The 57,671-nt window shown below is 42.3% G+C and carries 54 protein-coding genes (1 of these 54 running past the window's edge); 30 read left to right on the top strand and 24 right to left on the bottom strand.

Annotated features, from left to right (window positions below):
- The first annotated feature begins 165 nt into the window (after nucleotides 1-165).
- Nucleotides 166-468, top strand: a complete 303-nt coding sequence (locus PseudUWO311_RS17090; RefSeq protein ID WP_190303543.1) for a hypothetical protein — start codon at nucleotides 166-168, stop codon at nucleotides 466-468.
- Between the two features lie 7 nt (nucleotides 469-475).
- Here the strand turns inward: PseudUWO311_RS17090 and PseudUWO311_RS17095 are convergent, their stop codons facing one another.
- From PseudUWO311_RS17095 to PseudUWO311_RS17120, 6 genes are all read right to left on the bottom strand, one after another.
- Nucleotides 476-970 carry a DUF427 domain-containing protein gene (locus PseudUWO311_RS17095; RefSeq protein ID WP_142656452.1) on the bottom strand — a complete coding sequence of 165 codons (495 nt, stop codon included), beginning with the start codon at nucleotides 968-970 and terminating at the stop codon, nucleotides 476-478.
- A gap of 61 nt (nucleotides 971-1,031) precedes the next feature.
- Nucleotides 1,032-2,354: a 5-histidylcysteine sulfoxide synthase gene (gene ovoA / locus PseudUWO311_RS17100; RefSeq protein ID WP_142656453.1), complete on the bottom strand. Its 1,323-nt coding sequence runs from the start codon at nucleotides 2,352-2,354 to the stop codon at nucleotides 1,032-1,034.
- A gap of 81 nt (nucleotides 2,355-2,435) precedes the next feature.
- Nucleotides 2,436-3,446: an L-histidine N(alpha)-methyltransferase gene (gene egtD / locus PseudUWO311_RS17105; RefSeq protein WP_142656454.1), complete on the bottom strand. Its 1,011-nt coding sequence runs from the start codon at nucleotides 3,444-3,446 to the stop codon at nucleotides 2,436-2,438.
- Nucleotides 3,447-3,560: 114 nt separating this feature from the next.
- The gene (locus PseudUWO311_RS17110) at nucleotides 3,561-4,034 is read right to left on the bottom strand and encodes a TspO/MBR family protein (RefSeq protein ID WP_142656455.1); all 474 of its coding nucleotides are present in this window, start codon (nucleotides 4,032-4,034) and stop codon (nucleotides 3,561-3,563) included.
- Nucleotides 4,035-4,036: 2 nt separating this feature from the next.
- Nucleotides 4,037-4,546: a thiol-disulfide oxidoreductase DCC family protein gene (locus PseudUWO311_RS17115; protein WP_142656456.1), complete on the bottom strand. Its 510-nt coding sequence runs from the start codon at nucleotides 4,544-4,546 to the stop codon at nucleotides 4,037-4,039.
- 140 nt (nucleotides 4,547-4,686) lie between these two features.
- Nucleotides 4,687-5,571 carry an MBL fold metallo-hydrolase gene (locus PseudUWO311_RS17120; RefSeq protein WP_142656457.1) on the bottom strand — a complete coding sequence of 295 codons (885 nt, stop codon included), beginning with the start codon at nucleotides 5,569-5,571 and terminating at the stop codon, nucleotides 4,687-4,689.
- A 521-nt stretch (nucleotides 5,572-6,092) separates the two neighbouring features.
- Between PseudUWO311_RS17120 and PseudUWO311_RS17125 the strand changes: the two genes are divergently transcribed.
- The 3 genes from PseudUWO311_RS17125 to PseudUWO311_RS17135 all read left to right on the top strand — a co-directional run bounded on the left by PseudUWO311_RS17125 (nucleotide 6,093) and on the right by PseudUWO311_RS17135 (nucleotide 10,542).
- Complete coding sequence (locus tag PseudUWO311_RS17125) at nucleotides 6,093-8,459, top strand: heavy metal translocating P-type ATPase (RefSeq protein WP_263402971.1); 2,367 nt, start codon at nucleotides 6,093-6,095, stop codon at nucleotides 8,457-8,459.
- Nucleotides 8,460-8,582: 123 nt separating this feature from the next.
- Nucleotides 8,583-8,903, top strand: coding sequence for a quaternary ammonium compound efflux SMR transporter SugE (sugE, locus tag PseudUWO311_RS17130; protein WP_142656458.1), 321 nt, complete (start codon nucleotides 8,583-8,585; stop codon nucleotides 8,901-8,903).
- 46 nt (nucleotides 8,904-8,949) lie between these two features.
- Nucleotides 8,950-10,542 carry a CPBP family intramembrane glutamic endopeptidase gene (locus PseudUWO311_RS17135; protein WP_142656459.1) on the top strand — a complete coding sequence of 531 codons (1,593 nt, stop codon included), beginning with the start codon at nucleotides 8,950-8,952 and terminating at the stop codon, nucleotides 10,540-10,542.
- A gap of 119 nt (nucleotides 10,543-10,661) precedes the next feature.
- On the opposite strand, the gene tilS is transcribed toward PseudUWO311_RS17135, so the two are convergent.
- Nucleotides 10,662-11,675: a tRNA lysidine(34) synthetase TilS gene (gene tilS, locus PseudUWO311_RS17140; RefSeq protein ID WP_142656460.1), complete on the bottom strand. Its 1,014-nt coding sequence runs from the start codon at nucleotides 11,673-11,675 to the stop codon at nucleotides 10,662-10,664.
- 252 nt (nucleotides 11,676-11,927) lie between these two features.
- Here tilS and PseudUWO311_RS17145 point away from each other — a divergent pair, with 252 nt between their 5' ends.
- Nucleotides 11,928-13,091, top strand: a complete 1,164-nt coding sequence (locus tag PseudUWO311_RS17145) for a hypothetical protein (protein ID WP_142656461.1) — start codon at nucleotides 11,928-11,930, stop codon at nucleotides 13,089-13,091.
- A 102-nt stretch (nucleotides 13,092-13,193) separates the two neighbouring features.
- Entirely contained in the window at nucleotides 13,194-13,796 is a 603-nt protein-coding gene (locus tag PseudUWO311_RS17150; protein WP_142656462.1) for a hypothetical protein, read from the top strand.
- Nucleotides 13,797-13,862: 66 nt separating this feature from the next.
- On the opposite strand, the gene tyrS is transcribed toward PseudUWO311_RS17150, so the two are convergent.
- The 5 genes from tyrS to PseudUWO311_RS17185 all read right to left on the bottom strand — a co-directional run bounded on the left by tyrS (nucleotide 13,863) and on the right by PseudUWO311_RS17185 (nucleotide 19,154).
- A complete protein-coding gene (gene tyrS / locus PseudUWO311_RS17155; RefSeq protein WP_142656463.1) occupies nucleotides 13,863-15,077 on the bottom strand; it encodes a tyrosine--tRNA ligase in 1,215 nt (404 codons plus the stop codon).
- 237 nt (nucleotides 15,078-15,314) lie between these two features.
- On the bottom strand, nucleotides 15,315-16,067 hold the full coding sequence (locus PseudUWO311_RS17165; protein WP_142656465.1) for a type IV pilin-like G/H family protein: 753 nt from the start codon (nucleotides 16,065-16,067) through the stop codon (nucleotides 15,315-15,317).
- Nucleotides 16,068-16,520: 453 nt separating this feature from the next.
- A complete protein-coding gene (locus tag PseudUWO311_RS17170) occupies nucleotides 16,521-18,338 on the bottom strand; it encodes an ABC transporter ATP-binding protein (RefSeq protein ID WP_142656466.1) in 1,818 nt (605 codons plus the stop codon).
- 236 nt (nucleotides 18,339-18,574) lie between these two features.
- The gene (locus PseudUWO311_RS17180; protein WP_142656467.1) at nucleotides 18,575-18,832 is read right to left on the bottom strand and encodes a hypothetical protein; all 258 of its coding nucleotides are present in this window, start codon (nucleotides 18,830-18,832) and stop codon (nucleotides 18,575-18,577) included.
- Nucleotides 18,795-19,154: a DUF6972 family protein gene (locus PseudUWO311_RS17185; protein ID WP_142656468.1), complete on the bottom strand. Its 360-nt coding sequence runs from the start codon at nucleotides 19,152-19,154 to the stop codon at nucleotides 18,795-18,797. Before PseudUWO311_RS17185 ends, PseudUWO311_RS17180 begins: the two co-directional genes overlap by 38 nt.
- A 396-nt stretch (nucleotides 19,155-19,550) precedes the next feature.
- Here PseudUWO311_RS17185 and PseudUWO311_RS17190 point away from each other — a divergent pair, with 396 nt between their 5' ends.
- The 6 genes from PseudUWO311_RS17190 (at nucleotide 19,551) to PseudUWO311_RS17215 (ending at nucleotide 24,103) form a co-directional block, all read left to right on the top strand.
- Nucleotides 19,551-20,732, top strand: a complete 1,182-nt coding sequence (locus PseudUWO311_RS17190; protein ID WP_103670142.1) for an NAD(P)H-quinone oxidoreductase subunit H — start codon at nucleotides 19,551-19,553, stop codon at nucleotides 20,730-20,732.
- Complete coding sequence (gene nuoH / locus PseudUWO311_RS17195; RefSeq protein WP_142656469.1) at nucleotides 20,732-21,850, top strand: NADH-quinone oxidoreductase subunit NuoH; 1,119 nt, start codon at nucleotides 20,732-20,734, stop codon at nucleotides 21,848-21,850. The genes PseudUWO311_RS17190 and nuoH overlap by 1 nt, the downstream gene beginning before the upstream one ends.
- A gap of 69 nt (nucleotides 21,851-21,919) precedes the next feature.
- On the top strand, nucleotides 21,920-22,510 hold the full coding sequence (ndhI, locus tag PseudUWO311_RS17200; RefSeq protein ID WP_190303547.1) for an NAD(P)H-quinone oxidoreductase subunit I: 591 nt from the start codon (nucleotides 21,920-21,922) through the stop codon (nucleotides 22,508-22,510).
- 83 nt (nucleotides 22,511-22,593) lie between these two features.
- Nucleotides 22,594-23,202, top strand: a complete 609-nt coding sequence (locus tag PseudUWO311_RS17205) for an NADH-quinone oxidoreductase subunit J (RefSeq protein WP_142656471.1) — start codon at nucleotides 22,594-22,596, stop codon at nucleotides 23,200-23,202.
- A gap of 65 nt (nucleotides 23,203-23,267) precedes the next feature.
- Nucleotides 23,268-23,573 carry an NADH-quinone oxidoreductase subunit NuoK gene (gene nuoK, locus PseudUWO311_RS17210; protein WP_142656472.1) on the top strand — a complete coding sequence of 102 codons (306 nt, stop codon included), beginning with the start codon at nucleotides 23,268-23,270 and terminating at the stop codon, nucleotides 23,571-23,573.
- 80 nt (nucleotides 23,574-23,653) lie between these two features.
- Nucleotides 23,654-24,103: a GtrA family protein gene (locus PseudUWO311_RS17215; RefSeq protein WP_142656473.1), complete on the top strand. Its 450-nt coding sequence runs from the start codon at nucleotides 23,654-23,656 to the stop codon at nucleotides 24,101-24,103.
- Nucleotides 24,104-24,137: 34 nt separating this feature from the next.
- Here the strand turns inward: PseudUWO311_RS17215 and PseudUWO311_RS17220 are convergent, their stop codons facing one another.
- Nucleotides 24,138-24,827, bottom strand: a complete 690-nt coding sequence (locus PseudUWO311_RS17220; protein WP_142656474.1) for a diacylglycerol/polyprenol kinase family protein — start codon at nucleotides 24,825-24,827, stop codon at nucleotides 24,138-24,140.
- A 649-nt stretch (nucleotides 24,828-25,476) separates the two neighbouring features.
- On the opposite strand from PseudUWO311_RS17220, the gene PseudUWO311_RS17225 reads away from it, so the two are divergent.
- The 6 genes from PseudUWO311_RS17225 (at nucleotide 25,477) to obgE (ending at nucleotide 31,619) form a co-directional block, all read left to right on the top strand.
- On the top strand, nucleotides 25,477-26,568 hold the full coding sequence (locus PseudUWO311_RS17225) for a molecular chaperone DnaJ (protein WP_142656475.1): 1,092 nt from the start codon (nucleotides 25,477-25,479) through the stop codon (nucleotides 26,566-26,568).
- Nucleotides 26,569-26,661: 93 nt separating this feature from the next.
- Entirely contained in the window at nucleotides 26,662-27,237 is a 576-nt protein-coding gene (locus tag PseudUWO311_RS17230) for a Uma2 family endonuclease (protein ID WP_142656476.1), read from the top strand.
- A gap of 99 nt (nucleotides 27,238-27,336) precedes the next feature.
- Nucleotides 27,337-28,536, top strand: a complete 1,200-nt coding sequence (locus PseudUWO311_RS17235) for an ATP phosphoribosyltransferase regulatory subunit (protein ID WP_142656477.1) — start codon at nucleotides 27,337-27,339, stop codon at nucleotides 28,534-28,536.
- 292 nt (nucleotides 28,537-28,828) lie between these two features.
- Nucleotides 28,829-29,272 carry an SH3 domain-containing protein gene (locus PseudUWO311_RS17240; protein WP_142656478.1) on the top strand — a complete coding sequence of 148 codons (444 nt, stop codon included), beginning with the start codon at nucleotides 28,829-28,831 and terminating at the stop codon, nucleotides 29,270-29,272.
- Between the two features lie 94 nt (nucleotides 29,273-29,366).
- Nucleotides 29,367-30,320, top strand: a complete 954-nt coding sequence (locus tag PseudUWO311_RS17245; protein WP_142656479.1) for a cation diffusion facilitator family transporter — start codon at nucleotides 29,367-29,369, stop codon at nucleotides 30,318-30,320.
- A 303-nt stretch (nucleotides 30,321-30,623) separates the two neighbouring features.
- A complete protein-coding gene (obgE, locus tag PseudUWO311_RS17250) occupies nucleotides 30,624-31,619 on the top strand; it encodes a GTPase ObgE (protein ID WP_142656480.1) in 996 nt (331 codons plus the stop codon).
- A 27-nt stretch (nucleotides 31,620-31,646) separates the two neighbouring features.
- Here obgE and PseudUWO311_RS17255 read toward each other — a convergent pair whose 3' ends face one another.
- From PseudUWO311_RS17255 to PseudUWO311_RS17265, 3 genes are all read right to left on the bottom strand, one after another.
- A complete protein-coding gene (locus PseudUWO311_RS17255; protein WP_142656481.1) occupies nucleotides 31,647-31,973 on the bottom strand; it encodes a DUF4359 domain-containing protein in 327 nt (108 codons plus the stop codon).
- Between the two features lie 103 nt (nucleotides 31,974-32,076).
- Nucleotides 32,077-32,904, bottom strand: coding sequence for a 3'(2'),5'-bisphosphate nucleotidase CysQ (locus PseudUWO311_RS17260; RefSeq protein ID WP_263402972.1), 828 nt, complete (start codon nucleotides 32,902-32,904; stop codon nucleotides 32,077-32,079).
- Nucleotides 32,905-33,121: 217 nt separating this feature from the next.
- The gene (locus PseudUWO311_RS17265) at nucleotides 33,122-33,289 is read right to left on the bottom strand and encodes a metallothionein (protein ID WP_142656483.1); all 168 of its coding nucleotides are present in this window, start codon (nucleotides 33,287-33,289) and stop codon (nucleotides 33,122-33,124) included.
- Nucleotides 33,290-33,388: 99 nt separating this feature from the next.
- Between PseudUWO311_RS17265 and PseudUWO311_RS17270 the strand changes: the two genes are divergently transcribed.
- From PseudUWO311_RS17270 to PseudUWO311_RS17290, 5 genes are all read left to right on the top strand, one after another.
- A complete protein-coding gene (locus PseudUWO311_RS17270) occupies nucleotides 33,389-33,766 on the top strand; it encodes an ArsR/SmtB family transcription factor (RefSeq protein ID WP_142656484.1) in 378 nt (125 codons plus the stop codon).
- A gap of 76 nt (nucleotides 33,767-33,842) precedes the next feature.
- Nucleotides 33,843-35,960, top strand: a complete 2,118-nt coding sequence (locus PseudUWO311_RS17275) for a D-alanyl-lipoteichoic acid biosynthesis protein DltD (RefSeq protein ID WP_142656485.1) — start codon at nucleotides 33,843-33,845, stop codon at nucleotides 35,958-35,960.
- Nucleotides 35,961-36,181: 221 nt separating this feature from the next.
- Nucleotides 36,182-38,197 carry a GspE/PulE family protein gene (locus PseudUWO311_RS17280; RefSeq protein ID WP_142656486.1) on the top strand — a complete coding sequence of 672 codons (2,016 nt, stop codon included), beginning with the start codon at nucleotides 36,182-36,184 and terminating at the stop codon, nucleotides 38,195-38,197.
- A gap of 136 nt (nucleotides 38,198-38,333) precedes the next feature.
- The gene (locus PseudUWO311_RS17285) at nucleotides 38,334-39,488 is read left to right on the top strand and encodes a type IV pilus twitching motility protein PilT (protein WP_142656487.1); all 1,155 of its coding nucleotides are present in this window, start codon (nucleotides 38,334-38,336) and stop codon (nucleotides 39,486-39,488) included.
- A 45-nt stretch (nucleotides 39,489-39,533) separates the two neighbouring features.
- Entirely contained in the window at nucleotides 39,534-40,742 is a 1,209-nt protein-coding gene (locus PseudUWO311_RS17290; protein WP_142656488.1) for a type II secretion system F family protein, read from the top strand.
- Nucleotides 40,743-40,850: 108 nt separating this feature from the next.
- Here the strand turns inward: PseudUWO311_RS17290 and miaA are convergent, their stop codons facing one another.
- Nucleotides 40,851-41,762, bottom strand: a complete 912-nt coding sequence (gene miaA / locus PseudUWO311_RS17295) for a tRNA (adenosine(37)-N6)-dimethylallyltransferase MiaA (RefSeq protein ID WP_142656489.1) — start codon at nucleotides 41,760-41,762, stop codon at nucleotides 40,851-40,853.
- Nucleotides 41,763-41,862: 100 nt separating this feature from the next.
- On the opposite strand from miaA, the gene PseudUWO311_RS17300 reads away from it, so the two are divergent.
- Nucleotides 41,863-42,327 carry a pentapeptide repeat-containing protein gene (locus PseudUWO311_RS17300; RefSeq protein ID WP_142656490.1) on the top strand — a complete coding sequence of 155 codons (465 nt, stop codon included), beginning with the start codon at nucleotides 41,863-41,865 and terminating at the stop codon, nucleotides 42,325-42,327.
- 37 nt (nucleotides 42,328-42,364) lie between these two features.
- On the opposite strand, the gene PseudUWO311_RS17305 is transcribed toward PseudUWO311_RS17300, so the two are convergent.
- From PseudUWO311_RS17305 to PseudUWO311_RS17320, 4 genes are all read right to left on the bottom strand, one after another.
- Nucleotides 42,365-42,946: a thermonuclease family protein gene (locus PseudUWO311_RS17305; protein ID WP_142656491.1), complete on the bottom strand. Its 582-nt coding sequence runs from the start codon at nucleotides 42,944-42,946 to the stop codon at nucleotides 42,365-42,367.
- Between the two features lie 56 nt (nucleotides 42,947-43,002).
- Nucleotides 43,003-43,374 (bottom strand): 2Fe-2S iron-sulfur cluster-binding protein, encoded by a 372-nt coding sequence (locus tag PseudUWO311_RS17310; protein ID WP_142656492.1) that lies wholly within the window; start codon nucleotides 43,372-43,374, stop codon nucleotides 43,003-43,005.
- 5 nt (nucleotides 43,375-43,379) lie between these two features.
- Nucleotides 43,380-43,928 (bottom strand): 3-isopropylmalate dehydratase, encoded by a 549-nt coding sequence (locus PseudUWO311_RS17315; RefSeq protein WP_142656493.1) that lies wholly within the window; start codon nucleotides 43,926-43,928, stop codon nucleotides 43,380-43,382.
- A gap of 154 nt (nucleotides 43,929-44,082) precedes the next feature.
- A complete protein-coding gene (locus PseudUWO311_RS17320) occupies nucleotides 44,083-44,586 on the bottom strand; it encodes a DNA recombination-mediator protein A (protein WP_103670114.1) in 504 nt (167 codons plus the stop codon).
- Between the two features lie 373 nt (nucleotides 44,587-44,959).
- Here PseudUWO311_RS17320 and PseudUWO311_RS17325 point away from each other — a divergent pair, with 373 nt between their 5' ends.
- The 4 genes from PseudUWO311_RS17325 to PseudUWO311_RS17340 all read left to right on the top strand — a co-directional run bounded on the left by PseudUWO311_RS17325 (nucleotide 44,960) and on the right by PseudUWO311_RS17340 (nucleotide 55,344).
- The gene (locus PseudUWO311_RS17325; protein ID WP_142656494.1) at nucleotides 44,960-45,676 is read left to right on the top strand and encodes a peptidylprolyl isomerase; all 717 of its coding nucleotides are present in this window, start codon (nucleotides 44,960-44,962) and stop codon (nucleotides 45,674-45,676) included.
- Between the two features lie 86 nt (nucleotides 45,677-45,762).
- Nucleotides 45,763-48,711 carry a peptidase domain-containing ABC transporter gene (locus tag PseudUWO311_RS17330; protein ID WP_142656495.1) on the top strand — a complete coding sequence of 983 codons (2,949 nt, stop codon included), beginning with the start codon at nucleotides 45,763-45,765 and terminating at the stop codon, nucleotides 48,709-48,711.
- 63 nt (nucleotides 48,712-48,774) lie between these two features.
- Entirely contained in the window at nucleotides 48,775-50,322 is a 1,548-nt protein-coding gene (locus PseudUWO311_RS17335) for an HlyD family efflux transporter periplasmic adaptor subunit (RefSeq protein WP_142656496.1), read from the top strand.
- Between the two features lie 213 nt (nucleotides 50,323-50,535).
- Nucleotides 50,536-55,344, top strand: coding sequence for a CARDB domain-containing protein (locus PseudUWO311_RS17340; RefSeq protein ID WP_142656497.1), 4,809 nt, complete (start codon nucleotides 50,536-50,538; stop codon nucleotides 55,342-55,344).
- Between the two features lie 757 nt (nucleotides 55,345-56,101).
- Here PseudUWO311_RS17340 and PseudUWO311_RS24115 read toward each other — a convergent pair.
- Together PseudUWO311_RS24115 and PseudUWO311_RS24120 are read right to left on the bottom strand one after the other, a co-directional pair.
- Complete coding sequence (locus tag PseudUWO311_RS24115) at nucleotides 56,102-56,248, bottom strand: hypothetical protein (protein ID WP_190303544.1); 147 nt, start codon at nucleotides 56,246-56,248, stop codon at nucleotides 56,102-56,104.
- Nucleotides 56,249-56,419, bottom strand: a complete 171-nt coding sequence (locus PseudUWO311_RS24120; protein WP_190303545.1) for a hypothetical protein — start codon at nucleotides 56,417-56,419, stop codon at nucleotides 56,249-56,251.
- Here PseudUWO311_RS24120 and PseudUWO311_RS17345 point away from each other — a divergent pair.
- Together PseudUWO311_RS17345 and PseudUWO311_RS17350 are read left to right on the top strand one after the other, a co-directional pair.
- Nucleotides 56,418-56,750 carry a DUF6883 domain-containing protein gene (locus PseudUWO311_RS17345; protein WP_142656498.1) on the top strand — a complete coding sequence of 111 codons (333 nt, stop codon included), beginning with the start codon at nucleotides 56,418-56,420 and terminating at the stop codon, nucleotides 56,748-56,750. The two genes, PseudUWO311_RS24120 and PseudUWO311_RS17345, sit on opposite strands and share 2 nt — an antisense overlap.
- Nucleotides 56,751-56,768: 18 nt before the next feature.
- Nucleotides 56,769-57,017, top strand: a complete 249-nt coding sequence (locus tag PseudUWO311_RS17350; RefSeq protein WP_142656499.1) for a DUF4926 domain-containing protein — start codon at nucleotides 56,769-56,771, stop codon at nucleotides 57,015-57,017.
- A gap of 602 nt (nucleotides 57,018-57,619) precedes the next feature.
- On the opposite strand, the gene PseudUWO311_RS24125 is transcribed toward PseudUWO311_RS17350, so the two are convergent.
- A protein-coding gene (locus PseudUWO311_RS24125; RefSeq protein WP_190303546.1) for an esterase-like activity of phytase family protein crosses the window boundary here: on the bottom strand, nucleotides 57,620-57,671 show its 3' portion. Its footprint extends 9,698 nt past the window's final position; the window shows 52 of its 9,750 coding nt (coding positions 9,699-9,750); the start codon falls outside the window, past its right edge; it ends in the stop codon at nucleotides 57,620-57,622.

Below are 57,671 nucleotides of genomic sequence, written 5' to 3' on the forward strand. Positions count from 1 at the left end.
TCCTGTCAAACTTTGTAGAATCCGAGGTTTATTTTTTAGTTTGGCGTATGACAGCATTTTCTAACTTGCAATTTTCTGAAATGCACCTATTTTAGCAACTTCTTTTGTTTATTTCCGATAAAGTCTAATGTAGAATCTGGCTTAAATGGATTTTGTGACTTTATATTGACAGCCTCTAGTGAAATCTATGAAGTCTCCTGTCCAGTGATCACCCTTGTCGAAGCGAAAAATGAAAATATTAAAGGTGGCTTAGGTCAATGTATCGCGGAAATGGTTGCGGCTCAAAGATTTAATGCCCAGCATGATCAAAAGTTTCCTATTTATGGTGTAGTGACAACAGGAATGATATGGAAATTTTTACGTCTTGAAGAGAAGACAATTTGGATTGATCAAGAAGATTATTTTATTAAAGAAATTGGTAAATTACTTGGTATTCTATCTAGTCCATTTTCAACATTTTTTGCCTAGGGATTCGTCACCAGCCCCAAGTACCTACCTCGCCTTTAAATGGCCCCACAATATCAGAAGTAATCCAGCCGCCGTAAAAGTCACCAGCTTGCGGCGTGATTAGCTCATCATTGACATAGCAAGCATCCATAAGACTGCCATAGAAACTAATTGAGTTTTGGATATCCACGAAATTAGGAGTAGGGACAGAATATCGCCAGCCCGCATTTTGGATGTATTTATCAGCGATCGCAATATCATAATATTGGCTTATTCCCTTCCATTCACACATTGTCCGCCGTGAAGTTTCAACCAAATACTCCATTTTGATGTCTTCTATAGGAATGTAATAACAAGGCGGATGACTTGTTTCTAGAACTCGCTTAGCGCGATCGGTTTCTGCCAAAACAATATCATTGCAAATGATGCGAATATGTTTGGTTGTATTCTCTAAGATTGCAGGACGGGGATAGTCCCAGACAGACTCTTGACCTGCTTGTGGTTCAATTCGATTTGGATGCATGGGAATTAATTATCTCTTAAATATATTCTAATCATTCGTAGGGGCAATTCATGAATTGCCCCTACGAATGGGCTATTCTAAAGCCTGCATGTTGATAGAAGTTGGGACGGAACCAATTGCGATAATATTTGCAAGCTTCTGTACCACTTGTAATCCAAGAACCGCCTGCCATCATATTGTGTTTAGTATCAAAATATGAAGCGGAATAGCTCTCATATAGATAATGGGGTTGATATCCTGTGAGCGGCGTTAAATGATCGCTCAGCCATTCCCAAACATTGCCTCGCAGGTCGTATAGCCCTGACGGACTTTGGGCTTCTAAAGAACCAACGGGGCTGGGAGAAGCAAATTTTAAATTGAGATTGAAGCCTGAATTTGTTTCCTCTATGGACTGCCGTAAATTTGATGCTCCGTAAGTTGCCAGATGCCATTCTGCCTCACTCATCAGACGAGCATCATTTCCTTTCCAGTGGCAATAGGCGATCGCTTCATAGTGATTGACCTCGACAGGAAAATCAAAGGGCATCGCGATTTCATCAAACATGGCGCGATATTTATAGCTGTCACCTTGCTGAATCCAGAATTTAGGGTGCTTGATCTTATGCTCAACTTTCCAAGCCCATGACTGTTCGTGCCAATATTGTTGATTTTCGTAGCCGTCATCTTTGACAAAATCTAAAAATTCGGCATTTGTAATCAGATATTTACTCGCTTGAAAAGTCTCTACATTGACAAGGCGATCGCCATATTCAATATCCCAACCATAGATATTTGAATCTTGAGGTTTGCCTAGTCGTACTTCACCACCCTTGATCTCAATCATTTCATTTGCAGAGGTATAGCCATTGGCAGGAGCATATTGCCAATGTTCGGGACGTTGGAGTTTATCAACTGGTAATTGGCGAATTAACATCGAGGAGGTTTCGATATGAATATATTGATGCTCGATCGCCATCATTAACCCCCAAAGCGGATGTTCTTGGTTAATCGGCAATGAGATCGCCATATTATGAATAAATTCGCTAATCCTGTCATAGACTTGCTGGCGATATTCCCAAACTGCGGTAACTTCCGCTCGTCGAAGACTGGCAAAAATTCCAGATATATCATCGGGCTTTTCAGGATCGACTCCGATTTCAAAAAGAATCTCAAAATCTGGATTGATTCGCGCAGTAATTAACCCGACTCTGACTAATTTGTTGATATAAAAGACTGCCGAATGACCTAGATAAAAAATCAATAAATTGCGGAGGCGATCAGGATTCGTATAAAAAGTTTCAGGACTAACTAAACTTTTCATCAAGCTATCTTCGATTTGCCAAGCTCGCTGAAAATAAGCAAGGATCTCTTGGCGATCGCAACGGTGCAGATTTGGTGGTTGCATAGATGGGAATTTTATTACGTTTAGTCTATAAAACTATAGGCACAATTTATGAATTGTCCCTGAGTTTTTGAGTAAATATCCTTAAACTTGACACAAAACTAGTCCAAACAATTTTTGGGGATCTGTCCAGATTTTGACGGTTTCTAAACCCTGCGATCGCAGTTGGGCTTGAACTGCTTCTAGGTCAAACTTGCGCGAGATTTCAGTGAGGATACTTTCACCAGCTTGAAACTGGATTTTGAGATCGAGAATATCTAAAGAAACTTCGTGGGGCGATCGCGCATGTAAATACATTTCAATTTGATGATCGACCTCGTTGTAAATTGCTTGATGTGTAAATAAATCAAGATCGAAATTACCTTGAAATCGCCAGTTCAAATGGGCAAGCATATTCAAATTAAAAGCAGCCGTTACTTCTTGGCTATCGTTATAGGCAGCTTCTAAAATATCTTTAGGCTTTTGCAAATCAATACCTAACAAAAAATAATCACCCTGAGTTAACGCATGGGCAACCTTGCCTAAAAAATCATCGGATTCTGCTGCGGTGAAGTTACCAATCGAGCTACCTAAAAAGAAAATCATCCGCGATCGCCCATGATTTTTGCCTAGATAAAGTAACGCTTCTTCGTATGTACCTAACAAGCCTTCAAGACAGAGATCGGGATATTTTTCTTGCAAATGTAAGACTGTAGTTTTAAGGATGCCACCACTCACATCGATTGGAATATAACTGAAAGCATCGGGCACGGCTTCAGTTAATGAGTTAGCAGCTTTTTGATAAGCACTTAATAAATAATGCGTCTTTGTAGAACTGCCACTACCTAATTCCACTAATTCACAAGAACCAGTGATGGCGGCTATTTCATCAGCAAATTGATTTAAGATCCATGCTTCGGTACGAGTAGGATAGTATTCGGGTAAATCACAAATCTGCTCAAATAATTCGGAGCCAATATCATCATAAAAGTACTTTGGTGGAAGACTCTTAGGGCTTTGTGTTAATCCTTGAACTACATCATCACCATCTTTGCTAATTGATTGGGTTATAGCTGAATTATGTTGATGGAGGATTTTTAAATGCTTAACTGTCATGCTCGGATTCTCACCTATTTATGTTTATACGATAGATAGCTGTTTTTGGATGAATATCAATAATCCAACGAACCAATAATATTTAGTGGCGGCACATTGCGCCGCCACTAAATATTATTGGTTCGTTGGATTGAGTCTTACCATGACCCATGTTACATAAGTGCCGATAGGACTCCAGAGTAAATATGGCATTAATAGCCATCCTGCTAAGCTAGAAATTTGCCAAACTTGGGTAGTTAAAACTAACCCTAAGATAAAACCGATCGCCCCTGAGAACACCCCAGCCCTAACATTGCGTAAACGGGTCATGACTGGAGTGTAGGACAAAATAGCGAATTCAACGATCGCGTAACTTGCCATGATTAACCATGTGCTGAATGTGGAGGGTTGAGCTTCCCATAGTGCGGCGGCAGAGGTAATACCGCAAATAAAGATAAAGATCCAGATAAAGGGGATGGCTTTTTCAAAGGTTAGCCATCGAGGGCGACGCAATCGCATAAACCATTTGTAGTCGCTAGGAAAAAGCTTGTTAAATGCAAAGCCTCCTCCAAATGCGGCAGTTCCGATTACTAGCCAAGTAGTTATCATGCTTATCTCCGATCTTCGATCTCGCAACCATCGGCACAACGCCCTTGGCTATTATTTAGATTATTTTCGCGTTCGTTTTGGTATTGTTGCCGTTTTGCCACGATAGTTTTAAGATTGCCTCGACCAGTCAGCAAAAGTCGATAGTCTGCCCAAACTCCATAAAGAATATCGGCTAAGCTCCCAAAAATGGGAATTTTGGTAATCGCATAGATCCAACCGATACCAAGAATGTCGTAGGTTCGGCGAAATACTTCGACATTTTGGACAATCTCACCATTAGGTAATACGGCGTGAATCCGACCCATTGCTGTCTCAAAATCTATCCCAGCATTATCGGCAGGGTCGTAATCATCAGCGGCAATATCTACAAAATTAATTAAACCGCGATCGCCATCTTTGCTTTTTAGAAAGTTTACTTCACGCACACATAGAGGACATGCGCCATCATAGAGAAGCTTAATTTTCCAAGTTTGAGCTTTGGTTTCTTTGACGTTTGTCTGCGGAGATAGCATTGGGTTAGTTTTTTGGGTTTAGCCCTATTTTATCGCGATCGCTAATGATCCCAATAAAACCCAAAAATGTTGCAGCGGGCTACGCCCGCCGCAACATTTTTGGGTTTTATTGGTTTGGGTTTGAGCGCAAAGCGCTTTAATCAAACTTTGACTAGAGGCTTTGCATCAGCACGAATAGGAATAGAAATATACATTCCTTCTCTAGCCATTACTGCGCCAGAAAACTTCTCTTGAGCCAGCCGACCAACCTCATCCAAGTAATCATCACTATGCAAAGGATCATGATGAAAAATCACTAAAGTCTTAACATTTGCCGCCTCGGCAACTTTGATCGCTTCTTGCCATGTCGAATGCCCCCAACCAGCTTTTGGACTGATACTTGACCAATATTCTTCATCAGAATAAGTAGCATCCATAATCAACACATCTGCGTTGCGAGCTAGATATACAAGATTTTCATCAACGCGATCGCCAAAATGTTCAGTATCAGTAGCGTAAACTGCTACGCGATCGCCACAACTAACTCTATAGCCTGTAGCCTCCCCTGGATGATTGAGCATTCCTGCCTCAACTGTCACACCGTTACCAATCTCGATGACGCTGGGAACTTCAATATCAAAAAACTCCAAACATGATGCCATCACTCGTAATGGTACTGGGAAGTTAGGATGATGCATCTGCTCCTCCAGTCGATCCTGCATGGTTTGTCCCGTCGGGGCAATTTTTCCGTAGATTTTAAATACATTTCCTTTGATAAAAGCGGGCGTAAAGAAGGGAAACCCTTGAACATGATCCCAATGACTATGAGTAAAGAAAATACTCGCATCGACAGGCATCTGCTTTAAAAGATGCTGACCTAAAACCCGAATCCCCGTTCCCCCATCAAAAATAATGCGTTCACCTTGGCAGCGCATTTCTACACAAGGAGTATTGCCTCCATAGCGTACTGTGGTTGGACCAGGTGTAGCTATGCTGCCACGTACACCCCAAAAATGTATAGAGAACTCACTGTCAGAAATGGACATTAGCTAACTCATTGTCAGAGAATTTTAAACCATTGGGGCAAGGCTGAAAATTTAGAAAATTTTAGAAAATTTCTACTTTTAAATTGTTAATCTCAACACTAAACGCGAATAATAAACGATACTACAAACTTTGCTAGTCTTGGTGAGTTGATTATGCTCATCATTAATTATGACGATTATCTAGTATGAGTAGTATCTAGTACTAATAACTAGAACTTTGAATCTAAATATCTCTGATTTTAGCAGCTACATCTAGAGAGCAAGGTAAGTAGGAAACGATTAAAATATCAGAACGCTGTATCAGAATAATTACCCAATCAATCAAATTAGATTAGGGTATATGCTAACCCTATGTATTGCTTTGTGGCTATCAGCTTTTAGTACTAGCTATTGACTAATAGACCCCGTAAGACCAATTCTGACAAGTGGATGGACGTAACCAACTTTGTAAGTTTGTGCCCGCAGGGGGGCAAACTTACAAAGTTGTGGATGATTTTTTTATAAATTTTGGATACAAGTTTGTGACAGTGCCTCAATCAACAGCAACACCTATCTCTCAATCTAGTTTGCAATCTAGTTCCTTAGCCCTAGCGATCGCAGGTATGAAGTGCGCGGGTTGTGTGGCAACAGTGGAAAAACGTTTGCTTACCTGTGTAGGGGTAAAGGCTGCAAGTGTGAATTTGCTAACCGAAAAAGCAACCGTAATTTATAATGCTGAAAATACCGCACAAGAACTAGCTCCGCAATTGATTGAGGCGATCGCCAAAGCAGGTTTTTCGGCAGAGTTTATTAGTAAAGACGATCGCAAGAATACTCGCAATTCCTTATCCCCAAATTCCGCCAAAAATTCTTGGTTCGGGCTTAGTCAAGAAATTGCTATCCCTGCATTATTGGTGATTTTAGCAATCGTCGGACATCTGGGCTTGATTGGTGTTGCTGATTTGCCCCTAATTGGCAATATGTATGCCCATTGGGTAGTCTCGACTGTAGCGCTAGGCTGGATTGGGCGACCGATCTGGTGGGACGGATTGAAATCGCTATGGTATCGCGCTCCAAACATGAACTCATTGGTGGGATTGGGAACAGTTTCCGCATATTTAGCTAGCTCGATCGCCTTATTTGTTCCGCAGTTAAATTGGCAATGCTTTTTTGAAGAGCCTGTAATGCTGTTGGGATTTGTATTGCTAGGACAAGCTTTGTTAGAACGAGCCAAGGGCAAAGCCTCCAATGCAATTCGAGCTTTGATGGAGCTACAACCCGCTAGCGCTAGATTGTTAGTCAGTAGTACTGATGGCGATCTGCAAGTGCCAATGCCTGTGGAAGAGCTGCAAGTAGGCGATCGCATTGTAGTTTGGGCTGGGGAAAAAATTCCTGTTGATGGTGAAATTATCGCTGGTAGTTCTAGCGTTGATGAGTCCATGCTGACTGGTGAATCAGTGCCTGTAACTAAGCAATTAGGAGCGCGGGTTACAGGAGCAACCCTAAATCTGACAGGAGCAATCACAGTTCAAGTTTTGCAAACTGGCTCCGAAACGACCTTAGCGCGGATTGTGTCACTAGTGGAGTCAGCTCAGGCAAGTAAAGCGCCGATTCAGTATTTAGCCGATCGCGTGGCGGGATATTTTGCTTATTCAGTAATGGCGATCGCTGCTTTGACATTTTTGATTTGGTACGGACTGATCCATGCCGAGATTGTGTTTAGTTTGCGATTAGCGATCGCGGTTTTAGTGGTGGCTTGTCCTTGTGCTTTAGGGTTAGCAACACCGACCGCAATCATGGTTGGCACAGGAATTGGCGCAGAAAAAGGCATCTTAATCAAAGGCGGAGCTAGTCTTGAAAAGATCGATCAACTCTCTGCTGTAGTTTTTGATAAGACTGGCACTTTGACAACGGGCAAGCCTGAAGTTACAGATGTTGTAACCAATGATCTAATCGTTTTTGGACGACAGCTCATTGAGCAAACAACTTTTAAAAGTTTGGTTGAAGAACGTGAAGTCCCGAAATCTGCACTACGGATTTTGCAATTAGCTGCCAGTGCGGAAGTAGGTGCAAATCATATTCTCGGTGCAGCTACGATCGCTAAAGCTGAAGAATTAAGTATCGAGCTATTACCCACCCAATCTTCACAGATTGTGGCTGGCTGTGGTGTCAAAGCGATGCTGACGACAGGCGAAACAATTTTGGTGGGCAATGGGGCTTGGCTGCAAGAGCAACAAGTCGAAATTTCCAGCGAGATGTTAGAGCGATCGCATAATTTAGCAGAATTTGGCAAAACTCCAATTTTTATCGCTGTGGATTCCCAACTAGTTGGAATCATCGCCATGCGTGATCGCCTCAAGCCTGAAGCACATGAAGTCGTCAGGCAAATTGAAGCGATGGGCTTACAAGTCTGGATGCTCACAGGCGATCGCCAAGAAACCGCCAATGCGATCGCTAATCAGTTGGGCATTCCCTCAGAAAGGGCGATCGCGGAAGTCAAACCCGATGGCAAAGCAGATGCTGTGATGAAATTACTTGCTGAAGGTCAGCGTGTAGCCATGATTGGCGATGGTGTTAATGATGCACCAGCTTTGGCTAGCGCCACCGTAGGCATTGCGCTCAGTTCAGGTACTGATGTTGCCATGGAAACTGCTGATATTGTGCTAATGCGTCATGATATTAGCGATATCGTCCCCGCAATCCAACTCAGTCGTGCCACTTTCAGTAAAATTCGCCAAAATCTATTTTGGGCATTTGCTTACAACACTCTCGCGATCCCCATTGCCGCAGGGATTCTCTACCCTAGTTTTGGCATCTCTCTCAATCCGACGATCGCAGGTTTAGCGATGGCATTTAGTTCTGTAAGTGTAGTTTTGAGTTCGCTATCATTGCGATCTAGAAGAAAATAGGTTATGCAGCGCTTCGAGCTGCTTATAGCGGTTTTCAGTTGAGTGGGACACAAAAAATGTAGGGGCAATTCATGAATTGCCCCTACATTTTTTAAGTTTTTTTGTTCAGTTAAGGAAAACACGGTGGATTGGATTAATTTAATTATTGCGGGACTATTGGAAGTTGTTTGGGCAAGCAGCTTGAAATATACCGAAGGTTTTACAAAGCCTTTACCAAGTCTGCTCACTATCTCAACGATTACAGCTAGTTTCATCCTACTAGCCCAAGCCTTAAAAACCCTTCCTATTGGCACAGGTTATGCGATTTGGACAGGGATCGGTGTAGTGGGAACTGCAATTATTGGCTCAGTATTTCTGGGTGAATCGAGAGATTTACCGAGATTTATCTGCATCGGTCTAATTGTCATCGGTATTGTCGGATTGCGATTGACAAGCTCAAAATGATAGGATGATCGCTGCTTTGCACTACCCTTTCGCCTGAACTACAAGAATGGATTCTAAGTCTCTGAATGACAAATCTTTGAATGCTAAGTCGTTGCTGTTAAGTATTCTCAGCTTATTGTCTATTTTATTTATCCTCTTTACTTTGCAAGCAAGCTGGAATAATCCCCAAGAGCAGACAAAATTAGACTTGCTCCAAACCGATTTGATTTTGCAAGCTACTCAAGTTCAAGAAAAAGCTCAAGTCAGTCCCAAAGATGACATATTCCAAATCTTAATCGGTGAAAGCAAACCCCAAGAACTCTATGCACAGGCACTCAATAGTTATCAAGAAGTACTCAAAGCCAGCAAATCTAGTCTCACCAGCCTAGAGCAAGTCTCCTTATCTCCTGAGGCTAGAGACTATGAACCACAGGCACTCTCTAAACAAAAGCAGAAGAAGTTAACTAGCGTTAGTGAAATCAGTATTCGCACAGGACTGCTCCAAATTCAGGCTGGCGATACTCAAGGTGCGATCGCCACATGGGAAAGTGTTGCAGAATTAGAAAATCAATCCATGACTAGTTATGGATTAACTGCACAGATCCTCAAAGGATTGTGGTCAAATCCAATCATGTTATTCCCTAATGCTGAAACTCAGATTCTGCGAACCCTTGATGGTTGGTATCGCAAGATTGCTCTCACCAAACTCTATGAATCACAACAAAGAAGCGAGAAAATTCCTGAGCTTGAACAAAAAGCTCAAATAGAAGTCAATATAGCAATTAATCGTTTAGTTATTATTAATTCTATCCCATTAATCGGCGGCAGTGTAGGGGTTTTAGTTTGGATCGTCTTACTTGTGCAATGGATTTTCTTTCGCGCATCTTCTCCTTTTTACAAAAAAACTCAAGGTGATATAAACCAAAATTCCAATCAAGTCAATTTACAAGTTCCTTGGGGTATAGGAACTGTTTGGGAAGTCATGGTGCTTTGGTTTACGGCATTTTGTTTGATGACCCAATTCGTTTTGCCATTAATCTTTGAGTTTTTAGGCATCCAAACAAGAGCTAGTGAAGATTACACAATCCAAGCAGTATTAGTTTTGATTCCCTACACGCTCTCAGTTTTTCCTATGTTGCCAATTTTGCAAGCTAGTCTTGCCGCCTATCAGCCTTTACCCGAAGGATGGTTTCGCATCAAAATTACACCACCACAATGGTTATTGTGGGGAGTTGGTGGATATTTTGCCTCCGTTCCCTTAGTTTTAGTGATTTCTGTACTTAGCCAAAAATTTCTCCAAGGTCAAGGAGGAGGCAATCCTCTATTACCAATTTTGACTGATAGCCAAAATAATTTACCTAAATTTCTACTCTGGACAACTCTGGCGATCGCAGCGCCATTTTTCGAGGAATATCTATTTCGTGGTTTTCTACTACCTTCATTAGCTAAGTTTTTACCAGTTTGGGGTTCGATCGCTCTAAGTGGATTTTTCTTCGCCCTAGCCCATTTAAATCTTGCCGATATTATTCCCCTCACCACTTTGGGAATAGTCATGGGTTTTGTCTATTGGCGCTCAAAAAATCTCCTCTCTTCCATGCTTCTGCACTGTCTTTGGAATAGCGGTAGTTTCTTTGCGCTAATTGCCCTCGGAGGTAAATAGCTACTCCCTTCCCAGTCAAGAAATAGCGGTGCGGGGCTTCGCCCCGCACCGCTATTTCTTGGGTTTGTATATCTGTTTCTTTGGTGGGAAGGGAGTAGAAGGTTCGCAAAGCGAACCTTCTAGCTAATATGAAGCACAATCCAAGGATGTTCCACAAATGCGGAAATATTGCCTTTAAATGGTGCACTTTGCGATCGATTCTGAGCAGTCAATAAATTCAGAAATCGCTCAATATCTTCAAAATTCACCTGATGTATCAAATAGTTTGATAAAAACTGCCTAACGATCCTTCTCTGTAATGCTAGCGGTTGCGCTTGCAAAAGCTGGCGATGCAAGCGCGGCAATTGCTCATCCCAAACCACCGAAATATTATCTTCAAAAAAACAACTCGCTTGTTTTTCTAAGTAGATTACATCGTCATGCAAAAGCGCTGAAGTCTGCGCGATCGCAATTTCTAGCTGTGGATTAAAATGCTCCTGTAAATAAGGAATTGTTTCCAAACGTAAGCGATTACGACGATAGTCTAGATTTCGATTAGTGCTATCTTCCCAAATAGGAATTTGATTCTCTCGACAAAACGCTGCGGTTTCATGACGACTGACATTTAACAAAGGACGCACCAATTTAATCTCTGGCTTAATTTCTGGCGTAAGCGATCGCCTCCAAGTTAGAGAAGCCAAGCCGTCGGCTCCACTTCCACGCATCAAGTTATGGAGCAATGTCTCAACTCGATCGCTGCGAGTATGTCCTGTCACAACACAAGCACATTTATGAATATTCGCCATCTCCACCAACATCTCATAGCGCCATTTTCGAGCATCAGCTTCACTAGCTAAAACACTCTCAGCCGTTCTCAAACAAAAAGTAATTCCCCATTCCTTCGCAATATTTTCAACATGCGCAGCATTAGCACTTGAGTCACTCCGCCACCGATGATCGCAATGGGCGATTGTTAAATTCCAGTTAAGCTTTGCACTTTGCATCTGTAAAAGCTTTGCTAAACATAGGGAATCCTGTCCTCCAGAAACTGCTACCAAAAGACTTGCATCTCTTGGTAATATTTCAGGCTGCGATCGTAAAACTGCATTTAAATTAGCCCGTAATAGTTTTGTAAAACGATTGTGAGATTTCAAGGGTTATTGTTTGCTAAAACTTAGATGAAAAATGATTATTCATGGCATAATAATGTATAATTTTAGTTCTTCAGCATTAAAAGAAATCGTGCGAAGATCTTAAAAGAGTATTGCATTTTTGTGTTGTTTGAAAGAAAGGCGATTCGCTTTTCCCCTGTTCCGAATTTATTGAGCCTAAATTGCACGATTTCTGCTAGTACAGCGAAGTTAGCTTGAGGGTGAGGAATATACAAAATGCAAAAGAGAAGCTCTATGATGAATAAATTATTGCTGGTGTCCACAGGGGCAGTCTTGGGATTTATGGTGATTGCACCAGTCAATACCCTATCTGCACAGACAAAAGTTACTGAGAACGCTAAGGTAACTAACTCACAAGTTACTAATGACAAAGTAAGCAATACCACAACTTCTAAGAATGGTGTAAAAAATTCTACAACAGCTAAGAAAACATCTAAAACGGGAGTAGCTAAAGCGCCAATTCCACAAAACAAGCTACCCTACACTGCTAAGGATTTAAAACAACCTCGGACAGATGTTGTGGCAATGCCAATATCATTCAAGCGTAGTTCTTCTATCTCAATTTCTACAAAGCCTGATGAAGAGCTTGTAGAAATCGCTCAATCTAGCACAGAAATTGCTCAGACAGGTAATGCAACTTCTAGCTCTCCAGACATTATCCGTCAACAGCTACTGATTCGCCCAATTACACCGCAAACTCAGAGTGTTTTTAAACAAATCTACACGCCATCATTGAATGCGGGCACTCCTGTCGCTTTTGGTCTTCAAACAGGTGATGCTTTTATTAGTGTTGTCGGCGCAACTGCTGGGAGACTGAGAGATACTGTTGATGGCAGCATATCAGTTGGTGCTGGTTTGGGAGATGCTAGCCAGTATCTTGCGGTTGAAGGTGTTTTCAATATCAACAGTATTCGGAACTTCGGTTCTAATGGCTCTTTCGATCTCAAAGTTCATCGTCTCATCTATCAAGATGATTCTAGGCAAGCTGCGATCGCAGTGGGCTGGACAAACTTTGCGAACTATGGCTCAAACGCAGGAGGTACTCCTTCCTCAGTTTATGGTGCTGCAACCATTTCACAATTGACCAATCCAAACAATGCTGAGAATCCTCAACCAATAGTCGCGACTATTGGCGTTGGTGGTGGTACATATCGTAAATCTACTAGCAGTGATGGGGTTGGCGTTTTTGCTAATGTTGGCTACCAATTTGACCCACAGTGGGGCGTGAGTACAGCATGGTCTGGACAAGGACTAAACTTTGGTTTGGGCTTTTTACCAGATGTTACTTTTCCCTTAAACCTTACGCTGACCTATTCCGATGTCACGAACAATAGTAATGCGGGCACTCAGGTTATCTTTGGTGTTAGCTATGGGTTTAATTACTCTGGACGTAGATAATTCTTCAGTATAGTGTGGTCAGCCTGCTACGCGGGCTGACCACACTATGGTTTTAGTTTATAAGTTGCGATCGCTCTGAAATAACCTAGCTGCCAAATTTCTATGAAAAAAATATTTTTGTCAATTCTCGCTTCTACTATCTCTTTTGTAGGCATAGCCCCTGTTTTTGCAGGCTCATTCACGATTCAAACAGGATGTCAGACTTCCAGTATCGCAATTTTGCGGAATACACCGCCTGTTCGTCAAAGCAATTTGCTGAGCATCAATATCAGCCAAGCGATCGCAGCTTTGTTGGGTGCAGCTGGAGGCAACGCTAACATTAGCAACTTAGTTGTCCTGTTGAGTAATGGTAACGGTAATAGTGCCAGTGTTACCTCAGCCCAAATTGCCTTGAACAGTCTATTTGCGGGTTTAGGAATTAATGTTGCTGCTGGTTCGTCTGCCGCTAATTTGATTGATGCGTTAACTGGACTGGTTCCTGGTAATTTTAATGCTGGTTCGGGACAACTTCAGACAGTTGATCTGAATAAGCTATCTCAAGCAATTCTTGCCTTTAATCAGATCGTTAATGAGCTTGCGGATATTGCTAAAGGTTCGGATCCCGAAGCCGCCAGAGCTCAGGCTATCCTGTCTGCCCTAGCTGCGGATTCAACCTTCACTACACTTTCAACAACTTTGGCGGCAATATCAAAAGATCTGCCATAAGCAAATAACCCCAAAAGATGAATGGCGGCACTTCGTGCCGCCATTCATCTTTTGGGCTTTGATGTTCTAGACCAAACGCAAAAACTTTTTCTTGCCTATTTGTAAGACTTTACCTGATAGCTCATCCACACTTGCAAAAGTGCGATCGCCTAATTTTTCACCATCAAGTTTGACTGCGCCATTTTTGATTTGGCTCTGAGCTTCGCTGTTGCTCTTACAAAGTCCTGAGGCCTTCACTAGATAATGCAAGGGGACGGGAAAATTAATTTGGGCAAGATCAAATTCGGGAATATCGCCTAGATCTGCAGTATTGCCAGCGAGGACAATTTGTTCAGCATCACGTTGTGCTTGTAGAGCAGACTCAGGACTATGGTATTGACCAACGATCGCAAGTGCTAGTTGTTTTTGCTTCTCGCGAGGATTTTCTGGGAGTGTCTCTAGGTCAATATCAGTGAGCAACTCAAAGTATTTATCAACAAGAGCATCAGGCACTTTTTCCAATTTGGAATACATACTCAATGGCTCGTCGGTGAGTCCGACATAGTTACCAAGAGATTTAGACATTTTCTGCACACCATCTAAGCCAACTAGTAAGGGGAGCAATAGTCCAAACTGCGCTGGCTTGCCTTGACGATTTTTGTCTTTGAGTTGTAGGTCGCGCCCTACCAAAATATTAAATTTTTGATCCGTGCCACCTAGCTCCACATCGGAGTCGATCGCTACCGAGTCATAGCCTTGTAATAAAGGATAGAGAAATTCATGCAAATAAATCGGGTTGCCTTTTTCATAGCGATCGCTAAAGCCTTCTTTCGCAAGCATCTGACCAACGGTCATACTAGCTTGCAAATTAATAATTTGCTGTAAATCAAGTTTGTTTAGCCATTCGCCATTTCGACGTAACTCAAAGCGATCGCTAGAAAAGTCAAGAATTTTCTTGGCTTGCTCTAAATAAGTTTCGGCATTGTAAGCAACTTCTTCAGGAGTTAGTCTTGGGCGGGCTTCAGAGCGCCCTGTCGGATCGCCAATTTGAGCCGTGAAGTCACCGATAATTAAGACAGCTTTATGTCCTGCATCTTGGAATTGACGTAGTTTTCGCAGTGCAACAGTATGTCCAAGGTGCAGGTCAGGACGAGTAGGATCGATGCCTAGTTTAATGCGAAGGGGGCGATCGCTCTTTTGAATGCGATCGCTCAAGTTGTCAGTTTCGCTATCTGGAAATATTTCGACAACCCCGCGTTCTAGTAGGGTCGATAGATTTGCTTGGGTTGGGATTTGGGACATTCTAAAAAGTTACTTAAATTTTTATTAATGATAAGGCGAAATCACGAGGTCTTAATCATACTACGCTAAAGGTTTGAGGCTTTTAGAGGTTCTCGCTCATTAATCGATAAACCTGTGATTTGAGAAATTGTGCGAACATCCAATAGATTCAACATTTTTCTAGCTATTTCAATTGAGCTTTGAAGATCTTTTTGAAGGCAAAGTCGATTTTGGGATTGATGAAAATCATATTGGTAATTAGTTGTTGATGTTAGTGTAACCGTCGGGACATTGCACCGCTTTGCCATCAAATTTGGGTAATCCAGCCTCCTTTGTAGTTGGCTCGTTTGATTCACAAAGAATAGCTAATGTTGTAAGGTCGTTACTTGAAGATCCAGTCACATAAGAAACTCCTAGATAACTCTTTAGCCCTTCTTTTTTTGCAAGAGCAGTTTGTACAGCAATTTCTGGATAATTTTTGATATTTGCAGTTTTAATCGAACCAATAGGCTGAGTTTTGTATCGATAATTGTCAGATTCTGCGACGATACCTACTGCAAGCTCGTCAATATTCTTTGCCCATCTGTCCTTTTCAAGATAATGGGCTTGCTGACTCCTATTCATAGCTCCAGTATAGGTTTTGGCTTCTGATTGTCTTGCTTTTTTTGCTTGATTGGTAAAATAGACAAAGGGATTAGGTAGCACTTGTGCATCCTTAGGTAAAACTGCTACATCAGATACTTTGGTGATTGTGCCAAGTTCGATCGCCTCTTTCTCGTTTGTTGGACTGAGTGCCGTGATTTTACCTTCAGAAGAAATGATAATTGTGACTGATGAAGTTCCTGTGGGTGTGCCATTGGCTTCTACTTTCCAAGTGCCAGCACTTTGTATCTGTGCAGATTTATTGAAGCTTAGGATGCCGAAGGCAATTGCACTAATTATGAGTGTCGCACCAGATCCAAATGCAAAATACAACCAATTTTTAGGACTACTTTGAGGTTGATTAGACATGGGTTTACGACACTTAGCGAATTGATTTGTACGAGTATAACTACTTTGTACGAAACCTCAGGATTTATTAAGGCAAAGTTTATGTTTTTCGTGCTTAACTGATGTTACGTGGAACTCAGATGAAGAATCTCTTGCTACTAGTCAAGCAGGGCAACCACGGGGAGCATTGCCCCTACCTAAATAATTTAGATTTTGTAGGGGCTGTGCCCCCGTGCCAGCCCCAGACTCTCGCCATTGGTAGGAATTCCTTCCACGTAACATCAGTGTTTAAGTAAAGCGAAAAATGGTGTTAGGGAATTGAGAATAGAAAGCTTCCGAATTAGAGATTTTGGCTGACCAGTCATTTCGCTCCTGATTATGAGCACAGTTTTACCTTTCAATTGTTTTTGGCGTTTGAAATGACTGAACCAGAGGAATGGGAAAAAAAGAAACTGCATTTATCTCAATTTCGCCTCATAATAACTCTCCTGTTTCTTGCAGGGAATGCAAGCGATGATAAATTCCGCCTTGAGATAAAAGCTGTTGATGTGAGCCAATCTCCACAACTTGACCTTTATCTAAAACCACAATTTTATCGGCCTCGCGCACAGTACTAAGCCGATGAGCAATCACAATCGTAGTACGAGTTCCTTGGATACGACGCATGGCAAGTTGAATCGATCGCTCCGATTCGTAATCAAGGCTAGAAGTCGCCTCATCAAATACAAGAATGTCAGGATTGACTAACAACGCCCGCGCAATCCCCAATCGCTGACGCTGACCGCCAGAGAGCCTTACACCTCTCTCACCAACAATGGTGTTATAGCCATGCGGTAATAGATGCAAAAACTCATCAACGCTAGCGATCGCACAGGCTTCCTTAACTTCAGCAAAGGTCGCGTTTGGTCTGCCGTAAACGAGATTGTCCATCAGGGTTCCATTAAATATATCGACCTCTTGATGTACGATCGCTAGGCGTTTGCGATAACCTGTGATATCGAGTTCTGTAATATTTGTTCCATCAATCAAAATCCCGCCGCCCGATGGCTCAAAGTAACGAAATAGCATCTTCACTAATGTCGATTTACCTGAACCCGATCGCCCAACTAGCGCTACGGTTTCGTAGGGTTCGATTGTGAACTGGATCTTTTCTAGAACAGGGCGATCGTGATCGTAGCCGAAGGTGAGATTGCGAAACTCCACTTTTCCATCAAAGCGATATTGGGGATATTTAGTGTTTGGATGGAGTGCGATCGCGGCATCTTGACCATTTGCTTGTTTCATGAACTCATGAAAGCGCATCATCGAAGAATAGCGACGGGCAAACACTTCGGCGAGTAAACAAATTGGCTTGATTTCAGAATAAGCCATACTTGCCAAAGTGGAAATCGTAATAAAATGCCCAATCGACATCGTTCCATCGAAGGTAGCAAATAGCGCCGCCCCAAACACGACAAATTGACAGGATTCTAAAACAGTGTCACGCACCATGCCCAGCTTTACATAGCCAATGTGAATTCCCCAGAGTGATACTTTTGCTTCCCGTTCGAGGCGATCGCTTTGGCGTTTATATTCCTTGGCTTCGTTCGCAAAAGCCTTGACTGTTTTGATATTGGTAATAATTTCTGAAGTGCGACTTTCTGTGTTTTCTTGATAGACATCAAGAGTTTCTTCAATCTTGGTAAGATCCTTGAGCTTGTGTAAACTCCCCAATAGCACCACTATAAATGACACTAAAAAGAAAGCCGAAATCCACCATGCGATCGCACAGATAATCACAAAAATGCCGAGGATTCGCACTGTTTTAGGAATCAATTGCCCTGCGATTTCGGGATATGACCACATGTGATTGGCTAAGCCTCGCGCCACCCGTCCTGCAATCCGCCCCGCGTTATGCTCATCATAAAATTCGATGGGCAAGGTCAAGATTTTGGCGATCGCCTTTTGGGTTTGGTCACGACGAGTTTTGAGAGCTATTTCCCAATGAAAGTTATTTGCAAACCAGACCTGTATAGGTGCACGGATGACTGTGACTACAAAAATCAACCCCGATAGAGTGATTAATGAAGTTGTCTGAGTCAGAGGTTGACCAAACAGACCCAATGCTCCTACAACCAAGTTATTAATTTCGCGATCAAGCGATCGCCCTGATAGTACATTTAGGATCTGTCCGACCGTATAGGGAACAGTCAGATCGATAATTTCAAATGCGCTTGAACCTGCAATGCTCCAGATCGCCTTTGTCCGATAGCGTTTAAAGTAACGTACTACATCCCACAAATTTGCTGTCATGCTCGTCAAAATCCAATAAGTATTTCCGCAAAGCCTCATTCATAATCGTTTGATAACCATTGCCAGCAGAGTTACAATGTTCTCGAATGATTCAAGTACATCATCATCAATATAAATCTTTATGCGGGTCTTGCCTGTCTGAGGAATCACAGCCCCACGCTTAGCTTGGCTAATCATGTTCCGTCTTCATAGGAAATACACTCTACAAAAATCAACAGACAGGCGATCGCCTAGCCTCACATAATTTCTTCAGCCAAAAGCTTACCCTTGACACGTTCATATTCATCTTCAAGAAACCACTCTTGGGCTGCTTGATAGTTTGAATGAGAAACTACGAGTTTGTAATCTGATGCAGGATTAAAAACATTACATCTACCATCATGATCACCGACAAGCATCAGGACTTTAGGTGGGAAAGGGATGGGATCAACCCAAAGTTCGATAAATTTCCAAGTCTTAGCCTGTTTTTCGAGGGCTGGTACGAGGGATTGCATGATACTCACCTGTAGCTTTTAGGACTTTGATCTCACCGTAGTAAAGAGACGTTTGGCTAGAATCTACTCTAATTATGTAACCAATTGGCTCGGCAAAATACAACCCATACCTTTCATAGTCATCATCTTCATTATTGATACCAGTTCGTTCTCCATCTAAGATGATAGCCTGTATAACTTTTTCTAAGGTTTCGCGATCGCTAAAAATATGCGCTCTACCTTCCCTTCTTAGCAATCGTTGAACTTGGGGCGTATTTGGCAAATGTTTATCAATCAAACTTGATCTAGGGTTGGGAGTAATACGTCGTTTGATTCCTGCCATGAATATTCAGTAACTAAAGTGCGTTACTGTCAACGTAATTTATATCTCAGTAAAAGTCTCAAGTTTTATACGGATTTACTACAATTGTTAAGTAATAGTTTTTTGTTTAAGCATAGATTTTTATCTATGCAATTGCCAAGATAAATTATGGTGAAAATCATAGACTTGCTACTTTTTAACACATATTCTCGCCTCAACATGACGATATACTGATAACCATCAAGGTATATCTACTTAAATAACATAACCAATAGAGTCAATTGCTGAAGCAATAGCCCAAGCCGTGACTTAAAATAACAAACGTTTAGGATGTGCTGCATATCCTAGATAACTAGCAAAAACTAGCACTACTTAACCAGAGCAACAGTTTACAGAGTAAAGAGGCGATCGCAAATCATGGTGATGATTGAAACCAAAGCCGAACGCATGGTCATAAATATGGGACCTCACCACCCATCCATGCACGGCGTTCTCAGACTTATCGTCACGCTAGACGGCGAAAACGTAGTTGATTGTGAGCCTGTTTTAGGCTACTTACATCGCTCCATGGAGAAAATCGCCGAAAATCGCACGATTATCCAATATTTACCCTACGTGACCCGATGGGATTACCTCGCGACCATGTTCACCGAGGCGATCACCGTCAATGCACCCGAAAAACTAGCTAATGTGCCAGTGCCGCGTCGCGCCAGCTACATCCGCATGATCATGCTAGAACTTAGCCGCATCGCCTCTCACCTACTGTGGCTCGGCACATTCGTCGCAGACATCGGTGCACAAACACCGTTTTTCTACGTCTTCCGCGAACGGGAAATGATCTATGACCTGTTCGAGGCAGCAACAGGGATGCGGATGATGCATAACTATTTTCGGATCGGGGGAGTTGCCGCAGACCTACCCTATGGCTGGATCGAGAAATGCGAAGACTTTTGCAATTACTTCGTACCCGTTATCGACGAATACGAAAAATTAATTACCAATAATCCCATCTTCCGTAAAAGAATTGAAGGACTTGGCACGATTACACGCGATGAAGCCATCAACTGGGGCTTATCGGGACCAATGTTACGTGGTTCAGGTGTAAAGCTGGATTTACGCAAAGTTGATCATTATGAGCTCTACGATGAACTCGATTGGGATGTGCAGTGGGACAATGGCGGCGACTGCCTCGCCCGTTATCTCGTGCGTGTACGTGAAATGCGTGAATCATCGAAAATGATCCTGCAATGTCTCAAACAAATTCCTGGTGGATCTTACGAAAATCTCGAAGCACAGCGAGTTCTTGCAGGACCCAAGAGTGAATGGAACTCAATGGACTATCAGTTCATTAGCAAAAAACCATCACCCACCTTCAAGGTTGCATCGGGCGAGCATTATGTCCGAGTTGAAGCCCCAAAGGGTGAACTAGGTGTATACATCATCGGTGAAGATAGCGTCTTCCCTTGGCGATTCAAGATTCGTCCACCAGGATTTATTAATTTGCAAATCTTGCCGGACTTAGTGCGCGGCATGAAGCTCGCCGACATCATGGCAATTTTAGGAAGTGTGGACATTATTATGGGTGAGGTCGATCGCTAATGTACGGTGGAATTGATTTACAAAGATCTTTAATTGAAATCCTGACAGGGCTGGGCTTACCCGCCGATGTCGCCAAAGTGATTTGGATGTTATTGCCCATGGCAGTAATGGTTTTAGGTGTAACCGTGGGCGCATTGGTATGCACATGGCTAGAACGAAAAATTTCTGCTGCTGCTCAACAACGGATTGGACCTGAATATGCGGGACCTTTTGGACTGTTGATCCCGATCGCTGACGTAGCCAAGCTAGTTATTAAGCAAGGCACGATCCCAGCTAAAGCCGATCCTTTACTCTACACAATCGGACCAGCGCTGGTATTTACATCTGTCTTCTTGTGTTATTTAGTCATTCCTTTTGGGCAAAACCTGATCATCTCTGACATCGGTACGGGCGTATTCTTTATTATTGCCATTTCCAGTGTTGCCCCAATTGGTCTGCTGATGGCGGGTTACTCTTCCAACAATAAATACTCTTTATTGGGTGGATTACGAGCCGCCGCTCAGTCGATTAGCTATGAAATTCCGCTTGCATTAGCTGTACTTGCTGTTGCCCTGATGACCAATGGACTTAGTACGATTGACATCGTTAATCAGCAAGCTGAGTATGGCATTCTCTCATGGAATATTTGGCGGCAACCAATCGGCTTCGTGATCTTTATCATTGCGGCTCTTGCAGAATGTGAGCGGCTGCCCTTTGACTTGCCTGAAGCTGAAGAAGAACTAGTAGCTGGTTATCAGACTGAATATTCAGGAATCAGATTTGCTTTCTTCTACGGTGGTTCCTATGCCAACCTTTTGCTTGCAGGATTGCTCGCCTCGATTCTCTACCTCGGTGGATGGGAATTGCCTTTCCCGATTGACAGAATTAGTGGAGCTTTAGGTATTGAGGCAAATACAGCTTGGTGGCAGGTTTTAGCTGCATTTATTGGGCTAACTTCAACCCTAGTCAAAACATATGCTTTCATCTTTTTTGCGATCCTCCTGCGTTGGACTGTTCCTCGCGTTCGCATCGATCAACTCCTCGACCTCGGATGGAAATTCCTACTACCAATTGGACTTGCAAATCTGCTGATTACCGCAGCTTTGAAGTTGGCTTTTCCTTTTGCATTTGGCGGCTAGAGACTGTTTGAGAAAGTATGCAAATCGTACTTTCTCAAAGATAAACCTAAATCATCAATTACCATCATGCTGAAATTCCTCAATAAAGTTGGTGAATACACCAAAGACGCTATCCAAGCTGCCAAGTATATCGGGCAAGGCATGTCGGTAACATTTGACCATATGCGTCGTCGTCCGATTACTGTGCAATACCCCTACGAAAAGTTAATTCCTTCTGAGCGTTTTCGTGGACGCATTCACTTTGAGTTTGATAAGTGTATTTCTTGCGAAGTATGTGTGCGTGTATGTCCGATTAACTTGCCTGTAGTTGATTGGACATTCAACACAGAAATGAAGAAAAAGGAACTCAAGAGTTACAGCATTGACTTCGGAGTATGTATTTTTTGTGGTAACTGTGTGGAATACTGCCCCACTAATGCCTTGTCAATGACCGAAGAATACGATCTGTCTACGTTTGATCGCCATGAATTAAACTTTGATAGCGTCGCCCTCGGACGGATGCCTACCAAAGTTACTGAAGATCCTTTTGTTACGCCGATCCGTGAGCTTGCCTACTTGCCGAAGGGTGTCATCGAAGGGCATGAAGTCCCTCACACTGCTAGACGTGCTGGCTTGCGCCCTGAAGAAATTGCTGAAGCCACCTCTGACAGCAAGGAATAGCGTAAAGGAATAGCTAAATTTATAAAGATTCTCTATATACCTATAAATTTGGCTTCAAGTAAGACTATTAAAGGAGATTTTTAATGAGTAATATTGGTTTAGGTGACGGTTCACAAACTGTATCCCTAGTTGTATTAACGGCAATGCTCATAGCGTCGGCAATGGGTGTTGTTCTATTACAGAACATAGTTTATGCCGCATTTTTACTGGGTGCTTGTTTTATCAGTGTGGCGGGACTTTACCTGTTACTCAATGCTGATTTTGTTGCAGCAGCTCAGGTTTTAATCTATGTCGGCGCAGTCAATATTTTGATTCTGTTTGCGATCATGTTGGTGAATAAGCGCCAAGACTATCAAGATGTCAAATATGGGGCTTTACGCAGTGTAGTTACTGGCGTTGTTTGCTTAGGCTTGTTTGCATTGTTAGGAGTCACTGTAACTTCAACGAATTGGGCTGTTAGTCCTACGATCGCTAAGCTACCTTCGACGATGGTAGTAATTGGTCAGCATTTCTTTAGTGATTATCTGCTGCCTTTTGAACTTGCTTCTGTCTTACTTTTAGTTGCCCTAATTGGTGCGATCGTACTTGCCCGTCGTGAGCTAGTGCCTGATACAGTGACAGTTGGTCAAGTTGATGAGGATTCACTTGAGTTATTAGAAAAGCCCAAAGAGCAACTTGTTGCCTCTAAATAAATTTTGATTTCTGCCTTTGGCAGAAATCAAAATTTATTAGTAATTGAAATAAATAGTAAACAGATATGTCTTTAGAACCTTTTTTGATTATTGCCGCCGCACTCTTTTGTATTGGTATCTATGGATTAATTACCAGTCGGAATGCTGTACGTGTATTAATGTCAGTTGAATTGATGTTAAATGCTGTCAACCTTAATCTGATGGCATTTTCAAATTATCTTGACTCAGCAAGTATTCGCGGTCAAGTATTTACCATCTTTGTAATTTCGATCGCTGCGGCCGAAGCCGCTGTAGGTCTGGCGATCGTGCTGTCGATCTATCGCAGTCGCGACACTGTTGATATGGAGCAATTTAACTTGCTGCGCTGGTAAAAATTATATGTTTACCAATCCTTGAAATGGCTACGACATTTTAAGGATTGGTAAACATTTTTTGTGTAATCCTAAAAATAATGCAAAACTTGTTACAGCTAATTTGGTTAAAGCTCTCACAGCCGCGTAGTTTAAGATTCCTAGTCGTGGGGATACTTGGAGCAACAACAAATATTTTGCTTCTTGAAGCTTTAGTTGATTGCTTACATTGGGAGACAGCCTTTTTGCGATCGCTTGCAAATGTTATTGCCACTGAAATTTGCTTAGTTGCAACTTTTTTTGCTTATCGCCAGATTGTTTGGCAAATAGAAGAATTTGATTGGCGATTTGTATTGCAAACCGAATTACCAACTTACCACCTATCTATTGCTTCGGTAATCGCAATTCGTTCTTTATTATTATTTCCATTTATGGATTGGCTGGGGATTGATCTTATTATGAACACTGTTATAGGCATTGGGATCGGCGCAATTTTAACCTATACATTGAGTGAAAAATTTATATTTACGGAAAGAGAGCCCCTTTCTTGAAAATACTACCCAAAAAAGACTGACAAAAGCTATATCAAAAAATTGATTGCAGTACATAGCTTAACGCGGCACTAGACAAGGGAACTGAGATGTTATCTGTGCCCCCTGGGGAATAGGCTTCGAGTAAAGCCGCGATCGCAGCGACAGGCATTGCTATTCCAATGTCACGGGTATGAATACCGTGAGTAAGCCCGAAAATACCGATCATCACCATCAAACTGGTGACAAACATAGCAACCGATCCTTCAACGCTACGCTTATTACCAAGATGAACAAAGGTATGTTTACCAAAGCGTTTGCCGATTAGCGCTGCCATGCCATCTCCCCAAGACATGACCATTACGCCGATAACGGCATATTGCGGATGGCTATCCCATAAAAGCACTACTAAAATCGTGATACTAAGCGCGTAGTAAAACACGCCGTAGGTCTTGCGTCCCACATCGTGGATCATTGGCAAAATATTTGTATAGTGAGAGGCTAAGGCGATCGCACTAAATGTCACACCTGCTGTTACACATAGCCATGTCGGGATATGTAACCACCATGCGATCAGCAAGACATTACCAGTGCCAATATGTACAACTTTGCGAACTAGTTCTGGATCTTGCTTGAGGCGACGCAAGATATCTGAAGCTAGAAATACAAGACCTAGCCAGATAGCTACAGCACTAATCTGGATTGTTAGGGCGGTACTCGGAGAGATGTCGCTAGTTATGGGCATATGACAAGCTATCTATGTAGTCGGATGAACAAGTTTATAAGCTATTACCAATGATGATAGATGGTAACCACATGTTTTATAACAATTCACGCAAGTGCGGCGACACTTTTGGCAATTAAAAATCAAACTCAGCTAGGGGTTTAAAAATATAAGACTGCTAAGCGATTTGATGTTGTGTTAAGTAGCTAGTGTAATTAAACATAAATCCCAAAAAACTGTGATGCATGCTTCGCGTGCGCCACAGTTTTTGACCTAGCTAGTTATAACAAATTCGCAAAAGTGTGCCGACACTTCTGTGAATTAAAGAACAAACATGATAAGGGTTTTAAAAACACAAAATGGCGTAGCCATTTTGTGTTTTGGTATTAATTACAGCGATTTGCGATCAAACTCTAACTAAATAATAAATTATCTAAAAGCCTTGCAGAGATGAGATTTTAAATAATTTATTAGTTGGAGATCATAATATTTTTGTTGAAAGCACTGGTAGAATACAGAATTTTTAACTGATATTACGTAGTTTCGGCTTTAGGAAAAAGCGTTATAGGATTAAGATAAATAGCTCTTTTTTTGCTTTTAGTATTGATGTAAATAATCTTAGATAGATCAAATCGCAACCATCATCTAGCCGTGGGCAAAGCGAGCAAACATGAATCAGCCAAAGGAGCAAAAACTCCATTTTATCCGCTTTGATCGAGGTATTAGTCAGTATAATCATGACTACTTCGCGGCGCTTGGTTTACCAATCATTAGCGATCCTACTTATATACGCAATGTATATTTGCGGATTGCCCGTATCTTGCATCCCGATATATATGGCTTTTCGGCAGAAGAAAAAGAAATTGCCACGCAATATTTAGCAAAGCTGGTCAACCCTGCCTATAACGGTTTGATGCGAGATCAGGATCGCTCAGCCTATCAAGGAATATTTAAGCTCCTTGCCAAACGCTTAATGCAGAGATCTCGTAATATCCAAATTTATTCAGAAATTGCCTGTGAATTGGTGATGAATCCTAATGACGAGGTTTATGAGCGCTTGGTTACGGAAATCGCCAAAATGCAATATGAATCTCTCACCCAAATTCTGGAGCATACGGCGGATATCAGTGAGCTAAATCTGGTTTACATCCTTTATAAAGAGGGTTATCGACATGGGGCAGTCAATATGCCACCAGTACTTGCACCAATGTTGACCCGCAAAAGCACAAAACTCTCTGTAACAGTTCCACTTCCTCCACCATCCAAACCCAGTTACAACTACAATCTTCAGTATGCAACCGATCAACAAGCTAGTAATCTGCATTCTAACTCTGATGAAACAGTAATTCAGGCTAGCAAGGGCAATGATATGCAGATGATTAACAATCGGATGAAAATCTGCGAAATCTACATATCACAGAGCAATTGGAAGGCAGCGCTCCAAGATTTACGAGAGATATTGACAATTGATAAGGATAATAGTCTATGTCTTGCTCTATTAGGTGTGGTTTACAAAAATATCAATCAACCACAAATGGCAAAAGCCAGCTTCAAGCGATCGCTTCAGATTAATCCTCAAGAAGCCATAGCTCTAACTCATCTTCTGGAAGTAGACAGTCTCACTCCTAATCAAAGCAGTAATAAGAGTAGTAAAAGCGATCGCAAACCAAATCTTCCAACTATCAAAAAGACTATTGCTCAACCACAAAAGAGCAGCTGGCTATCGCATTTACTAAAATGGGCTTTTGCCAAAAAATCCTAAATAAACAAAATGGAAGGTAGTCCTTCGCGCCTCTAAGCGATCGCTTTCTCTCGCTCTATAATCAAACAATGACAACGTCGGAGAAAAATTGCAATGGTAACGACGATAGAAAAGCCTAAAACCATATCTCTAGAAGAATTTCTCGCCCTTCCCGAAACCAAACCCGCCAGCGAATATGCCCGAGGAATCATCACTCAAAAAGTTATGCCCAAAGGAAAACACAGCCGTCTTCAAAGTCGTTTCTCTAGAGAAGTCGCTCTAATCGCCGAATCTCCCCATATAGCCCTTGCGCTCACCGAACTACGCTGTACCTTTGCAGGGCGATCCATCGTTGCCGATATTGCCGTTATCCGTTGGCAAAATCTCCCCCGCGACAATGACGGTGAAATTAGCAATCAATTTAACCATCCTCCTGACTGGATTATTGAAATCCTTTCTCCTGATCAATCCTCTGCTTTAGTAATCGAAAAAATTCTGTTTTGCCTCAAGGAAGGTAGCGAAATCGGTTGGCTGCTCGATCCTGCGACCAAATCGATCATCATCTTCCAAAATGGCTCAACGCAGATTCACTTTGCCACCACCGAAACTCATCTCCCCTTACCCGTTCTGACAGGCTTAGAAACATGGCAGATTACCGCCAGCGATATCTTTGCTTGGCTAAAAGTTTAAAATTAATAGAGTTGTGGCGCGAAGCGCCACAACTCTATTAAATGCGTTTGATCGGCAGTGATTCACGGTACGATAACAGACGAAGACTGAGAGAACTGTATGGTGCATCAACTGCCGACTGGCGCAAAAGACTTACTTCCCCTAGACGTTGCTCAAAAGCGTTGGATCGAGAGCCGTATTCAACAAGTTTTTCAATCATGGGGTTATCAACGCATCATTACCCCTACCGTCGAACATCTGCGATCGCTTACTGCAGGCGGAGCCGTTAACCCAGAATCTGTGATCCAGCTGCATAGCAACAGCATCGAAATTTTAGGACTACGCCCCGAATTTACCGCCTCGATCGCCCGTGCCTATGCTGCCCGATTGGGAGAAAATGTAGCAACCTGTCCACAGCGACTCTATTACAACGCCAATGTATTTCGCCGTAGAGCCAATAACACCTCAGAGGAATCCTTTCAAGCTGGCGTAGAACTATTGGGTGCATCAGGCTTGCTGGCCGATGGTGAAATCTTGATGCTTCTAGCTGAAAGCCTCGATCGCGTAGAGCTGCAAGATTGGCAGATTATTCTCGGTGATGCCAGACTGACGGGTGCATTACTAGACCTACTGCCAGAGCAATATCGAGCCAAAGTGCGGCAATGTCTTGCTAGCCTCGATCGCATTGCCCTGACGGAGATGGACTTACCCGCCGATGTCAAAGGCTATGCGCTCGAACTGATTGATCTGCGCGGCAAGCCCAAAGATGTGCTGAGTCGCTTAGCTAATAGTGCATGGACATCAGGACTGACTGGCGAAATTAATTACCTCAAATCCTTAATCGATCTCTGGGACAGTACAGGAATAACTTCAGGCGATCGCTTGATTCTCGATCTCAGCTTGATGCAAACCTTCGACTATTACACAGGCATCGTGTTTGAGGTTGCCTGTAATAATTATGTTGTCGCTCAAGGCGGACGCTACGATCACCTGCTTAGTGTCTACCACCCTCAAAATGTCAGCTACCCTAGTATTGGCTTTTGCCTCAACCTTGAAGATTTACAGCAAGCTTTACAATCACGCTTGCCACAAACTCTTGGCACTTCTAACTGCCTAGTGGTCTCCAAGGCTGCCGATGCAATGCAAGCCGCTTTTGCCCATGCTGCTTTGTTACGTCAAGATCCAGATGTTGAAGCAATCGAGCTAGAGCTAGAATTTCGAGGTGAGGATGCTGTCCGCGAACATGCGCGATCGCGTGGTATTCCCAAAATTGTATGGGTCAGTAGTGACGGTGCGATCAGCTCAGAAACAATAATCTAAAAAAAGATGGAGCGTAAAGCACTCCATCTTTTTTTGCTACAAAAATTTCTATTAAATCTGGAGAACTTAGGGTAATCTATTCAACCAATCACTAATTTTGGTTAGATTGAGATTTGATAAATATTACTAACTCATTTAGCTACTGAAAAATCCCAAATATATTGTTTAAAAATGTTGCAAAGCAAATTTCAACAAATATACTGGTTTTCTCTAAAACGCGAAGCGTGGTATGTAAATTTATAAAATCGCTAGCCTATTTTGTAAGTGATTTGATAGTGATAGGTATGATCGAATGAGATTTCCAGAGACCGCAAAATCAACTACAAGTTTAGCTTTCAGCCTAGGAATAATAGGGGCAATTGCGGCGATGGGCTGGTACTACGTCATTGTGCCCTATAGGAAGAGTCCACAAAGACCTGTTTTTTCTAATGATCTCAAAGCTGCGCCTGTGCCAAAATTGCCGATCGCTGAGATAAAAGTGCAACCAATTCCCCAGCCCACGGTCAAAGCTAAGCCAAAACCCACTGACGCAAAGTATCAAGGTAAAGTCAATGCCAGCATTGGTCTAGTGTTTCGCGCCGATCCAAATCAGGCTGCTCGCAATGTTGGTGGTGCAGACTTTAATACCAAAGTTGCTGTAATTAAAGAAACTCCCGATCGCGAATGGGTCTTTGTTAGAAATGAAAACACTAAAGAAGAAGGCTGGGTAAGGACTGGCAACATTACCAAAGAGTGAGCAAAAATTAAAAATATAGTCGATCTCGTTGCTTCTGATAAACTCTTAAAGATTGCTCTAAGTAAGACCGACACTCCTTAAGAGTTCATAAGTAATGCCGCATCAGCACAAACACCCCTACCCTCATCAGCATCACGGACACTCCCATGATGGACAGCATCATCCAGACTATAATCGCGCATTCATTGTCGGATTATCGCTAAATGGAGGATTCGTAATTGCTGAATTTGTCTTTGGTCTATTGGCGCACTCAGTATCACTGATTGCTGATGCAGGACATAATCTGAGTGATGTTTTAGGGTTAATCATTTCATGGGTAGCTATTTTTTTATCTCGCCGTCAACCCTCCAGCCGCTATACCTATGGGTGGCGCAAGTCATCAATTTTAGCCACTTTCCTAAATGCGATCTTTTTGTTGGTTGTAACGGGTGGCATTATCTGGGAAGCCATTCAGCGATTACTGCAACCCGATAGTATGGTTGAAGGCGGAGTGATTATTATTGTTGCAGCGATCGGCATTGCGATTAATACGGGGACTGCCTTGATGTTTTTATCGGGTCGTAAGGGTGATATGAATATCCGTGCTGTTTTTCTGCACATGGCAGCAGATGCATTGGTCTCTTTAGGCGTGGTTTTATCTGGGATTGCGATTGTTTTTACCAAATGGTTTTGGCTTGACCCTGCATTCAGTCTGGTGATTAGCGCTTTAATTATTTTTAGTACTTGGGATTTGTTGAAGGATTCATTTAATTTGGCGATCGATGGTGTTCCCAACGATATTGATGAGCTTGCTGTACGTACTTATTTAGCTGAATGTCAAGGTGTAATTCAAGTTCATGATTTACATATTTGGAATATGAGTACCGTGGACACTGCGTTAACGGCTCATTTAGTTATGCCTGCGGGACATCCTCACGATGAATTTTTAGCTAAAATTAGTCAAGATTTGAAAAATATTTTTGATATCGACCATACAACTTTGCAAATTGAAAGCGGCGATCCCAATCACCCTTGTGGTTTAGCAACTACCTGCGAAAAGGAAAGTTAAATGTCAGAAATCGTATTGGATGATGGGCATTGCTTTTTTAGCCTTGATTGTGAATAGTTATTTAAGTTCTTGAATTCCTGATGTAATTTCTGGTTTTGGGATAGCAATTCTCTTGATTTGGGAAGGAATTACTATTATTCGAGATGCCTGAATAGCTTCATAAAACAATATATAGATGATGCTTTGTACTACCTAATATTGTTAACCAATACTTTGTCACTGCATAATAGATATCTAATAGAGATAACGCTGCTAGCTAATTGCGTTATCTAAATTTGGACAGAGCAATTAATTGGGTTAGCAATGCATTTTATTGATCGAGTTACGATACATGTGAAATCTGGAGATGGCGGCGATGGGCTAGTTGCATTTCGCCGCGAAAAATACGTGCCTGCGGGTGGGCCTGCGGGTGGCAATGGCGGTAATGGTGGTTCTGTTATTTTGCAAGCAACAACTGATCTCCAAACCCTGCTGGATTTTCGCTTTGAGAATATTTTTAAAGCTGAGAATGGTGAGCGTGGCGGGCCCAGCAATATGACGGGCAAAAAAGGTAGCGATCGCGTAATTAAAGTCCCGATCGGTACGGTGGTGATGAATGAAGAAACAGGCGAAGTTTTGGGTGATCTGACTGAGGTTGACCAAACTTTGTTTGTGGCGAAAGGCGGTAAAGGCGGCTTAGGCAACAAATATTTCTTGAGCAATCAAAATCGTGCCCCTGACTATGCCTTACCAGGATTACCAGGCGAAGAACTTAATCTGTATTTAGAACTAAAGCTAATTGCTGAAGTCGGGATTATTGGTTTACCCAATGCTGGCAAATCAACATTGATCTCTGTCGTATCTGCCGCTCGTCCAAAGATTGCCGATTATCCTTTTACTACGCTCGTTCCAAATTTAGGTGTAGTTTCTAAACCGTCAGGCGATGGCATTGTTTTTGCAGATATTCCTGGATTAATCGAAGGCGCATCCGAAGGCATTGGTTTAGGGCATGACTTTTTGCGTCATGTGGAACGGACTAAGCTCTTAATTCATCTAATCGATGTCACTCAAGATGATCCCCTAGCGGCGTATCACACTATTCAAGAAGAGTTGGTCGCCTATGGGCATGGCTTGGCTGATAAGCCTCAAATTCTAGCTTTGAATAAGATTGATGCGATGTTGCCTGAGGATGTCGAAGAAATTGCCGCCCAGTTTGATATTCCGATTCTCTCTATTTCTGCTGCTTCCAAGAAAGGACTAGATAAGCTCTTGCAATCAGTCTGGAAAACATTAGAAAAGTTTGATCGGCAAAATCCCTAAAAAAAAGCAGTGCTTAGCACTGCTTTTTTATTTGAACATAAAGAAATTGCCAAAGGCAGCGATCGTGGTTATTTTTCTATTTGGCATTTCAGTTTCATAAAGACTTAAAACTACAAAATTTTGCTGCTTAGTAGAATTTTCTACCAATGTCTTGATCACACCTTTGCCTTGAGAAATCAAAAATTTGCATGATTGCTGAGCGGCTACTGGAAGATCGGCAGTACAAATTGAGGTTTTGCCTGTTTCAGAAAATTGTTCAGTTGCATACTCGATGTAACGTTCTTTACTAGGATTGCTGACAGCCATTACGCCAATGACCACAACAGCACCGATTAGGATTGCTTGTAATTTCATAATTGAAATAAACAAGGTGCTTAAGTACCTTGTTCCTTAAATTTCTAGGTCTCTTTACTTTACTGACTAATTGCCACAAAAATTAGGCTGGGCATTGCAAATCCTACTTTTTGATAGTTGCGATCGCATCTTGGCTAATTTGACAAATTTCATTATGACAATGACCATTACTTGCCACAATCGTTCCCCACTGACGCAATTCCAAATTGTTGTATGACAGTAAAGAAAGATCAGAGTGAGTAAGCTGACCACCTGCCTCAGTCAAGATGATTTCAGGAGCGCAATAGTCCCAATCCTTGGGCGCAGATTTTCCTGATACCGAGATATAGACATCAGCATTGCCCGATGCGATCGCTGCAAACTTACCGCCAATACTACCAACCGCAATTTCGGCAGCCTTGGGCAATTGATGGAGAATACTTTCGAGTTGATAATTGCGATGACTACGACTAGCCACTACCACCATTTGATCGAGTTCAACTTTGTTAGAGACTTGAATGCGTTGCTGCAAGCCATCTCTAGTCTCAATATATGCACCTTTGCCTAACATCCCCTGAAAAAGCCGATCTTGAGCAGGTGTGGCAACTAGCCCTAGTACAGGACGTTGGCGATAGGTCAAGCCAATGTGAACCGCAAACTCATTAGTCCGCCGAATAAAGTCACTCGTGCCATCCATCGGATCGATGATCCAGACCCATTCATGTCCAAGGCGATCGATATTGTCTTCAGTTTCTTCACTGAGATAGGCAAAGTCTTCAGTTCCAAATACTTGCTTTAACTGGCTCAAGATAAAATCATTAGCGGCTAAATCTGCGGAAGTAACATTGCCTTCTTCGCCACCCTTAAACCTGATTTCTAAGTCTTGAGGCTCTTGATAGTACTTCATCAGAATATCTCCCGCACCCCAAGCGATCGGGCGAGCAAGCGACATAATTTCGTTTAAATTCAGCATCTTGAATTTTGGTGAAGCTAATGATTTGTACTATACCCTAACCAAAAGCCAAAAAGAAGCAAGTAGACTACGCCCACCTGCTTCTTTATTGTAGCGATCACTGACAAAATAAAAACCCAATAGGAGAATGGCGGCGCTTCGCGCCGCCATTCTCCTATTGGGTTTTATGTACTAATACACTTGGCGACAGCTATAGTTAGCCACAACCACAACCAGATTTTTTACAGCCTGTAGAGCCTTCAGGATGTCCATCGGCACAAGCTCTGCTGCAATAAGGCTTATCATTTGCCATGATTGCTGTGTCTAGGGAGACCATACAACTACATTTTGGGCAAGCACATTTGGTTTCTGTGAGAGTTGTCATATATTTAATCCTAATACAATTGAGATTAGTATATATGAATATACGTTCATATGTCAAACACTATGTGGAAAAGCGATCGCTTTTTTGTAAAATGTAACAATGCTAAATTCCTCTTCGGTTTCTCTTGACAACTTGCCGACTTGCGATCTCCATGAGATCGAGCCAACCACGTTACAAGATTTGATTCATGCGATTTTGCCAACTGAGAAAGCGCAGAATATGGCGGAATTTTTCGGAATGTTGAGCGATCCAAATCGTCTGCGGATTCTTTCAGTTTTATCAAAGCAGGAACTATGCGTTCACGATCTTGCAGCAGTAGTGGGCATGAGTGAATCGGCGGTATCCCATCAATTACGAGTTTTACGCACCATGCGTCTAGTTAGTTATCGCAAAAGCCAGCGCAAAGTCTATTACCAACTCCTCGATCACCATGTTTTAGAGCTTTATCGCTCTGTCTCTGAGCATTTGGATGAATAACTTTTTGTCAGGTTGTGAAGTCGCCATGCTAACCTTGTAGCAAATTTTTCATCCTGCCAAATTCTGCAAACAGACAATGGAAACAACATCCTTAGATGCAAATCCAATAACAGATGTAAATCCAGATGCAAGTCTAGATTCACATCTAGATGTGAATCCAGATGCAGAGCCTAGTCAACCCTCAAGTTTGACGAATAATCAAATTAATGGGACTATTAACAATCTTCCTATCACTAATCTAAATCTGGATCGAGAGTCATCAAACAGCATTTTGCCAGAAGAATTGGCAGGAATAAAACTTTCACATACCAAACAAAAAGGGGACTGCCTATATCTCTATAGTCAAGATCGAGAAGTAAGCTGTGCAAAGCAGATATTGGAGGCGATCGCCCCAAGCACACAGGATTTAGAAAGTTCAGTTTTATATGCCGAAGGTATCCACCGTCTTAAGTTGCATGGCAATGCATGGGCGTTAGGTCTTGATTTACCGATCGCTCCATCAGCGCTCGTCGCTGCTGAAATTATTGCGGCTTTACTCACCAGCTTTCGTCAAGATCCGCAACTAGCACCCAAACTTGCTCAAACTAAGCTGAAGTTACTCTTACAAAATAATTGCCTCAACTTGTTGTGTGAGACTCGCGCCGAGATTTTGCAAGCAGAGATGGTACTGCCCATGCTAAATACTCTGCGAACAGTGAGTGCATCGGAATATTTCCAATCGGTAACGGTATCGAGCCGCGTCATTGGCGAGAAAAAGCCGAGTTGGTCTTTTGAAATTGATTTGTTAGCGATCGGCATCCCGAACCCCAATGAAGAAGAGTTATTTGCCGCCGAAAATGTAGAAGATCACAGCATTGCATTTATCAGCGAAGATGAAGAGCCTAATGCTTGGCAGAAATTAGGTAGATATACTGGGGCGAAACTACTTGCGATTGGTCAGACGATTTTGAGTCTGGAATGGCTAGGGCAAACATCACCTAAAATGCTCTCTTTACCTGCTTGTATAGCAAGCTTAGCGATCGGGGTTGGGACAACGATCGCCATTGATCGCACTCTCAGTAATTACGATCAGCCCGATCAGTCAACCAAATTTGTAATCGCTGATTCTAAGATCAATTTGCCAGCAAACCAGCCAGATAATGCTCACGAAAAGAGCCTTACCAATAAATCTGCCCTTAATTTTAATATCGCTTTATTCAATGAAAAATTAGCTCTTCTTGATTGGCAGATCACAAATAAACAGCGATCGCCAGAAATTCTAATTGTTGGCAGTTCCAGAGCCTTACGCGGGCTTGAGCCCAAAACATTAGAAAAAGCATTGACTAACAAAGGATATAAAGACATCAGTGTCTTTAATCTTGGGATTGATGGTGCAACCGCTAAGGTTGTGAATCTGCAAATCACCCAAATTCTGACCCAGCCACAACTGCCGCGCATGATTATTTGGGCAGATGGTTTGAGAGCTTTTAATAGTAGCCGCAGTGACCTGACCTATGACGAAATCACTGCCTCCGTCGGCTACAAACAATTGCAGGAAGCACTCAAAAATAAAGGTGTTAGTCCAAATCCTATAACTAATCCAACAGAGATATCTAATAAATCCCCAAATCCGATCGCCCAATCCTTTGATCTGCTGTTTGCCACTTCTTCTAAGCGTCAAGAAATTCGGACTGCGCTAGTCAAGAAATTTGATCGCAATACACATATGCTTAGCAACAGCGAATCCCTGCTCGCTGCGACAATGCCCAGTACAGTCACTGCCCTTGATCCCAAAGGTTTTGTTGCTTTTGATGTCACCTTCGATCCTAATACCTATTTTCAAAAATTTCCTCAAGTTCCAGGCGACTACGATCTTGACTATCGAAACTTTGAAACTAATGGCTCCCAGTTCGAGGCTTTTGCAAATGTAGTTGACTTTTGCCGCCGCAATAATATTGAGCTTTTAGTCATGAATATGCCTTTACATGCGACATATCTTGATCAAGTTCGTAGCCGCTATGAAGCTACGTTCAATAGCAGAATGCAAGAGCTTTCTTTACGTGAAGGATTTACTTATCTCGACCTGTCTCAAGCGATTTTAAATCAAGCCGATCTTTTTTCTGACCCTAGCCACTTAAATAAAAAAGGTGCGATCGCTATTTCTCAACTCCTTGTCCAAAACCCCAAAATTCGTTGGCAAGTCCTCAAAAAATAAATCAGAGGTAAGTTGCGTCGCAACATACCTCTGGTTCTCACTCAAATTTTTAGCTTGATTTTGTAAAACTATGAAACACTTGTGCTATTTTTGCCCAATATAGTTATGCAAACAGCTATGATCGCCTTACATTGCTTTGCGATCGCTATTTAAAAATATTACTTTGCGATCTCAAAGGTCTAATCTCACTTGGGTAATGAACTCTTAGGAACTCTTGGGCTATGAATACATCAGATCAAGCGCCAACTACCGCCTCAGGCTTAAAAAATAGGACCAAAGCTCTTGCCAAACGGGGAGGTCGCACTCCCTTCGAGAGCAAACTGATTCAAGCAGGACACGCAACTTCAGACCAGTTCGATCGCGCTGTCAAGGATAGCCAAGAACAAAATGTTCCATTTATTAGTGTCCTAGAGCAAATTCTGGGGCAGCAGCTCGCTCCCGACATTACCCGCTATTACAAACGTCAACAGCTTTTTGAACTGCGTGTTCTTTACGGTATCGAACCAATCGATCCTGATGTCGAAATTGACAAATTTGATATTGCCTCACTAAGCACCTTACTCGACTCTAACATTATCCCAATTTCCAGTTGTCGAGACTGCGAGATGCTACCTCTAGTTAAGACAGAGAACAGCATCACGCTCGCCTTGGTTTCACCTGACAGCTACAAAGTCCAAAATGAGATCGCTCGACTACTCAAAAATTTGACGGTTGTCAGGAGAGTTATTTCACGCGAAGATTTTCATCGCACCTTTGACAACATTGTCCAATTCCAAGTCAACAAAAGCGCCAAAGCTGAAGGCGCTATTAGTGATGAAGATCTCCAAGTTAAAGATGATGTCTTCGGTGAAGATATTGCTGATACGGATCAAGGCGATGAGCTCATGGTTGGGGGTGAAAACTCAGCACCAATCATCAGCCTCGTCGATAAAATCCTTGTTAAAGCTCTTAAGGAAGGATGCTCAGACATTCACATCGAACCACAGGAAAAAGACCTCTGCATCCGTCTGCGGAAGGATGGCGTACTCCGCGAATACTTCTTTCTCAGCGAGAATAAGCGCTTACCCAAAAATATTATTAACGCGGTAATTTCACGCTTCAAGATTATTTCTAATCTGAACATCGCTGAAAAGCGCGTTCCTCAAGATGGCAAACTGAAACGCAACTTCCAAGGTCGGCGTGTAGACTTTCGGGTAAATACTTGTCCCACTCAAAACGGTGAAAAAGTATGTCTGCGAATCCTCGATAACTCCAATACTCAACTTGGACTTAACAAGTTGATCAGTGATCCTGAAAGCTTAGAACTGATGCAAAGCTTTGCCAAACGTCCCTATGGACTAATTCTTGTTACAGGACCTACTGGATCAGGCAAAACCACCACTCTATATTCGACCCTTGCCGAATGTAATGACCCTGGAATCAACATCAGTACAGCGGAAGATCCTGTCGAATATAATTTGCCTGGGTTGACCCAATGCCAAGTGCTACGGGAAAAGGGCATGACCTTTGCCAGTATTTTGCGCGCTTTTCTGCGTCAAGATCCTGATGTAATTCTTGTAGGAGAAACGAGAGATGCTGAAACTGCAAAAACTGCGATCGAGGCGGCACTAACAGGTCACTTAGTTCTCACTACTTTACATACCAACGACGCACCCAGTAGTATTGCCCGTCTCGAAGAAATGGGCGTAGAGCCATTTATGGCAAGTACAGCCATCATTGGTGTACTTGCCCAACGTCTCCTTCGCCGAATTTGTGACAACTGCCGCATCCCCTATAACCCCAGCCAAGAAGAACTCGATCGCTTCGGTCTACCCAGCAGCGACCTCGAAAAGACCTTCTACCGAGCTAATGTCGTCAACCGTGAAGCCATGCTTCCAGGGCAACGTGTCTGTCCAAAATGTAGCGGTTCTGGCTATAAAGGGCGTGCAGGTGTGTACGAGATCATGAAAATGACTGAACGCTTGCAAAGTGCAATCAACAAAGGAGCAACCACCGAGGTTATCAAGGAGATAGCTGTCCAAGAAGGGATGAAAACCCTAATGGCATATGCTTTTGACTTGGTAAGAGAAGGCGCTACTTCTCTAGATGAGGTACTCAGAGTCGTATATACAGACAAAGGCAGAGAAGCCGAAGAACGCGCTCGACGCGGTAAAGGACTGGAATGTGACAACTGTGATGCTATGCTCACACCCGAAACAATTGAATGTCCTTACTGCACCACGCCTAGAACTTTCTAAATTAGTATTTGAGACTTGCTCCTCGCGCAAGTCTCAAATACTGGGTTATAAATTTGTGCGAAGCGCAGTTTTTATTAGCTACATAGGGAATCATGAATTTACTAGGATTAGATCAGGAGAATAGCCCGCTATGGTAATGGACTACATCATTGAAGACTTGATGGAAGAGGTTGTAGAACGTAAAGGCTCTGACCTTCACATCTCCGCAGGGCTACCCCCTTATATTCGTATCAATGGTCACCTCACCCGCACCGATCGCGATCCGCTTACCCCTGAAGAATGTCAGCGCTTGATTTTTGCGATGCTTAACAACAATCAGCGTAAAGCTCTAGAACAAAACTGGGAGCTAGACTGCTCCTATGGCGTTAAGGGACTAGCCAGATTTCGGGTTAATGTTTACAAAGATCGAGGAACCTATGCTGCTTGTCTACGAGCGCTTTCTTCCAAAATTCCTGACATGGATGATCTAAACTTACCGCCAATTGTGCGCGAACTTAGTGAAAAGCCGCGTGGACTAGTGCTAGTTACTGGCCCAACGGGTTCAGGTAAGACCACTACCTTAGCGGCAATGATTCAAACGATTAACAAAACCCGTGCTGAACATATTCTCACTGTTGAAGATCCGATTGAATTTGTCTATGAATCTGTAAAGAGTGTGATTCACCAACGTCAAGTTGGTGAAGATACCAAAACCTTTGCTAATGCTCTCAAAGCGGCTCTTCGCGAAGATCCAGACGTAATTCTTGTAGGTGAGATGCGCGATTTAGAAACGATTCAGCTCGCTGTATCTGCTGCTGAAACAGGACACCTAGTATTTGGAACGTTGCATACCAGTTCTGCTTCTCAGACCGTTGATCGCATGGTGGATGTATTCCCGCCAGAGCAGCAGGGGCAAATTCGCGTACAACTCTCTAACTCTCTAGTTGCGGTATTAAGCCAAACCCTTGTGCAAAGACATAATCCTCAACCTGGGCAATTTGGACGGGTAATGGCTCAGGAAATTATGGTGGTTACACCTGCGATTTCCAACCTGATTCGTGAAGGTAAAACCGCACAGATGTACGGCTTTATCCAAACAGGTGGTAAAGAATCGATGCAAACCCTTGAATCGGTTTTAGCGAAGCTATATATGGATGGTGATATTACCTTTGAAGCGGCAATGTCTAAGACTTCCCGACCTGAGGAGTTGTTACGCGTTGTTGGTCCCAACCCAGCCCCAGTGATGAAGCGAAAAGCAACTGGAGATTTGCGATCTCAAGACATGATTAAGTCGCGCTCAATCAGTGGCTAGCAAGATAGTTCTCAACCCATAATTCTTACTAAATGAGGTGCAATAATGGCAAAGTTTAAAGGGAATCTCAAAGACCCGAAAGGCAAAGCTGTGCAGCAGACAATGGTTGCTGTATCACTAAAAGAAGCCCGTGAGACATGGAAGCAGAAAGGCTTTTATGTTCAAGACATCAAAGAAGTGAAAGGCGGTTTTGATTTTGCCGGCTTCACGATGAAAAAGGTTTCGGTTAAGGATTTAGCTTTGTTCTCAAGACAATTAGCAACCTTGGTTAATGCGGGTGTATCGATGGTGCGTGGCTTGGGGGTAATGTGCGATCAGTGTTCTAATCCTAGACTCAAAATTGCCCTCACTGAAGTTTTGGATGATGTACAGCAAGGTACTAACTTTTCTGATGCTTTGCGTAAGCATCCAAAGGTATTTGACAAGCTTTATTGCGCGATGGTGCAAGCGGGTGAGACAGGTGGTGTACTAGATGATGTTTTAGCTCGTCTAGCGACATTACTCGAAGATTCGGCTCGTTTGACTAACCAGATCAAATCTGCGATGACTTATCCGATTGTGGTTTCTTCGATCGCGGTTTTAATCTTCTTAGCGATGTGTATTTTCATCATTCCTGTGTTTGATGGCGTTTTTAAAAGCTTAGGTGGTGAACTACCTGCATTTACACAAATATTAGTTAATATCAGTAACTTTCTAAAGAGTCCCTCAGTACTGATCATCCCAGTTATTATTGTGGTCTCTGGTTTTGTATATAACCGAGTTTATTCAACTCCTGCTGGCAAACTCTACCTTGATGGCGTTTTCTTGAAGTTGCCTTTGTTTGGAGATCTTGTAGTCAAGACTGCGGTGGCTCGATTTGCTCGGACTTTTGGTTCGCTATCGCGTGCTGGTGTACCAATTTTGGCTTCGCTTGAAATTACGGCTGAGACCGCAGGTAATCTGGTGATTTCTAATGCGATCGATTCGGCGCGAAATGCTGTCAGAGAAGGTGGTCAAATTGCTCCTGCTATGGAAAAAACGGAAGTATTCCCTGTGATGGCTTTGCAAATGGTCAGTATTGGTGAAGAAACTGGTGAAATTGATAAGATGCTTATGAAAGTCGCCGACTTTTATGAAAACGAAGTTGAAGAAGCGGTAAAAGCGCTGACAAGTTTGATGGAACCATTAATGATCGTTGTATTGGGCGGCATGGTTGGTTCGATTATCGTCGGGATGTACTTACCGATCTTCTCAATTATGGACAAGATCAAATAATATAGCCATTGCTATTCATAAAACCCCAAAACATAAGAGTCAACGCAAAGCGCCAACTCTTATGTTTTGTTAATGAGTATAAAAAAGCCCTGCTTACGCAGGGCTTTTTTATAGGAGTGAGATCGCATCTTCCCAATGACTTCCTGTTCGTAACCAATGGATTGGTAAATCGCCATTACCCGAACCGCGAAACCATGTACGCTGGCGTTTAGCAAATTGACAGGTATGAGTTATCGTGAGTAGTTTGGCAGTTTCTAGATCGGTTTTATTAGCTAAATAATCGGACATTTCGCCATAGCCCAAAGTTCTTAAAAGCGGCAAATCTGCGCCATAGCGTGTTTGTAAATCGCGAATCTCATCAAGCCAGCCATTTTCAAGCATTTGCTCGGTGCGATCGCTAACTAACTTGCGATAAACATCCAGATCCTCACAATCTAGACCAATTTGCACAATGGGATAATCAGGCGGCTGCTCGCCTTGCTGAGCCGAAAGTGGTTGCCCTGTGGCATAAAAAACCTCTAGCGATCGCAAAGTTCTGATCTGATCATTAGCATGAATTTTGGTAGCTCCCACAGGATCAACCTGTTGCAAAATTTGATAGCAATAAGCTTGTCCTAATTCCTCAAATTGCGATCGCAGTTCTGGCTGTGGCGCTACTCTAGGAATCTTTAGCCCTGCTGTAATTGCCTTAATATACAAGCCTGAACCGCCGACCAAGATCGGCGTAACTCCCTCAGCATGAAACTTAGCGATTAAAGTTTGCACCTGATCTTGATAATCCGCTAATGTCAAAGTTTGATTAGGCTCAATAATATCAATCAAGTAATGAGGGACAGCCTGACGTTCTTCTAGAGTCGGTTTCGCCGTACCGATGTCAAAATGGCGATAAACTTGGCGCGAATCGGCACTCAAAATTGGTGAATTTAAATGTTTGGCAAGGGCGATCGCTAGACTCGTCTTGCCCGTCGCCGTTGCTCCCAAAATTACAATTAAACCAACAGGTTTTTTGATTGATTCCATCAATGGTTAAGAATAGTGACGACAAGCCCAACAGAACAGATATGAAATTAATTGCAGCGATAATAGATGTATAGCATTCCTCGTATGAGAGGAGGGCAAAATGAAAACTAAATTAGTTGCAATTTTAGCCGTGATCGGAATTGGATGGGCAAGCCCTTTAGAAGCATACGATCCTGTCCAAGTTAAACAACTGATCAGTACTAAACAATGTGCAGGCTGCGATTTAACTAACGCAAATCTTGCAGGGATCGATTTGAGCCAATCTCACTTAATCGGTGCTGCCTTAATGGGTGCAAACTTAAGCGGTACAAACCTCACCAACGCTAACTTGGAAGGCGCAGATCTTACTGGGGCAAAACTGGAAAAAGCCAATCTCACTAAGGCTTTTTTGACTGATGCAATTCTTAATGACACCAATTTAAAGAGTGCAAACTTTACTAACGCTGTGTTAATCCATGCGAATTTACGCAGGGCAGATATTAACAATACCATCTTCAAAAATGCCAACTTGAAAGGTGCTGACTTTACTGGCACAAATTACAGTCTAGCCACCACTGATGAATGATTTCCAGTAATTAAAAGATGGCGCTTCGCGCCGCCTTTTAATTACTTAATTGGCGGCGAAAGTCTCTAGGACTGAGGCGTAATGGGTTTTGGGTGTCCCAAATTCCTAGCTCTTGTAGTCTTGCTTTTGATTGAGCGCGGCTAATTCTTGCGTCATACTTTACATTGGGTGAATAGGAATCAGCGATCGCAAGTCCCTCTGACACTAAATATTGATTAACTAATAAATTATCTTTCCAAATATAAGCAAGCCAGCGATCAGAGTTATCTTTTTGCTTGACATCAAACTCTAAAATCACTTTCTGCTCTTTAATGAGATCCGACAAACTCTGGCGAGCTCGATCGCCCCAAGGAGACTGCTCTTTGAGTGGTGCACTAATACCTAGCAACCGCACTCTTTGCACAGTCATATTTGGATTGCTCACAACTGAAGCTTCGACTGTTTGTCCACTAATAACCCGATTAATAATCCAGAGTTCGCCATTTACTTTGTCCTTGGGTTGCGTAAAAGCGATCACCATATTTGCGATCGACAAAAAGGCAATTAATAGCACAACCAAAATAAATGAACGTGATGGGGACTTAGCGATCGCGTTTTCTTTTCCTGTTTTAGATTTCATAGGCGTGCTGCATAATTCAAAGGTTAAAGGGCGCTTCTTCGCGCCCTTTAACCTATTTAGTCATGATCAATGGGAATACCAAACTGAAACCAGTGACGCTTGCGTTTAGCAAAAAAGTTACCGAATTGCAACCGATAGACCTCATCCTCATCTTGGGTTTCCAGATCTAAGTCTGACTGGGCATAGCCTGAGCAAATCAGCGCATAACCCTCATCCTGTAAAGTTTTGGATAAACCAATTACCTCATGTTGATCGATTTTCCCCGACTTGACTCGCATCGCACAAGCAGTACAAGCACCATTCAAACAGGAAAAAGGCAGGTTAATACCTTGATCTTCTAAAGAGTCCAGAATATAGCGATCGCCCTGGATATCAGCTTCATACAGCTTATCGTTTTGACGATCGTGAATACGAATGTGATAGGACATAGGTTTTACACACGAGTAGGAATCATGCCCGTTAGTCGAGCATAATCAAATAAACCGCCCGCATCAATAACAGGTCGCACATCTCCAAGGGATTTTAAAGCAAATGTTTCGCCAGTTGTATCATTAATAATGAGATTGTTATCAAAATCAATGGTGGCTTCTTCACCAGTTTTGAAATGATCAACTAAACAATCAACCGATTCCCAAGGATATAACTCACCCGTTGCTGTGCAGTTACGGAAGAAAATTCTGGCGTAGGACTGAGCAACCACAGCCTCTAACCCCGCTGCTCCAAGTGCGATCGGTGCATGTTCTCTGGAAGAGCCACAACCAAAATTTTCACCCGCGATAATAATCGAATAAATCGTTTTGCTTTCGCCTTCAGGAATAAAGCGAGCATAGCGATCGGGAAGTCCGATCATGGCGTAGCTGCCAAGCTTCTCGTACTCATCAGGTTTTGATGGTACAAGCGTTAGATATTCCGCAGGAATAATTTGGTCCGTGTCAATATTGTCATCTAAGACAAATACTTTGCCTTTAATTGTCGTACTCATAATCTTTATTCCTAAACAATTCAGTCCACACAATCTAAAAAATACTTGGCACTTTTTTATATGTTTTAGATTTACTGTAGGGTGCGTTAGCCCTAGCATAGCGCACGCTCTAGCTTTGACAATGCGTTTTGCTGCGCTAACGCACCCTACACAACTAATCAAAATAAAACAGGGTTACAACTTTGCGTTGTTCTTCAGCATCTTGACAAGTCTGTAATAAAGTCTCACTACCATGAAACGCAAAGCAAATCAGTTGCTGACACTTGGAAATGATTTCTTGATTGCATCGGCTACTTGCTTCAGCCAAAGATAGAGTGTCATTCTCGCCATGCTCAATTAAATGGATTACATTTTCTAGCTGTTCACGAGATTCATAGGGCTGTCTATCAAGACTTTGAGGCAAAATTACAGTCAACAAATTTGGATCGGCTCGCAAAGCACCCCGAATCGCAGCAAAATTTGTACCTGTTGCTCCAGAGGTAATAATACTGTTGCCAGATAGTGCCAAAGCATAGCTGAGCAGTTCAATCAGCAGTTGATGGGTTAATGGCACATGGCGGGAACCTAAAAACGCAATTCGCTTTGAGCCTTGCTGTTGTATCGTTGCAAGCTCTTGCAAAAAGTCGTCTAGCTTGGGTAGATTAATTGACTGAGTCAAACAAATCCCTCTCGTTTACTACTTACTGAACGAATACATACACAATATCACTTAACCCTAGAGAAGCAAACTATAGAGTTAATCAAGATTCGATTGTCCTGAAATATATATATAAATTAATATTATTTTCACTCTATAGGACTGATTAATGAGCAAAAATGAAATCACAATTTACCATAAGTTTCAAAGCATTTAACTACAGCGCCTTGCACTCAAAACCAAATCAATAAATCTTTTGAAAGTGTTGCTTTGTAAAACTTTCAAAAGATTTATTGATAGTTTGTCTGCTCAAAAATCGCCGTAACGTAGACTCTCATGTTCAAACCACTACAGCATTGCCGACTGGAATTGTGATAATTACCTCTAAGAAATTATGGTGGGTTACTTGACGATTGACAATCTTAAAATTGAGGAAGGAAATTTTGGAGAGCTTTTAGCGATCTATCGCTTATTGCCAAGTTTTAAGCGAGAACTAGCGATCGATCGCTTGATCGCTATCATCATCCTTGATCCAGAAGAAATTAACCTAGCTTTGCAACAATTTCAGCAGCGCTACAAGCTCGTTTCGCAAGAAGCTATCCAAAATTATTGTCAAGCTTATAGTCTTACTGACGAGCAACTAAAGGCGATCGCTCTGCGTGAGTTTAAAATCGAAAAATTTAAGCAGCAGACTTGGGGAAACCGTCTCGAATCAACTTTTCTAAATCGTAGAACTAGCTTAGATCGGGTTATTTATTCGCTGATTCGCCACAAAAACCCTGAACTTTTGCAAGAACTGTTCTTTCGGATTCAAGATGGTGAACAACCTTTTGCTGAGGTTGCTTCTCAATATTCTCAGGGTGTAGAAGCTCAAACGGGTGGAATGATTGGTCCAGTTTTGCTTAATAAACTTCCACCTGCGATCGCTGAAAAATTACGACATAGCCTTCCCCTGCAAGTTCATCCACCTTTTCCTTTAGAAGAATGGTTTGTAATTTTACGACTAGAAAAATTTGTGCCCGCTCAGTTTGACGATCAAACAACTCAGACGCTTCTTAATCAACTATTTGAGGAGCTTATACAAGAACAACTTTCGCAAAAGAAATCCTGATTATGCCTAGACATCCTAATTTTTTCTCTTTGAAAATTATTTTTTAGAATCTTTTTTGCTCCTTAAGCTCATTTAAGTTAACGCCCATGTTTACCAACACCAATGCTATTCAAGAGCTCATTGAGCGCATTCCCTTATTAAAAACCCTTGATTACTCAATTGTAAAAGAACTGAGCGATCGGCTTAAACCATTGCGTTATCGGATGGGGCAGATAATCTTGCGCCGTGAAACTATGCCATCACAAGTCTTATTTCTATGGGAAGGGCAAGCAAGATTACTCGCCCAAGCACCGAAAACAACATCGCCAACGACCTTAGAAACTCTCAAAACTGGCGCGGTAATCGGATGGGCGAGTTTGATTCGTGATTTGCCCTGCGAAACGGCGATCGCATCGATGGAAAGTACCTTTTTATCGCTAGACGAAGCTGATTTTTGGCAATTTTGCGATCGCGATCTTGGTTTTAAGAAAGCTTTTACTGACCAAATCGCCTCCTCAGAAGTGTTTGATCTATTTGCGATCGAGATGGATCGCCGTGCGCAGTTTCCTAAAGATTTTACGCAGCGAGCTCGCAATGCATGGCAAGATGCGCAAGTATTGACTTTAACTGCGGGTAAAAACTCGATTGCACCGCTTGATCCTGATTTTGTGTGGCTTGTTAGTGGTGGTCAAAATACGGCAATACCATCTGGAACAAGAGTTGAGCCAAATCGTACTGTCTTTGAGATTCCAGAGTCTAGCTATTTGCGTTTAATTGGCTTGCGCGATGATTTCGCTGTGGCTACTGAAGTTGTGACAGAATTGCCAGATCATCCCACTGCTTTTGATATTCCTTATGCTCCTGATTTGCCTACAGCTAGCGATCGCAGCGATCTCAAAACCCAAGACTATCCTTATGTCTATGGACGCGGGCCCCTTGATGCGTCAGTGGCTTGTTTTGAGATGCTAGCGAAATATTGGAGTATGCCGTTTAATCGCCATGTGATCAAACGGGCGATCGCTAATCAATACGATCGCTCCCAAAGTATCTCTTTGCAGCTATGCGGTATGATTGCCGAACTCATGGGACTAAATGGGCAGTTGGTAACGATTCCTGCGAGTGCGATTAGTCAAGTTCCTACGCCAGCTTTATTACCTTGGCAAGATACCTTTGCAGTGCTTTACAAAACTAGCGATCGCGAACAGATATTAGGTATTCCTGAACAGGGAATTGTAATAAAGAAAACTGCTCAATTTGCCGATCTTTGGGGCGAATCGGGACAAATTTTAATCATTCAACCGACTAAGGATACCCCCCAACAAAAATTTGGACTATCTTGGTTTTTACCATCTCTCAAGCGCTACCGAAATCCTTTAATCACGGTTTTAGTTGCCTCTTTCTTTGTGCAGCTATTAGGGCTAGCAAATCCTCTGATTACCCAAGTAATCATTGATAAAGTAATTATGCAAAATTCCCTACCTTCCTTAAATATTTTGGGAATTCTGCTCTTAACGATCGCCTTTTTTGAAGCTTTAATTACTGCACTGCGAACCTACTTATTTGTAAATACAACTAATCGCATTGATTTAACCCTCGGATCAGAAACCATTGATCATCTCGTCAGGTTGCCCTTGCGATATTTTGAAAAGCGATCAGTAGGAGAACTATCTAGTCGGATCGGCGAACTCGAAAATATTCGCCAATTTTTAACAGGAACGGCGCTTACCGTTGTCCTTGATGCGGTATTTTCTGTCGTTTATATCGTTGTGATGATTTGTTATAGCTGGCTGTTGACTCTTGTGGCACTGGCAACCGTCCCCCTGTTTGCGCTGCTGACCTTTATTGTTGCGCCGATCGTCAGGGGGCAGCTTCGCAATAAAGCCGAGCGCAATGCCGAAACTCAGTCCTATTTAGTGGAAGTTGTTTCAGGTATCCAGACTGTTAAGGCTCAAAGTATCGAATTGCAGTCACGATGGGAATGGCAACGCCGCTATGCTCGCTATGTTTCCGATGGATTTAAGACTGTCGTAACTTCCACGACTGCGGGTTCCATGAGTCAGTTTTTAAATCAGTTTTCTAATCTGTTACTGCTATGGGTTGGGGCTTTTTTGGTACTGGATGGCAAACTGTCGTTAGGACAGCTAATTGCGTTTCGGATCATTGCGGGATATACGACTTCACCACTTCTGCGTCTAATTCAACTCTGGCAAAATTTTCAAGAAACAGCGCTCTCTTTGGAACGACTCAGCGATATTATTAATCATCCTCAAGAACAAGAAGAAGCAGGACGGCGCAATATTCCCATGCCTGCTATTAAAGGGGCAGTGCGCTATGAGAATGTCAATTTTCGTTTTAATCCCAATGGACCTTTGCAGCTAAACAACGTTAATCTAGATGTTCCTAATGGTCAATTTGTCGGCGTTGTCGGTACTAGTGGTGCAGGCAAAAGTACTCTGACAAAGTTAATGTCGCGTCTGTATGAACCTGAGGCAGGTCGAATTTTTATCGATGAGTATGATATCGGTAAAGTAGAACTCTATTCTTTGCGAAGGCAAATAGGAGTGGTTTTGCAAGATACGTTGCTATTTGACGGTACGGTGCAGCAAAATATTGCGTTAACAAATCCTGATGCTACCCCTGATGAGATTGTGGCAGCGGCTCGAACTGCTTGTGCTCATGATTTCATTATGCAATTGCCTCAAGGTTATGAGTCGCGAGTGGGAGAACGTGGGGCTTCTCTTTCTGGAGGACAAAGACAGAGGATTGCGATCGCGCGGACTATTCTCCAAAAACCTCAATTACTGATTCTTGATGAAGCAACTAGTGCTCTCGACTACAATACTGAGCGGCAGGTCTGTCTAAATCTGGCTGATGAGTTTCGCGGACGCACGGTTTTCTTTATTACGCATCGCCTTGCTACGATTCATAGTGCTGATTTGATTTTGCTGATGGATAGTGGAAGGGTCGCTGAACAAGGAACTCACGCAGAATTAATGGCTTTACAAGATCGCTATTTCTGCCTATATCGCCAGCAGGAAGCGGCAGGTGATTCCTAAACAAATTTATTACTTTGCGTTTGAGGACATTAAGACTAACTACAAAATAAAGGTGAAAAGATCATGACAAATAATAACGGTAATCAACCAACTCCAAAATTAGCAAAGATCGCGACCGAAGATTTAGTCTCTAATGATGGTCTGGATAAACCTGCTACGGCGATCGCTAAAAAAAGTAATTTCGATCAGCCCTTAGCCTTAAGTCAATCACCGAAATGGATTCCTGCGATTCTATGGACATTAGTCGGCTCAGTGACAGTGGCAATTATTTGGGCTTCGGTAGCGAGAATCGAAGAATCAATCCCTGCTCAGGGCAAACTTGAACCACAGGGAGCAGTTAAGGAAGTACGTATTCCTGCTAATGGTCTACTTAAGGAGGTATTAATCAAAGATGGACAGAAAGTCAAGGAAGGCGAAGTATTATTGCGGATTGATGCAACTGTAGCGAAGTCTCAGCTTGAATCCTTGCAAAAACTCCGCAAAAATCTCCAGCAGGAAAGCCAGTTTTATCGAGAAGTTCTCAATGGCAAAGCCGCAGAAATTGATGGAGCAAAAGTGAGTGTTGTCCCTGTGGAATTTTTTGCCCTAGCTCGAAATCGCGAAGCATTAATGACGGAAATGCAACTATATCGAATGCAAGTCAATGGTGGTGGCGCAAATCTGACAGGTGATCAACAGGATCGGCTGATTGCGTCAAGGGCAGAACTAGGCTCGCGATCGCAAGCGGCTGAGGCGAATATTAATCAGTCACTTGAACAATTAAATCAAACACGAATTAATCGCGCCAGCAAAGCAAACGCCTTGGCGATTGATGCCAAAATTCTGAATGATCTAGAAATTGCCGTTAAAGAAGGAGCAATCTCTCGTGTTCAATACCTCAAACAACAACAACAGGTAATCGCTACGGAGTCAGAAATTCGGCAGTTAGCACGGGAGGAAATGAGGATTCAGGCTGCGATCGCGGAGGGACAAGCCCGACTGAATAATACCTTTGACATTACCCGCAAAGAGTTGACTAGCCAAATTGCCGATAATACAAAACGCATTGCTGAAATCGATAGTCAATTTACTAAAGCCTTGGTGGACAATACCAAGAGACTTGCAGAAGTAGAAGGTCAAATTAAACAAGCAGAAGTATTACTAAAAAACCAAGAACTCCTTGCCCCTGCCTCAGGTACAGTATTTGAACTAAAAGCAGGGCTTGGCTATGTGGCGAACCCCAATGCTGGAGAAGTTGTGTTGAAAATTGTACCTGACGATCTGCTCGTAGTGAAGGTTTATATTAGTAACCAAGACATCGGGTTTGTCAAAGAAGGAATGGCTGTAGATGTCAGAATTGACTCTTTCCCTTTCACTGAGTTTGGTGATGTAAAGGGTAAATTAATCTCGATAGGTTCTGATGCTCTACCACCTGACCAAACCAATCCGACCTATCGATTTCCTGCAAAGGTACTGCTTGAGAAACAATTCCTAGAGACTAATGGACGCAAAATTAATTTGCAGTCGGGAATGTCACTAACGGCAAATATCAAAATTCGCGATCGCACAGTTATGAGTTTATTCACAGACTTCTTTGTCACAAATACTGAAAAGCTGAAATTTGTCCGTTAAATGAAGGTTGTATAACTTTTGAATAACTTTTCTCTGTTTACATGCTGAATTCTTTAGGATAACCTTGTTTTAGTTACATCGGTGAAGGTAAGCGATCGCATAGCAAAAACGGAATTACCGTTATGCAGTTATGCTCTGGGGGGAGAGAGCTAATCTGGATGTTGTTAGCTAAGAAGTACGGGGCTAAACAATTACAGCAGCAGGGAAAATATTATGTCTGACAGCCAGAATGCAGGCTCAACCTTTGGTTTTGGCAATTATGGGGGCAACACTTCTATCTTTGGAGCTAATCAACTTCCAGATGTTTTAAGCCTTGTTCAGTCCAAATTCCAACAAGCTGCCGCTAGTCCTGATCTGTTTGCCCAAGTTTTTGGAGACAAGGCGAATACGGCGGAAATACAGGCAATGCGATCGCAATGGTCTGTAGGAGACTTTAGCCAATTACCATCTGTACAAATACTTGCGGCTGCTAACTTTAATAATGCAGTAGGTGCATACGCAAGTTCTAGCCAGACCGTCTATCTTTCGGATACATTGTTGCAGGATAGTGCTGCACCACTCGATTCATTTTTAGGTGCCGCAGGAATTCTGGTTGAAGAAACTTTTCATTGGTTAGATAGTCTCGTTGGATCTGACACTCAAGGGGATGAAGGAGAACTTGCAAGGCTATTGGTATTTGGCGAATCTGTAAGTAATACTGAGCTGACTCGTATCAAGCAAGAAGATGATCTCGGCTTTATTACTCTTAATGGACAGTCAATATCTGTGGAACAAGCTGGAACAAATGTAACCGTTGAAACATTTGGTAACACCAAACTACTAAAAGATGAATCGGAATTACTATCTGCACAGGTAGGCAGTAACACTGCTGTTGCCATCAAGTACAACGGCTCACAAATTTACACAAGTATTTTTACTTCTGCTGGATGGGAAGCAGTAGCAGTTGAAACTGTTGGCGGACAAAATCAAGTTCTATGGAAAAATGCTGTTGCGAATTCGGTAGTAGTGTGGAATTTAGATAGTAGTTGGAATTTTCAATCCTCTGGCAGTATCTTGGCTTTGAATTCTGGGGGCACTCTGACTCAAGAGTCTAACTTTGGAGTAGACCTCAATGGTGATAGCTTTACGGGATCTGTGAGCCTTGAGTGGCAAGGTAGTACAAAACTGGTCAAAGGTGCATCTAACTTGTTATTTGCACAGGTTGGCAATAATACACCAGTTGCCATCAACTACAATGGATCGCAACTTTACACAGGTATTTTTGCGTCTGCTGGATGGGAAACAGTAGCAGTTGAAACTATTGGTGGACAAAATCAAGTTCTATGGAAAAATGCTGCTGCGAATAATGCCGTAGTATGGAATTTGGATAGTAATTGGAATTTTCAATCCTCTGGTAGTTTAATAGCTTTGAATTCTTCTGGTGCTCTGATTCTAGAAACCAATTTTGGAGTAGATCTTAATAGTAATGGCTATAAAGGGGCTGTAAGCATCGCCGTTGAATCGCTAGGAAATACAAAACTGCTCAAAGATGGATCTAACTTTTTGTCTGCACAGGTCGGAAGCAATACACCTGTTTCAATCAAGTACAACGGACAACAAATTTATACAACTATTTTTGCATCTGCTGGCTGGGAAACAGTAGCCGTTGAAACTGTGAGTGGACAAAATCAAGTTCTATGGAAAAACGCTGCTGCGAACAATGCCGTGGTATGGAATTTGGATAGTAATTGGAATTTTCAATACTCTGGCAGCATTCTAGCCTTGAACTCTGCTGGCGCTCTAACTCAAGAGACCACATTTGGTGTAGATATAAATGGCGATAGCTATGTGGGGTTTGCCTTTAGCGGTGCATATTTGGAATTGTTTGGTAATACAAAACTGGTCAGAGATGCATCTAACTTGTTATACGCACAAGTTGGCAATAATGCTTCTATTTCAATCAAGTACAACGGACAACAGATTTACACAACTATTTTTGCTTCCGCTGGCTGGGAAACAGTAGCAGTTGATACTGTGAATGGACAAAATCAAGTTCTATGGAAAAACATTGCTACAAATAATGCTGTAGTGTGGAATTTGGATAGTAATTGGAATTTTCAATCCTCTGGTAGTTTATTAGCCTTAAATTCTGTTGACGCGCTTACTCAAGAGGCTAAATTTGGTGTAGATATCAATGGTGATCGCTTCGTCGGTTCTGGCACTCCTACTAATTCGTCCACATCTGTTGAAGCGCTTGGTAATACAAAACTGGTCAAAGATACATATAGCTTGTTGTATGCACAGGTTGGCAATAATACTCCTGTTGCCATCAAGTACAACGGATCGCAAATTTACACAAGTATTTTTACTTCTGCTGGATGGGAAGCAGTAGCAGTTGAAACTGTTGGCGGACAAAACCAAGTTCTATGGAAAAATGTTGTTGCGAATTCGGTAGTAGTGTGGAATTTAGATAGTAGTTGGAATTTTCAATCCTCTGGCAGTATCTTGGCTTTGAATTCTGGGGGCACTCTGACTCAAGAGTCTAACTTTGGAGTAGACCTCAATGGTGATAGCTTTACGGGATCTGTGAGCCTTGAGTGGCAAGGTAGTACAAAACTGGTCAAAGGTGCATCTAACTTGTTATTTGCACAGGTTGGCAATAATACACCAGTTGCCATCAACTACAATGGATCGCAACTTTACACAGGTATTTTTGCGTCTGCTGGATGGGAAACAGTAGCAGTTGAAACTATTGGTGGACAAAATCAAGTTCTATGGAAAAATGCTGCTGCGAATAATGCCGTAGTATGGAATTTGGATAGTAATTGGAATTTTCAATCCTCTGGTAGTTTAATAGCTTTGAATTCTTCTGGTGCTCTGATTCTAGAAACCAATTTTGGAGTAGACCTCAATCGTGATGGTTTTGTTGGATCTGTTCCAGATTTAGTAATCACAGGACAAACAGCAACAAGTACAGTCACAGTTGGGGGGGTGGTAAACATAGGTGCGTACACGCAGAACAATGGGAATGGAAGTGCAAGCAGCAACTATGTGCGGTATTGGCTCTCGAATGACACAATTTTGGATGGCAATGACACATTCATTAATTATCAATATGTTGGTGCATTGAATGCAGGAGCTTCACAATACAACAGCTTGAATTTTACCTATAACAGTAGTTGGGGAACAGGAACGAAATATATTCTGTTCCAAGCTGATGGTTATGGATATGTCACTGAAAGCAATGAGTCAAACAATATTGCCTACTCAACCATTGTTGTTATACCGCCTAGTCCAGATTTAGTAATCACAGGACAAACAGCCACGAGTTCAGTTACAGTTGGCGGCAATGTGAGTGTTGGTGCATACACGCAAAATAACGGTGCTGGTGCAGCAGTCAGCAACTATGTGCGTTACTGGCTCTCAAACGACACGATTTTGGATGGCAATGACACATCCATTAGCTATCAGTCTGTTAATGCATTAAGTGCAGGATCTTCGCAATACAACAGTTTGAATTTCACCTACAACAGCAGTTGGGGAACTGGAACGAAATATATTCTGTTCCAAGCTGATGGTTATGGAAATGTAACTGAAAGCAATGAGTCAAACAACGTAGCTTATGCCACTATTTTTGTTTCACCACCTAGTCCAGACTTAGTAATCATGGGACAAACAGCGACTAGTTCTGTTACAGTTGGCGGCAATGTGAGTGTTGGTGCATACACGCAAAACAACGGTGCTGGTGCAGCAGTCAGCAACTATGTGCGCTACTGGCTCTCAAACGACACGATTTTGGATGGCAATGACACATCCATTAGCTATCAGTCTGTTAATGCATTAAGTGCAGGATCTTCGCAATACAACAGTTTGAATTTCACCTACAACAGTAGTTGGGGAACAGGAACGAAATATATTCTGTTCCAAGCTGATGGTTATGGATATGTCACTGAAAGCAATGAGTCAAACAACGTAGCTTATGCCACTATTTTTGTTAATCCTGTGGCGACAGATCCTGGTAATACTTTAGGAACAGCATCTCTTCAGGCTTCAGCTATTTTCTCTCGCAATGAGCAGGTTAGCAGCAGTGATACAAATGATTTCTATAAGTTTAGTGTGAATACTTCTGGTATCTTTACAGCTAGTCTAGCTGGTCTAACAGGAGATGCTGATGTTCGTCTTATCCGTGACACTAATAGTAATGGACAAATCGATCAAGGTGAAATTCTTGCTTGGCAATGGGAACGAGGAACGGGAAATGAATCAATTCGTGACTTCCTCAACTCCGGAGACTATTTCCTGCAAGTAATGAATTACAACAGTCAGACCGCAAACTACAGTCTTTCAACTAACTTTACTACTGCTGCAACTGATAATCGCCTATTTTCTGTTGATATTACTTGGGGACAGGGCGCGGATATATTGAGTAGTGCTATGCGAACTGCTGTCCAAGAAGCTGCTGATTTTTGGGAAAATGTTATTACCTACAGTAGTTTTAATGGTAATCACAATATCAATATTACCGTTGGCGGAACTAATCAAGCATGGAGTAATGGTGGTGGAGTTCTTGCATCAGCAGTAGCAACTAACGGTAGTTATGATGCTATTGGACGTTGGATGCCAACATTAGGCAGTTCAAATGTTAACAATAATTCAGAAGCCGTAGCTTCTTTATCTTCAAACATTGACTATTTCCGTCGTGTGATGATTCATGAATTTGGTCATGTGTTGGGACTTGTTGGGGTACAAAGTCTGCAAGGTGATTTCGTTAACACTTCAACTGCACTTTATAAGGCTAACAGCTATGCAGGTTGGGCTTACGGTGAGTTATTAGGAACTTATCAGCAAACAGCAATTCCTTTAACTACTGGTGTTGGAGCGGGTTCTGATTACTATCACTGGCGTGAAGAAATATTTGGTAATGAAATAATGACTCATGAAGCTGATTATGGTGGAATGCCCATTAGCCAGATGACTATTGCTGCTTTACGAGACTTAGGATGGAATGTTAACTACGGCGCAGCAGAAGCTTATTCTGTTTAAGCTACGCTATATTAATTCACAAAGTTAAAAAGCGATCGCCTTTCGAGTTTAAAACGCAAAGGGCGATCTTTTTTGATAAAAAGTAATCGATTAATCGATGTTTGGTTTGGGATTAGGGAGGTGATCGTTGGTTTGTGGAATGAGAGGGCGATCGCTTTGAATGTCAAGAGTGTCTGACAAAATAGGTGATCGCTGTTTGATTTGAGATGAGTTGCGATCGTTGGTTTGTGGTATAAGGGGCGATCGCTTTAAACATTTAGTGGGTCTGAGGAAATAGGCGATCGTTGTTTGGTTTGAGGTGAGTTGCGATTGCTGGTTTGTGGAATGAAGGGGCGATCGCTTTAAGCATTTAGTGTGTTTGACAAAATAGGCGATCGCTATTTGATTTGAGGTGAGGTGCGATCGTTGATTTGTAAGGTGATGGGGCGATTGCTTTCAACATTTAGCGTGACAGAGAAAATAGGCGATCGTTGATTGATTTGAGATGAGTTGCGATCGCTTGTTTGTGGGATGAAGGGGCGATCGCTTTGAACATTTAGGGTGTTTGAGAAAATAGACTTAATCGGAAATAAGTGAAAGCCTTACTACATAAGGTTTTCAGAAACACCCAAGAAATCAATAAAATGCTTACTGCATAAGAGTTTGATGGCATTTTGGCTGTTTTATTTCCGATTAAGTCTAATAGGCGATCGTTGTTTGGGTTGAGATGAGTTGCGATCTTTAGTTTTTGAAATGAGAGGGCGATCGCTTTGAGCATTTAGCGTGTTTGGGGAAATAGGCGATCGTTGATTGATTTGAGATGAGTTGCGATCGTTAGTTTGTGGAATGAGGGGGCGATCGCTGGTTGATGGGGTGAAGTGGCGATCGTTGGTTTGTGAAATGAGAGGGCGATCGCTTTAAGCATTTAGTGTGTCTGAGAAAATAGGCGATCGCTGTTTGATTTGAGATGAGTTGCGATCGTTGGTTTATGGAATGAGTGTGCGATCGCTGGTTGATGTGGTGAAGTGGCGATCGCTTTTATAAAACAATCAAACATGGCAAAATAAAAACGATTGTTACAGTTATAGCTAGACATGCTAATTCCTTACGCCAACAACGCCATTGTTGATATTCGTAAATTACGGGATTACTGTCTTAATCTAGAACATGATGACGGTAAACATAAAGCCAGACTGTTTTCCTCAATCCTTGGCATGAAAGCAGAAAATGCTGAAGAATTAAGGCTGATTCTCCTAGAGATTATCAAAACTCATGAAGCTAAATTAGGCAAATCTGATAGATTTGGGCAACGATACACTGTAGATTTTGAGATTACGTGGCAAAATAGAAATGCAACCCTGCGGAGTGGATGGATTATTGAACATAGTTCAAATATTCCAAAACTAACGACCTGCTACCCTCTGTAGTCAGTGGAGATGATAAATATGTTAACAAGTTCAGTAAAACTTCTAGATGTCGTAGCTCTAACTATCGATCTTCCCCAAGATAATTTATGGCGCGGACAGGTAGGTACAGTTGTTGAGATACTTGCCAATGGTCAAGCCTTTGAAGTCGAATTTAGCGATCGCAATGGTCGTACATACGAATCTCTAGGATTAACTCCAGAAGAATTTATGATCCTTCGTTTCGAGCCAGCATTACCTAATCCAAAACCTCAATTAGTTACAGCATGATCTGAGTTTAAATGTTTTTTCATAGCCGAGGCGATCGCAGTTTGATCTGATATGAGTTGCGATCGTTGGCTTGTGGAATGAGGGGGCGATCGCTTTAAGCATTTAGTATGTCTGACGGAAATAGGCGATCACTATTTGATTTGAGGTGAGGTGCGATCGTAGGTTTATGGAATGAGAGGGCGATCGCTTTGAACATTTAGAGTGTCTAAGAAAATAGGTGATCGTTGTTTGATTTGAGGGGAGTTGCGATCGTAGGTTTATGGAATGAGAGGGCGAGCGCTTTAATGCGTCTGAGAAAATAGGCGATCGTTATTTGAGATGAGATCGCTGGTTTTTGGAATGAGGGGGCGATCATTTTGAACATTTAGTTTGTCTGGCGAAAATAGGCGATCGTTGTTTGGGTTGAGGTGAGTTGCGATCGCGGGTTTGTGGAATGAGATGGAGATCGCAGATTTTTAGAGAATGCGATCGCTGTTTGATGATGTGAGTGGTGATCGCAAAAAATAAAACACCCTGTCCGTCAATGGACAGGGTGTTTTATTTAAATTCTAAGCTAACGCTTCATCAGACCTAGGGACTCCTATTGCTCATCTGAAAACCTTCTAACTAAAGTTAAAAGTTGTAGGAATGGAACCAGTTAAGATGTTGTCATTG

It is taken from the genome of Pseudanabaena sp. UWO311 (assembly GCF_006937785.1).
In the GTDB taxonomy this organism is placed as follows: domain Bacteria; phylum Cyanobacteriota; class Cyanobacteriia; order Pseudanabaenales; family Pseudanabaenaceae; genus Pseudanabaena.

Bases quoted from the DNA above. Each gene is read 5' to 3' on its own strand.
- PseudUWO311_RS17350 (WP_142656499.1), top strand. From the start codon at position 56,769: ATGTTAACAAGTTCAGTAAAACTTCTAGATGTCGTAGCTCTAACTATC.
- PseudUWO311_RS17135 (WP_142656459.1), top strand. From the start codon at position 8,950: ATGGATTCTAAGTCTCTGAATGACAAATCTTTGAATGCTAAGTCGTTG.
- ovoA (WP_142656453.1), bottom strand. From the start codon at position 2,354: ATGCAACCACCAAATCTGCACCGTTGCGATCGCCAAGAGATCCTTGCT.
- PseudUWO311_RS17150 (WP_142656462.1), top strand. From the start codon at position 13,194: ATGAAAAAAATATTTTTGTCAATTCTCGCTTCTACTATCTCTTTTGTA.
- PseudUWO311_RS17180 (WP_142656467.1), bottom strand. From the start codon at position 18,832: ATGCAATCCCTCGTACCAGCCCTCGAAAAACAGGCTAAGACTTGGAAA.
- PseudUWO311_RS17230 (WP_142656476.1), top strand. From the start codon at position 26,662: ATGGTAACGACGATAGAAAAGCCTAAAACCATATCTCTAGAAGAATTT.
- nuoK (WP_142656472.1), top strand. From the start codon at position 23,268: ATGTCTTTAGAACCTTTTTTGATTATTGCCGCCGCACTCTTTTGTATT.
- PseudUWO311_RS17305 (WP_142656491.1), bottom strand. From the start codon at position 42,946: ATGAAATCTAAAACAGGAAAAGAAAACGCGATCGCTAAGTCCCCATCA.
- PseudUWO311_RS17300 (WP_142656490.1), top strand. From the start codon at position 41,863: ATGAAAACTAAATTAGTTGCAATTTTAGCCGTGATCGGAATTGGATGG.
- PseudUWO311_RS17310 (WP_142656492.1), bottom strand. From the start codon at position 43,374: ATGTCCTATCACATTCGTATTCACGATCGTCAAAACGATAAGCTGTAT.
- PseudUWO311_RS17245 (WP_142656479.1), top strand. From the start codon at position 29,367: ATGCCGCATCAGCACAAACACCCCTACCCTCATCAGCATCACGGACAC.
- PseudUWO311_RS17215 (WP_142656473.1), top strand. From the start codon at position 23,654: ATGCAAAACTTGTTACAGCTAATTTGGTTAAAGCTCTCACAGCCGCGT.
- PseudUWO311_RS17255 (WP_142656481.1), bottom strand. From the start codon at position 31,973: ATGAAATTACAAGCAATCCTAATCGGTGCTGTTGTGGTCATTGGCGTA.
- PseudUWO311_RS17330 (WP_142656495.1), top strand. From the start codon at position 45,763: ATGTTTACCAACACCAATGCTATTCAAGAGCTCATTGAGCGCATTCCC.
- PseudUWO311_RS17315 (WP_142656493.1), bottom strand. From the start codon at position 43,928: ATGAGTACGACAATTAAAGGCAAAGTATTTGTCTTAGATGACAATATT.
- PseudUWO311_RS17190 (WP_103670142.1), top strand. From the start codon at position 19,551: ATGGTGATGATTGAAACCAAAGCCGAACGCATGGTCATAAATATGGGA.
- PseudUWO311_RS17110 (WP_142656455.1), bottom strand. From the start codon at position 4,034: ATGATAACTACTTGGCTAGTAATCGGAACTGCCGCATTTGGAGGAGGC.
- PseudUWO311_RS17225 (WP_142656475.1), top strand. From the start codon at position 25,477: ATGAATCAGCCAAAGGAGCAAAAACTCCATTTTATCCGCTTTGATCGA.
- PseudUWO311_RS17325 (WP_142656494.1), top strand. From the start codon at position 44,960: ATGGTGGGTTACTTGACGATTGACAATCTTAAAATTGAGGAAGGAAAT.
- PseudUWO311_RS24120 (WP_190303545.1), bottom strand. From the start codon at position 56,419: ATGTCTAGCTATAACTGTAACAATCGTTTTTATTTTGCCATGTTTGAT.
- PseudUWO311_RS17275 (WP_142656485.1), top strand. From the start codon at position 33,843: ATGGAAACAACATCCTTAGATGCAAATCCAATAACAGATGTAAATCCA.
- PseudUWO311_RS17270 (WP_142656484.1), top strand. From the start codon at position 33,389: ATGCTAAATTCCTCTTCGGTTTCTCTTGACAACTTGCCGACTTGCGAT.
- PseudUWO311_RS17205 (WP_142656471.1), top strand. From the start codon at position 22,594: ATGAGTAATATTGGTTTAGGTGACGGTTCACAAACTGTATCCCTAGTT.
- PseudUWO311_RS24115 (WP_190303544.1), bottom strand. From the start codon at position 56,248: ATGCTTAAAGCGATCGCCCTCTCATTTCACAAACCAACGATCGCCACT.
- tyrS (WP_142656463.1), bottom strand. From the start codon at position 15,077: ATGTCCCAAATCCCAACCCAAGCAAATCTATCGACCCTACTAGAACGC.
- PseudUWO311_RS17235 (WP_142656477.1), top strand. From the start codon at position 27,337: ATGGTGCATCAACTGCCGACTGGCGCAAAAGACTTACTTCCCCTAGAC.
- PseudUWO311_RS17170 (WP_142656466.1), bottom strand. From the start codon at position 18,338: ATGACAGCAAATTTGTGGGATGTAGTACGTTACTTTAAACGCTATCGG.
- PseudUWO311_RS17335 (WP_142656496.1), top strand. From the start codon at position 48,775: ATGACAAATAATAACGGTAATCAACCAACTCCAAAATTAGCAAAGATC.
- PseudUWO311_RS17165 (WP_142656465.1), bottom strand. From the start codon at position 16,067: ATGTCTAATCAACCTCAAAGTAGTCCTAAAAATTGGTTGTATTTTGCA.
- PseudUWO311_RS17120 (WP_142656457.1), bottom strand. From the start codon at position 5,571: ATGTCCATTTCTGACAGTGAGTTCTCTATACATTTTTGGGGTGTACGT.
- PseudUWO311_RS17145 (WP_142656461.1), top strand. From the start codon at position 11,928: ATGATGAATAAATTATTGCTGGTGTCCACAGGGGCAGTCTTGGGATTT.
- egtD (WP_142656454.1), bottom strand. From the start codon at position 3,446: ATGACAGTTAAGCATTTAAAAATCCTCCATCAACATAATTCAGCTATA.
- PseudUWO311_RS17220 (WP_142656474.1), bottom strand. From the start codon at position 24,827: ATGCCCATAACTAGCGACATCTCTCCGAGTACCGCCCTAACAATCCAG.
- nuoH (WP_142656469.1), top strand. From the start codon at position 20,732: ATGTACGGTGGAATTGATTTACAAAGATCTTTAATTGAAATCCTGACA.
- PseudUWO311_RS17185 (WP_142656468.1), bottom strand. From the start codon at position 19,154: ATGGCAGGAATCAAACGACGTATTACTCCCAACCCTAGATCAAGTTTG.
- PseudUWO311_RS17280 (WP_142656486.1), top strand. From the start codon at position 36,182: ATGAATACATCAGATCAAGCGCCAACTACCGCCTCAGGCTTAAAAAAT.
- obgE (WP_142656480.1), top strand. From the start codon at position 30,624: ATGCATTTTATTGATCGAGTTACGATACATGTGAAATCTGGAGATGGC.
- PseudUWO311_RS17345 (WP_142656498.1), top strand. From the start codon at position 56,418: ATGCTAATTCCTTACGCCAACAACGCCATTGTTGATATTCGTAAATTA.
- miaA (WP_142656489.1), bottom strand. From the start codon at position 41,762: ATGGAATCAATCAAAAAACCTGTTGGTTTAATTGTAATTTTGGGAGCA.
- PseudUWO311_RS17340 (WP_142656497.1), top strand. From the start codon at position 50,536: ATGTCTGACAGCCAGAATGCAGGCTCAACCTTTGGTTTTGGCAATTAT.
- PseudUWO311_RS17240 (WP_142656478.1), top strand. From the start codon at position 28,829: ATGAGATTTCCAGAGACCGCAAAATCAACTACAAGTTTAGCTTTCAGC.
- PseudUWO311_RS17285 (WP_142656487.1), top strand. From the start codon at position 38,334: ATGGACTACATCATTGAAGACTTGATGGAAGAGGTTGTAGAACGTAAA.
- PseudUWO311_RS17260 (WP_263402972.1), bottom strand. From the start codon at position 32,904: ATGTCGCTTGCTCGCCCGATCGCTTGGGGTGCGGGAGATATTCTGATG.
- PseudUWO311_RS17265 (WP_142656483.1), bottom strand. From the start codon at position 33,289: ATGACAACTCTCACAGAAACCAAATGTGCTTGCCCAAAATGTAGTTGT.
- PseudUWO311_RS17115 (WP_142656456.1), bottom strand. From the start codon at position 4,546: ATGCTATCTCCGCAGACAAACGTCAAAGAAACCAAAGCTCAAACTTGG.
- PseudUWO311_RS17095 (WP_142656452.1), bottom strand. From the start codon at position 970: ATGCATCCAAATCGAATTGAACCACAAGCAGGTCAAGAGTCTGTCTGG.
- PseudUWO311_RS17290 (WP_142656488.1), top strand. From the start codon at position 39,534: ATGGCAAAGTTTAAAGGGAATCTCAAAGACCCGAAAGGCAAAGCTGTG.